Below are 57,671 nucleotides of genomic sequence, written 5' to 3' on the forward strand. Positions count from 1 at the left end.
TAATTATAACAGATGGGGAGGTTCTTATTTTTATTGCTTTTAGAACGTTAATGTATCAAGGCATTACGATTATGAAATTTGCTCAGGTAACAAAGGTTTACTTAGAATACTTCACTATTATTTAGAAAATCAAAATGAAAGTATTTCAGTAACCAAATTTGCGATGATTGCTAAAGTAAAAAAAGCTTACCAAGAAATATTCACGACGAGTTTTTGGCAATCCTTTGGTACGATAACAGAAGATGATTTTTCAACATTTCAGCATTCATATCAATTTATTACAATACTAGATGATACTTATCCCGAGAGACTTGCGGAAATATATAATCCCCCAATTGCATTGTTTTTAGAAGGGGATATTGATTTACTTGAAAATGAAACATTAGCAGTCATCGGTGCGAGAAAAAGTACCACTTATGGCAAACAAATGATTGAAAAAATAATTCCTACTATTATAAAGGAAAAAATCACAATTGTGAGTGGTTTAGCGAAGGGAAGTGACACGAATGCTCATATTGAGACAATTAAAAATGGCGGTCAAACAATAGCAGTCATCGGCTGTGGCTTGGATATTTATTATCCAAAAGAAAATAAAAAATTGCAGGATTATATCAGCCAGGAGCATTTAATTATTTCTGAATATCTGCCAACCGTTCCGCCTTTATCCTACCATTTTCCGAGTCGTAATCGAATAATTGCCGGATTGTCAAAAGGCGTTTGTGTTATTGAAGCACAGAAAAAAAGTGGTACTTTTATTACTGCGTCTCTTGCTTTAGAAGAAGGTAGAGATGTTTTTGCGGTACCTGGAAGTGCATTTGAAAAAACTTCTGAAGGTTGCTTAGAACTTATCCAAGAAGGCGCAAAATGCATTTGGAAACCAGAAGATATTTTGCTCGAATGGAATATCAATTAAAGAACTTTCTTGACAAGAGACTATTTAATGGACTAAGATGATTATCGATTGTTGAACATTATAGTAGATAAATAGTTTATACGAAAGAAAGGGATTGAAAAATGAGTTATAAATACTTAGTAATTGTCGAATCCCCAGCTAAAGCAAAGACAATAGAAAAATATTTAGGTAGAAATTACAAAGTGGTTGCAAGTGTAGGCCATATTAGGGATTTGCCTAAAAGTAAAATGGGAATTGATTTTGATAATAATTTTGACCCTCAATACATTAACATTCGTGGTAAAGGACCTGTTATCAAAGAATTAAAGAAATATGCGAAAAAGGCGGAAAAAGTTTACCTCGCAGCCGATCCGGACCGCGAAGGGGAAGCTATTGCCTGGCATTTAGCTCATATTTTAGACTTAGACTTGAATGACAATAACCGCGTTGTCTTCAATGAAATTACCAAACCAGCGGTCAAAGAAGCTTTTAAAGAACCACGAAAAATTAATGTAGATTTAGTTGATGCACAACAAGCTCGTCGAATCTTAGATCGACTTGTTGGTTACTCAATCAGTCCATTATTATGGAAAAAAGTTAAAAAAGGTTTGAGTGCAGGACGTGTTCAATCTGTTGCACTTAAGATGATTATTGATCGTGAAGATGAAATAAAAGCTTTCAAACCTGAAGAATATTGGAGTATTGCTAATAATTTTATTAAATCACGTAAAAAATTTAGAGCAAATTTTGCAAAATTAGATGGTAAAAAATTTGAATTGTCGACTGCAGAAGATGTTAAAGTCGTAACTGATCGCTTAACTGGTAGTGATTATACCGTTCAAAAAATCACCAAAAAAGAAAGAAATCGTAAACCAGCTCAACCATTTACAACAAGTAGTTTGCAACAAGAAGCTGCACGTCGTTTGAATTTTAGAACGAGAAAAACAATGATGGTGGCGCAGCAACTTTATGAAGGTATCAAACTTGGTAAGGGTGAAGGTACAGTCGGATTGATTACATATATGCGTACCGACTCGACTCGTCTTTCTGATACAGCATTAACAGAAATTGGCCAGTTTGTGGAAAACACTTATGGCTCTGAATACCTTGCAACAACTAAGGCTGCAGGTAAAAAAGCTAAAGGAAGTCAAGATGCGCATGAGGCGATTCGTCCTTCAAGTGTGATGAGAACACCGGCTTCAATTGAACAGTATCTTGATAAAGATCAAATGAAATTATATTCTTTAATATGGTCTCGTGTGGTTGCAAGCCAAATGGCGCCAGCCGTTTTAGATACAATGCGTGTTGAACTTGATCAAAATGGTGTATTATTTGTCGCGAATGGTTCGAAAATTAAATTCCCAGGTTTTATGAAGGTTTATGTTGAATCTAAAGATGATGGTAAAGAAGAAAAAGAAAACATTTTACCTGAACTAGCTGAAGGGGAAGTTGTGAAGTCAGTTGATTTAGAACCTAAACAACACTTTACGCAACCACCAGCCCGCTATAGTGAAGCAACCTTGATTAAAACGTTAGAAGAAAATGGTGTAGGTCGACCTTCGACATATGCGCCAACACTTGAAACGATTCAAAAACGTTATTATGTTAAATTAAACGCTCGTCGTTTTGAACCAACAGAACTTGGCGAAATCGTCAATTCATTAATTTGTGAGTTCTTCCCACAAATTGTGAATATGAGTTTCACGGCAGAGATGGAAAAAGATTTGGATAATATTGCCATTGCTAAAGAAAACTGGGTCGATGTTGTTAGTCGCTTTTATGAACCATTTAAAAAAGAACTTGATTTGGCAGAAACAAATATGGAAAAAATTCAAATTAAAGATGAACCAGCAGGATTTGACTGTGAACTTTGTGGCAGTCCAATGGTGATTAAACTTGGACGTTATGGTAAATTCTATGCTTGTAGTAATTTTCCAGAATGTCGGAACACTAAAGCGATTGTTAAAAAAATTGGCGTGAAATGTCCAGAGTGTCAAAAAGGTGACGTGATTGAAAAGAAAACGAAGAAAAATCGTATCTTCTATGGCTGTGATCGTTATCCTGAATGTGAGTTTACTTCTTGGGATAAACCTGTTGGCCGTAATTGTCCGAAATGTAATAAATACTTAATTGAAAAGAAAGCACGTGGTAGTGTTCAAATTCAATGTAGTGATTGTGATTATAAAGAAGATATTCAGAAGTAAAGAGTAGGCTTCTTTAGAAAAATTGTGTATACTGAATAATGCTAAGGGACGGAACAACAAACTTGTTTGTCCCTTAACTTTTTGATAATTTTATAACTGAGGGAAGTGGAAATCGTGACAGAAAAAAAAGTAACCGTTATCGGAGCTGGTTTAGCTGGAAGTGAAGCCGCATGGCAAGTAGCTGAAGCTGGAATTTCCGTTGATTTATATGAAATGCGTGCAATTAAGAAAACACCTGCGCATCATACAGATAAGTTTGCAGAGTTAGTCTGTACAAATTCGTTAAGAGGAAATAATCTAACAAATGGAGCGGGTCTCTTAAAAGAAGAAATGAGACGCTTGAATTCAGTGATTATTGATTCAGCAGACGTTAATCAAGTTCCTGCTGGGGGCGCTTTAGCCGTTGACCGGGAATTATTCTCAGAATATATTACGGAAAAAGTATCGAATCATCCAAATGTGACGGTTCATCATGAAGAAATTAATGAAATCCCTAGCGATGGAATCACAATCATCGCAACAGGTCCACTAACTTCAGAAGGTTTAGCCGAAAGCATCCATGAATTTACTGAATCAGATGGTTTATACTTTTATGATGCTGCAGCACCAATCATTGAAAAATCATCAATTGATATGAATAAAGTTTATTTAAAATCAAGATATAATAAAGGTGAAGCTGCTTATCTAAATTGCCCCATGACGAAGGATGAATTTTATGCTTTCAGGGAGGCTTTAGTAAATGCAGAAGTTGCGCCATTAAAATCTTTTGAAAAAGAAAAATTCTTTGAAGGCTGTATGCCAATTGAAGTTATGGCTGCCCGTGGTGAAAAAACGATGACATTTGGTCCCTTAAAACCAGTTGGGTTAGAAGATCCAGAAACTGGAAAACGACCATACGCCGTAGTTCAGTTAAGACAAGATAATGCTGCTGCTTCTTTATATAATATTGTTGGTTTCCAAACGCACTTAAAATGGGGCGAACAAAAACGAATTATTCAAATGATTCCTGGACTAGAAAATGCAGAAATTGTTCGTTATGGTGTAATGCATCGTAATACATTTATGAATTCACCAGAATTGTTAAATGCAACTTATCAAACAAGAAAAAATGAAAATATTTTCTTTGCTGGACAAATGACAGGTGTTGAAGGATATGTTGAGAGTGCTGCAAGTGGTTTATTAGCTGGAATTAATGCAGCTCGTTTGGCACTTGGAAAAGAGGTTGTCACTTTCCCAGTTGAAACTGCGATTGGCGGAATGGCAAATTATATTACGCATACTTCGGCAAAACATTTCCAACCAATGAATGTAAACTTTGGCTTATTCCCTGAATTACCAGAAAGAATTAGAGACAAAAAAACACGCTATGAAGCAATCAGCAAGCGTGCTTTAGAATCTTTAGATGAAATGATTAAGACTTTAGATTAATATCTAGTCTTCCTTTAATAACAGAATGGCTCTAGTTGGGCAAACACGGTAGGCTTCTAAGAGCTCTTCGGGAATGTTGTCTGCTACGAGTTGTTCTGTTTTTTCAGTATTCGAAAATTTGACAAGACCATTATCATAATAATCAAAATAATCAGGGGCTTTGAGTTGACACAACCCACAAGCGATACATTTTTCAGGTAATATTCTACAAATCATATTTGATGCTCCCTTTCGAAAGAGGTGAATTTTTTTGGATGAAACAAAACGGTTTATTCTATCTTGTTTTTCACATCAACGGACCGTTCGATCAACGACATTGTATCATTTTTTAAGTGGAAAAAAAACTTCATCAATTCTAACCTATGGATTTCTTAATGGAATTTTGCCGTACTTTAATCTTTTCCCGAATTTAGAGCAACGGAAGTTTGAAGATAATATTAATTTTCTACTTGAAAATAATTATCTTGTGCAAGAAACGATTCCGTTAGTGACCATTACTGAAAAAGGACTGGTTGAATGTCGTGATTTCAATTGCAAGTATCTTGATGGTTTATCTTTTTATAAAATTGATTATCAATTTTGGATTCAACTTGTTTTGTTGACGCAAGTTGTATCTGAAAAAAGATATCGAAATTCAAAATACATTGCTTCTGATGCAAATATGTATCATCAACATCTTCTCAAACAGTGGATTTCTGTGCAATCAAATGATTGGTTAGATCGTTTTATGTCAGAATGGATGGAATTATTAACTTTACTTGGAAAAGATGAAAGCTATCTTTTAAGTTCACAATTAGTCGGACACAATACTCCAGGTTTAACTAAAAAACAAGTAGCAGAGCAATTAACTCAATCCGAATTTGAGATTGAAATACGTTTTAAGAATGCGCTACATCAATTGATTTACCTTATCAATATGCATTCGGAGACCTTTCCAGTCTTTTTTAGTTTATATAGTTACGAATTAAAATGCTTGGGAAATGATACGGTTCAAGAAACATTTCATCTTTATTTTCAAAAAGGCTATGACTACGACCAAATTGCACGTCAACGTCATTTAAAACTGAGTACTATTTATGATCATTTAATCGAGAGTATCATTCAACTAAATGTTTCACAATTGAAACTGATAATTGAACGACATCAATTGACCGAGTTATTAGGTCGATTGAGTAGTAAGTATCCCAAGATAAGAGCTTGGACCTTTAAAGACTGTCAGTTGATGAAGGCGTCACTTAATTATTACGAATTTCGTTTAATGCAATTTTATCTGATAAAGGATGATAATGATGGAGAAGATAAAACAAATATTAGTCAATAAATTTGGTTTTACAAATTTTAAGCCTGGTCAAGAAGAAGTTGTGAATCATTTATTGAATCAAAAAGATACGCTTGCTATTTTACCAACGGCAACAGGTAAATCATTAACTTATCAATTGACGAGTTATTGTTTGCCGGGTGTAACGCTGGTCGTGTCGCCACTGATTTCTTTAATGGAAGACCAAGTGCAACAACTGGCTAAGATAGGAGAGAAAAATGCTGTTGCAATTAATAGCTTAATGGATTTTCATCAAAGAAAATTTGTTTTGAAACACATCAAGCGTTTTAAATTTATTTTCGTAAGTCCTGAGTTACTAGCCAATCAGGAAGTATTGACGATTTTAGAGGGATTATCTATTTCATTACTAGTCGTTGATGAAGCACATTGTATCTCTCAATGGGGCAATGACTTTAGACCAGATTACCTAAATTTAAGAACAGTAAAAAATAGATTGAATCACCCGTTAACGCTTGCTTTAACTGCAACGGCAACTTCCCCAGTGATTAAAGATATTGAAAAACAGTTATTTGGGAACGAGTTTGAAGTTGTAACATTACCAATTGATCGTGAAAATATATTTTTATCAGTGGTAAATACTGAAGATAAGCTTAACTATTTAATTGATTTCTTAAACCACCATCATGGGCCAGGAATTATATATTTTTCGAGTAAAGCAGAAGCGGAGAGTATTGCTTCTGAGTTGAATCGGCTCACGTCATTAAAGATTGGCATTTACCATGGAGATGTATTGCCTGAAGACAGAATTAAAATACAGCAACAGTTTTTAAAGAGTTCTTTGCAAATTCTTTGTGCAACCAATGCTTTTGGAATGGGAATCAATAAAGCTGATATTCGATTTGTGATTCACTATCACCTTCCTGATAGCCTTGAGAACTATGTACAAGAGTTTGGTAGAGCAGGACGAGATGGTCTACAAAGCGTTTCAATTATTCTTTACCAAGAAGGTGACGAAAGAATACATCGATTTTTACATGATGATACTTTTCAACAGAAAAGTGAGCTACTCTCATTGAAGCATAAAACCCGTCAAGAGATGAAAACAATTTATCCGAATTTATCAAACCTCCAAAAAAAGTGGCTTGTTCAAATTGCTAATACCGATTGGGATTGGGATAATTTTGAGAAGCAACTTCAAAATCGAAAAACAAATCACTTTCAGAATATAGTTAAGATGATGGACTATATTCGTCTTACAACTTGTCGCAGAAACTTTATTTTAGAGGCGTTTGATAATCAAAATATCAAAACAGAAGAAAAAAAACAGTGTTGTGATTTATGCAACAATGAGTTACCTGATTTAACAGAAGTTCAAAAAGTGAATGATAATGAAGAAAACCTTAAGACTGCTGAGCAAATTATAAGAAATCTCTTTTTATTATAAAAAATACAAGCATTATTATCATTAGTATGATAAAATGATAAAAGAAGTTTTCAAGGAGGTATATCTGTGAGTAGAAAAGATAAAGATAAAGATGAATTTAAAAAAGATGAAGAATTAAACGATAAAGAACCTTGGGATCAACCAATTTTCGATGAAGATGAAGAAAACGAATATACAGAAGATGAATATACTGAAGAAACAGAAGAAGATTCTGATACAACTCGTGTTCGACGTGGTAAATCTGGTGGAAAAAACTGGTATGCTATTTCATTAATAACGCTATTATTTTTAATTGTAATCGTTGCTACCTTTTTAATTCTATATTGGAATGTCAACGCTAAAATGAACACTAAAAAACCGATTGTTGAGAGTTCATCTGTTGTAGTTGAATCATCAACAACAAGCGAAAGCACTGTTAGTTCAACAACAGAAAGTACGACAACAGAATCAAGTAGCTCAACAACACAATCTACAACTACTGAATCATCAAGTACATTTGCTGATGTTGAAATTTCTCAAAATGAAGTAGCACAACAACAACAACAAAATGCTGCTAATGCTGCTAACGCAAATAATACGAATCAAAATCCTACGCCAGCTGCTGGTACAACAGTCAACGTTGGTGAAGGACCTAACGTGAACTTATATCGTATTGCGATCAATAACGGTACAACTGTTGAAGCTTTATTACAGTTGAATCCTGGTATTGATTCTCAAAATTTACAAAATGGACAACCTATTAGAGTGAAATAACCAAAAAGTCGTCTTTTGACGACTTTTTAATTTGAAGAAAAGGTGTTTGAGACATGACGAATAATAAACAAATCGCAATTGACGGCCCAGCGTCGGCTGGCAAAAGCACAGTTGCAAAAATTTTAGCTAAGAAAATGAATTACATTTATTGTGATACGGGTGCGATGTATCGTGCTTTGACTCTTGCTGCATTGAGACAAAATGCAGACATTTCTTCAGAAATCGAACTGACAAAAATTTTAGCTGATATCGAAATTAGTTTTAAACAAATGGCTGATGGTCAACATGTTTTTTTAAATGGAGAAGATGTAACGCAAGAAATCAGATTGCCAGAAGTTACAAATTCTGTTTCCGAAGTGTCTTCATTTAAAAAAGTGAGAGCTGAACTCGTAAGCCGTCAAAGAAAGTTTTCAGATTCAGACAGTATTGTCATGGATGGAAGAGATATTGGTACGGTTGTTTTACCTGAAGCTGATTTAAAAATATTTTTGGTCGCTAGTGTTGAAGAGCGAGCACAACGCCGTTATGATGAAAATACTAAAAATGGGATTAATACGCCTTTTGATGTCTTAAAAAAAGAAATTGAAGATCGAGACACTTATGATTCAACTCGTAAAGAATCACCACTTGTTCAAGCTGAAGATGCTATTCTTGTTGATACTACGGGTTTAAATATTGATCAAGTTGTCCAAAAAATTGAAGATTTAATGAATTAAATAACTTTAATATAAAAAATAGCAAATATGACTAGTCATTTTTGCTATTTTTAGGTAGAATGATATATAAGCAGTAGAAGTAAGCGTTGTCGAGGAGGAAGTATAATGACAGATCAAATGAATGAAGCAATGTTAGATGCTATGGAAAGTGTTCAAGAAGTAAAAGTAGGAGATTCTGTTCAAGGTGAAGTGTTATCTATCGAAGATAATAAACAAATCATCGTTGGTATCTTAGGTGCAGGAGTTGAAGGTGTTGTACCAATCAAAGAACTTTCAACACTACCGATTGAAACGATCACTGATATTGTTAAAATTGGCGATACGATCGAATTAGTTGTAATTTCCGAAATTGGTAAAGATAAAGAAAACGGAAGTTACTTATTATCTAAACGTCGCGTCGATGCTAAAAAAGTGTGGGAAAAGATTGAAGATTCATTTAAAGCTGAAGAATTAATCGAAGGTACTGTCACTGATGTGGTAAAAGGTGGCCTCGTTGTTGATACTGGTGTTCGTGGTTTTGTACCAGCTTCAATGGTTGATAGTCATTTTGTATCTGATTTTTCTGGTTACAAAGGTCAAACTTTAACATTCAAAATTATTGAAATTGAACCATCAGAAAATCGTTTAATTTTATCACGTAAGGCAGTAATTGAAGCTGAAAAAGCTGAAATGAAGAAAGAAATTTTGGATAAAATTTCTGAAGGTGACATTATTGAAGGAACAGTGGCTCGTTTAACTAACTTTGGTGCATTCATTGACTTAGGTGGCGTTGATGGTTTAGTCCATGTTTCAGAAATTGCGCATTATCATGTGGAAAAACCTGAAGATGAATTAACTGTTGGTGAGACTGTATCAGTTAAAGTCTTAGGTATTAATCCTGATGAAGAACGTATTTCTCTTTCAATTAAAGAAACAAAAGACGGTCCTTGGAGTGGTATTGAAGAAAAAGCTGCTGTAGGTTCTGTTCTTGAAGGTGTTGTGAAAAGACTAACATCATTTGGTGCCTTTGTAGAAATTTTCCCAGGTGTTGAAGGTTTAGTTCATATTTCACAAATTTCACATAAACATATTGCAACACCACATGAAGCATTAGAAGAAGGCCAAGAAATTACGGTTAAAGTTTTAGATGTCAACGAAGACAACCGTCGTATTGGTTTAAGTATTAAAGCTTTAGAAGAAAAAGAAGAACCGGTTGTTGAAGAATCTTTTGAAATGCCAGAAGAATCTACTGGTTTTACTTTAGGTGATGTTATTGGTAAAGATTTAGAACAATAATCAGATATAATTTAGGAGCCTTGTTAAACAAATCTATTTAACAAGGTTTCTTTTTTTATTTGTGCATTGAATTATGTGCATGAATGAGCTATAGTATCAAAGAGTCCAAAAAGACGTGGAGGGACAAATTTGAAACCATCAATTTATGATTTAACTTTAGAAGATTTAACAAATTGGTTATTAGAAAACGACGAAAAAAAATTTAGAGCAACTCAAATTTGGGATTGGTTATATCAAAAGAGAATCAAGTCTTTTGATCAAATGTCAAATCTATCCAAATCACTAATCGAAACATTAGATCAATCATTTGTTATCACACCATTGAAAGAGGTCGTGATTCAAGAAGCTAGCGATGGCACTGTTAAGTACTTATTTGAACTAACAGACCATCATATGATTGAAACTGTATTAATGCGACAAAAATATGGTCTTTCAGTTTGCGTAACGACCCAAGTTGGCTGTAACATAGGTTGCACGTTTTGCGCTAGTGGATTACTGCGTAAACAGCGTAATCTGACGACAGGAGAAATTGTTGCTCAAATTATGCAAGTACAGCATTATTTTGATGATAAAGGTGAAGATGAACGTGTCAGTCATATTGTTGTCATGGGTATTGGTGAACCATTTGATAATTATGATAATGTTATTAATTTCTTTAATATTATGAATGATCCTAAGGGCTTAGCAATCGGAGCACGTCACATGACGGTATCAACAAGTGGCTTGGTTCCTAAAATTAAAGCATTTGCAGACTATCCGTTGCAAGTAAATTTAGCAATTTCATTACATGCCTCAAATAATGAAGTAAGAACATCAATTATGCGAATCAACAAGGCGTATCCAATTGAGCGTTTAATGGACGCGGTTGATTATTATCTTGAAACTACGAATCGACGGATTACATTTGAATATATCATGCTATCAGGAGTAAATGATCGTGTGGAACACGCACAAGAATTAGCTAATCTATTAAAAGATAAGAAAAAATTAGTTTATATCAATCTAATTCCATATAATCCTGTTGATGAACATAATCAGTACCAAAGAAGTTCGAAAGAAGATATTCTGGCATTCTATAATGTCTTGAAGAAAAATGGTGTTAATAGTGTCATTCGTCAAGAACACGGAACGGATATTGATGCCGCCTGTGGCCAATTACGAAGTAAACAAATGAAAAAAGAAAAGAATAAATAGTGTGTTAAAAACCAAAATTGTATTTTTCGCTTGACGAAAGATATCATTTTGGTTTTTATTTGCTTAAAATAAATAACATAGTTGACTTTTTGCTGACTTCTTGATACTATTTTTAAAATACATCGAAACAAAAGGTGTAAATAATGAAAGGGGCAATGAGAAATGGAAAAAGATTATATGCATTTAATTTTATCCACGATTCAGTATTATCGTAAACGAATCAAACATCTACGAGACGCAAGACGTGTCGAAGAAGGAGCAGAGCCCCAATGTTGTCCTCAGTCAATTTTCGTATAAAAAATTGAAGAGGAGCAACATAAATGAAAAACAGAATAGGTATTACAGCGAATGAAATTATGGATTCAGGTGAAATTTTACATAATTTAGAAATAAATTATTTACCAGCAGGTTACTCTAAAGGAGTAGCACAAGCGGGAGGATTACCTGTTTTAATTCCAATTAGTGAAGATTTGAAGGATATTAGACAATATGTTTCAATGATTGATAAACTCATTTTGACAGGAGGACAGAACGTTTCTCCAGAGTTTTATCAAGAAAAACCCATTTTTTCAGAAACGCTTATGATGAAAAAGAGAGATATTTTTGAGCTGGCATTAATTGAAGAAGCTATCAAGCAAGACAAACCAATTTTTGGAATTTGCCGCGGTATGCAATTACTAAATGTATATTTTGGCGGATCACTGATCCAAGACTTGAGTCAAAGAGTAGAAGAACCAGTTAAGCACATGCAAGCTCCGATTTCTAATGATATTCCAACACATTGGATTACAACAGAAAAAGGCAGTATTTTAAACGGAATTTATGGTCCTAAGGCAAAAGTAAATTCGTTTCATTTTCAAGCAGTCAACCGTATCGGAAATAATTTACGTGTAACTGCAAATAGTGAAGACGGTATTGTTGAAGGCATTGAAAGTCACGGTTTACGACAGAAGATTGTCGGTGTCCAGTGGCATCCAGATTTTTCTTATAAAGTACTAGAGCAAGAACGACGCGCTTTTAATTTTGTTGTCAATGAAATGTAGAGGAGAAAAGAAAATGAAAAAAACATTAGGTATCTCATTATTATTAATTGGAACAGTGGTTGGTTTAGCTGCATGTTCATCAAATAAAGAAAGTAATACTGAATCAAAAAATAAAGAAGTTACACAAGAAATTAATGTATCATCTGGTGGAGAGTTATCAACTTTAGATAGTGCTTTTTATTCAGATGTTTATAGTTCAGATATGATTGGTCAAACTGCAGAAGGCTTATATCGTTTGAATAAAAAACAAGAACCTGAATTGGCAATGGCTGAGAAAGATCCTGAAGTTAGCCAGGATGGTTTGAAGTATACATTCAAGATAAAACCAGATGCAAAGTGGTCAAATGGAGATACAGTCAAAGCTGTTGATTTTGTATATTCATTTAAAACAGTTGTTGATCCAGCTTACGGCTCAAGTAGTAGTAACCAAATGGATATCTTCAAGAACGCACGTAGCATTCGCGAAGGGAAAGCTGATTTAGATACATTTGGTGTTAAAGCAATTGATGAAAAAACTCTAGAACTTGAGTTAGAATATCCAGTTCCTTATTTAGCTGATCTTTTAGTCGGCACACCGTTCATGCCTAAAAACGAAAAATTTGCAACTGAAAAAGGCAAAGCATATGGAACTAATGCTGATAATTTTGTTGGCAACGGTCCATTCACAATTGAAGGCTGGAAAGGCACAAATGACACTTGGGTACTTAAGAAAAACAAAGATTATTGGGATGCTGAAAACGTTAAGTTAGAAAAAATTAATGTTCAAGTTATTAAAGAAATGGCGACTGGTATTCAATTATTCGAAGCTGGTGACTTAGATTATACAGTGATTGCTGATTCGTATGCATTAGAATATAAAGATTCTCCAGAAGCAAACTTTGTACCTAAAGCAATGTTAGGTTACTTAAGTCCTAACCAAAAACGTGAAGTGACAGGCAATGTCAATGTTCGTAAAGCTTTTAGTCTTGCAATTGATAAAAAACAATTTGCTGAAAATATATTAGGCGATGGCTCAATTCCATTAAATGGTTTCATTCCTACGAACTTTAGTAAATCTCCTGACAAAGGGGAAGACTTTAGAAAACAAAATGGTGATTTAGTAAAATACAATGTTAAAGAAGCAAAAAAATACTGGGAAACAGCTAAGAAAGAATTAGGGAAAGACAAAATAGAGCTAGAACTTATTTCAGCTGACAGTGGTAGTGCTAAGAAAACAATTGAATTTGTCCAAGGTCAATTACAAGAAAATCTTCCTGGACTTACAATCAAGTTAAAATCAATGCCTTTACAAAATCGTTTAGATTTACAACAACAAGGACAATTTGATTTAATGTTTGGAACTTGGACACCAGATTATGCTGATCCAGTCAATTTCTTAGAATTTTATGACTCTAAAGGTGGTTTAAATACCGCTAAATATAATAATCCAGAGTACGACAAAGGATTAGTTGATGTTAAAGTTAATTTAGCAAATGATAAAAATGCACGTTGGGATAAAATGTTAGATTTAGAAAAAATCTTAATCAAAGAAGATGCTGGGGTTATCCCAGTTTATCAAGGTGCTATTGGTTACTTGAAATCTGATCGTTTAGATGGTTTACAAATCTATCCGTTCGGACGTACAATTTCTTATCGTTTGGCAAGCGTCAAATAATAGTATATTTTACTTTTATTGCTTGACATTGAATGTGGACTCTTTTAAAATGGAGTTATATTAATTCGTACAGATAGCACAGAGTTTTTCTGTGCCGAGAGAGAGGCGATATTTATCTTTGGATGAATATCGTCTTTTTTTACGGAAATTATAGGAGTGATTATATGTCTGAAAAAAAATTTCATGTGAATTTGGCTGTTTTGGCTACAGGGATGATGGCATTTTCAGGGGTGTTAATAGAAACGGCAATGAACGTTACCTTTACAACCCTAATGAAACAATTTAATATTTCAACGTCTCAAGTTCAATGGGTGACAACAATTTATCTATTGATGATCTCAATTGTAGTGCCACTTTCTTCATATTTAATGAAGAATTACAGTAAACGTCAATTGTTTTTAGCTGCGAGTACTTTATTCTTGGTGGGTGTCGTGATTAATGCGTTCTCTGTGAATTTCACTATGCTTTTAGCTGGTCGGATTTTACAAGGTGCCGCAACTGGTATTGCATTACCTTTAATGTTTAATATCATCCTAACAAAAGTCCCTCTAGAAAAAAGAGGTATGATGATTGGGATTGGTAACTTAACTACTTCGATTGCTCCTGCAATGGGACCAACATATGGTGGAATATTAACAACGAAACTCGATTGGACTTATATCTACATTTTCTTGATTCCTGTCTTAATTATTTCTACGTTAATCGGTTTACTTGCGATTCCAAAAGAACCTGTGACTAAAAACGATTCAATTAACATGACTGCTGTAATGGCTTTATCTGTTATGTTCACTGGTTTACTTTGCTTCTTTAGTTATGCCACAACTTGGATTGGTTGGGTAGCATTAGTAATTGGTGTTGTAGGTGCAGCGTTCTTCTTCAAGAGTAATAGCAAAAAACAATTGCTTAATTTATCAGTATTTAAGAATAAAATGTTTACAACTTACCTTTTATCATTCTTAATGTTCCAAGTGTTACTTTTAGGAATTTCATTTATTTTACCAAACTTCGTGCAAATTGTTTTAGATGCTGAAGCGTCTAAAGCTGGGATGATGATGTTCCCAGGTGCTTTGGTAGGTGCTCTATTTGCGCCAGTTTCTGGAACAATTCTTGATAAACTTGGCTTTAAGAAACCTGTCGGAATTGGTAGTTTACTAGCAATTATCGGTTGGGCAAGTTTTATTGTCACACTTCATTTAGGTATTATCCCATTAATCATTCTGTCTCACGTAACATACATGATTGGGGTTGGCCTTGCCTACAGTAATGTGATGACAGTTGGATTGTCATCTCTTACAACTGATTTGCAAGATGATGGAAATGCGATCTTTAGCACATTGCAACAATTCATGGGAGCAGTTTCAACTTCATTTGTCGCAATCATTATTGGTTTCTTCCAAACAAGCAGTTCAGATTATGCTCAAGGAACGCTAACTGGAGCAACTGTTTCAGTCATTGTACTCTTAGTATTCTTAGTGCTAAGTGTATTAGCAGTCTTAAAAACGTTTAAAGAAAATTAAAAAGCTGCCACTTTTCTATTTTTATTGAGAAAAGTGGCAGTTTTCATTACAATGTAAGAAAGACAAGGAGGATCTTCATGATGAAAATAATGATTACTGCTTTTGATCCATTTGGAGACGATACAATTAATCCAGCTCAGGAAGTAATGAAACGTTTACCTGATATTTATCAAACGAGCCAAATTATAAAAGTTTTAATTCCGACAGTATTCCATAAGAGTGCAACCTATATTGAAGAAGCTCTAAAACAGCATCAACCAGATTATCTATTAAGTATTGGTCAAGCGGGTGGGCGAAGTGCCATCAGTATCGAACGAGTAGCAATTAATTTAGATGATGCACGTATTCCAGATAACGATAACAATCGACCGATTGATGTGATGATTCAACAAACAGGGGCACCAGCGTATTTCTCGCAATTACCAATTAAAGCAATGTTAAGTAAGGTAAATGAAAAAGAAATCCCTGCAGAAATTTCTAATAGTGCGGGAACTTTTGTGTGTAATCATGTCATGTATCAAAGTCTGTTTTTAACAAATACTAAGTACTTTAATACAAAAGCGGGTTTTGTTCATATTCCATTTTTACCATCACAAGTACTCAATCGTCCGCAATATCCATCAATGAGTTTGGATGATATGGTAGTAGGCATTCTCGCATGTATTGAAGCCATGATTTTATATTATGATCGTGAAGATTTAAAATTAGTTGGTGGAAAGACACATTAAAAAATGGGAGTGTGACTTGAATTGTTCGCACTCCCATTTTTTTATTTTTCTTCGTCGATAAATAGATCATCGATTAATTTGCCATCAATTTCATGGTCAAAATTTGGTAAGTCTAAGAGTTTTAATATAGTTGGCGCTTCATCAATTAGACGGGCCTTTGAAATCTGATGATTTATTTTAACCTGAGGGCCGTTTACGATAAATGTTGTCGCATAATTCTTTTTACTTGGATGATAACCATGAACTGCATGATAGCGTTCTGGTTGGCCGATTTCATGAGTAGGATTCTTTTCAACAACTGAACCAGCATGTTCATCAACAAAATAATAGCCTCTTTTTGCCTCTAACATAAACACAGCCTGATCATCTGCACCTTGGTTCTTTAGTTCAGATTGAGAATAGATTGTTTCGATTCCTTCGATAGCTTCACAAACATCCTTAATTTTTTTTAGAAAATCAGGATTGGTTTCACGTGAATAAATATAGCAAGAACCGTCACAACTTTTAGCGTAGACCTTCCAATTGTCATCAATCATCTTTTGCGTATCTAATGAACACCAGTTAAGCTTTTTAAATCGTGCATTTAAGCGAATTAAGTGAGTGACATCAAGCTGATAATGGTCTCCAAGTATGATTAAACTGGTATTATCAGGACTAGAAGTTTGTTCAATTGCTGAAATGATTTGTTTGACTCGATCATCTTGACGTTTTAATGCTGCCTTTGCTTCTTTAGAATAGACTCCATAATGATGAAACATACTATCAAGATCAACTAAATGAATAAGGGTTAAATCTGGTTCTTTGGATTTGATGGTATCAACAGCACAAGCAGTAATAAAGTCATCTAGGTAAGGTTGCTTAATTCCTTTTCGTAAGTGACCATACTTATGATTCATCTGCATTAAAAAAAGTGGTGAGCTAGCTTGTAACGATATCAAAACTTGGTTAGTCCAGATTCGATTTGGAAAAATCTCGGCAATATTGTAATCAATACCACTTTTTGCAGTCACTGGCCATAAAAAAGCTGCCGTTTTGTAATTGTTTTGATGCGCAAGATCAATTACACTGGGTGCCTTGACGTCTCTTTTATACCAGAACCAGTCAGGAGAAAGCCGTTTGGGCTGAATTTTCGTATTGTTAACAATACCATGTTTATTTGGATAAACACCAGTAATGATAGACGTATGTGAAGGATAAGTGAGTGAGGGATAAATCTCTTCAATTTCTTTAACCCATGTTCCAGTCTTGATAAGTTCTGCTATCGTAGGCATTAGATCAAGATTTTTTTCTATATTTTCTGTGCCAAGTGCATCAATTGAAATCACAACTAATTTTTTTCGCATCATCATCGCTCCTTTAAAACAATTATATCAAACTTAATCAATCTTGCAGTAAAGTAAAAAAAGAATTGACAGTGAATTAGATAAAAGCTATACTATGTTAAATTATTCAATCAAACGAAGTTGGAGTGACTTAAAATGAAAAATATTAAAATTAATCATCTCACACAACTGAATAGTCTTTACTTTAGCTATTATAGATAGCGTTTGTAGCCAATAACTTTTTGGATACAAACAAACGTGTTTGTATCTATAATGGTTAGAGCTATTCGTATTGAACGTATTAACCACTATAGATAAAAAATCTATGGTGGCTTATTTTATATCTAGTGTTAATGGATAACGGTACCCGTAGATTTTTTGATCTATTCGGTACCGTTTTTTTGATAGTTGGAAAGGAGAGTCAAATGATTACAGGATATACAAAAATGGCAGGTGTGATTGCGACGCCAATCAAGCATAGTTTGTCACCACTTATACATAATAGTGCTTATCAGTTTGCAAAATTAGATGCCGTATATTTGGCTTTTGATGTTGAAACAAAAAATTGTCAACCAGCTTTTGAAGCGATTACTGCTTTGAACATGATGGGTGTTAATATCTCGATGCCGTATAAAACACAAGCTTATCAATTTGCAGATGAAGTGTCAGAAGTCTCTAGAAGATTAGGTGTGTGTAATACTTTAATCAATCGGGAAGGTTTGATTTATGGCACAACGACTGACGGATATGGATTTAGTCAAAGTTTAAAAGATGAAAAAGTTGATGCCGAACTTAAAAAAGTCGTTATATTGGGTGCAGGAGGCGCCTCTAAAGCAGTTGCATATCAATTAGGACTAGAAAATGCCGCTGAAATTCATATTTTTAAAAGAAATAATGAAACTTTCGCAGTCGAAAAAAATCATTTTTTAGCATTTAATCAATACTTTAAAAGCAATTATTATTTTCATTCTTTTTCTGATCAGCATATATTGCAAGAAAAAATTAGCAATTGTGATATTTTGATTAATGCAACTAATGTTGGTATGGCTGAAGCTTCTAAATTATCGCCAATCAAAGACGCAAATTGTTTACAAGAACGAACAATCGTTTTCGATTTAATTTATAATCCCTTGGAAACAAAATTAATGTGCCAAGCACGAGAAAAAAATTGTCATGTCATCAATGGAGTAGGGATGCTATTACATCAAGCAGCTGCCTCTTATGAATTAATGACCGGGGAAAAAATGGCAATTGAGCACGTGAAACAAATTCTATTGACCGAACTCAAAAGGAGAGAAACTTATGAAAATATTATTAAATAAATTAGCTTCACAAAATGAAATAGCAGACCTCGTCACTGTGCTGGATGCGCACAAATTATTTTTTAATGTGGATCAATCGTCTCCAGTCACTACAATTTCGGTTGTTGGTGATCCTCAAGTTATGACTGAACTGAAATTAGAAAATTTAGAATTTGTTGAAAGGATTGAGCCTATTAAAGTGAGTTATAAACTAGTTAGTCGGGAATTTCGACAAGATGATACAATTGTAGATGTTAATGGCGTGAAAATTGGTGGCGATGAACCTTTTATTACCATGGCAGGGCCATGTTCCGTCGAAACAGAAGCACAAATTTTTGAATGTGCACGTATTGCAGCTGAGGGTGGTGCAAAAATTTTGAGGGGCGGTGCCTTCAAGCCAAGAACTTCTCCATATGCCTTTCAAGGATTGGAAGAATTAGGGTTGAAATATATGCGCAAAGCTGCAGATAAGTACCACTTACAGGTGATTACTGAAGTCATGGATGAAGCACATTTGGATATGGTGGCTCATTATACTGATATTATTCAAGTTGGCGCTCGCAATATGCAAAATTTTAAACTGTTACAAGCAATTGGAAAAACAAAGATGCCCGTTGCATTGAAGCGAGGTATTGCAGGAACAATTGACGAGTGGTTGAATGCTGCTGAATATATTGCTGCTGAGGGAAATATGAATATTATTTTTGTCGAAAGAGGTATTAGAACATACGAGACAGCGACACGCAATACCTTAGACTTAAGTGCCGTCCCAGTCATACAAAAATTGAGTCATTTTCCAATTATTGTTGACCCTAGTCACGGTGTTGGGATTCGTGAATTTATTGAACCGTTAGCATTAGCATCTGAGGCAGTTGGTGCTTCCGGGATGATTGTTGAAATACATCCAAATCCAGAACAAGCTTGGTCTGATGGGCAACAAACTCTCAATGAGCTTGAATTTAAACAGATGATGAAAAAATTAGCGGTCATTGAAGAGGCCATTTTAAAGATTAAAGAAATCTAAATGAGAAAGGATTTTTATTATGAAAATGACTGTCAATCTTCCGACGTATCAATATGATATCTTCATTCAAAAAGGCGGGCTTAAAGAATTAGGTGCGTGGGTTCAAAAGCTTTGGTCACCCAGAAAAATTATGATTATTACCGACCAAACAGTCAATGAATTTTATGGGAACGTTGTTAAAACACAATTAGAAAACGCAGGCTTTATGCTTGAATTTTATGTTATTGAACCAGGAGAACAGAGTAAATCTTTAACAGAAGCTAGTAAGATTTATACAGCAATGTCAGACTTTCAAATGACAAGAAGTGATAGTGTGATTGCTTTAGGCGGTGGTGTTGTTGGTGATCTAGCCGGATTTGTAAGTTCAACATATATGCGTGGTTTAAGTTTTGTTCAAATCCCGACGACGTTACTTGCTCAAGTTGATAGTAGTGTTGGTGGGAAAACAGCTGTTAATTCAACAACTGCCAAAAATTTAATCGGAACATTCGCTCAACCAGCTGGGGTCTTGATTGATCCAGAAACACTTGAAACACTTGAAATAAGAAGAATTCGCGAAGGTTTGGCCGAAGTAATTAAATCTGCGGCTATTGCTGATTTAACCTTGTGGGAAGAACTTGAGAAGTACCAGGATGAAGCAGATATTCTCGAGCATGCTGAAAGCATTATTTATCAATGTGTTGATATTAAACGAAAAGTAGTTGAAGCAGATGAACTTGATAATGATGAACGCCTGATTTTAAATTTCGGTCATACAATTGGTCATGCAATTGAACAAGTTGCTGGTTTTGGCGTTATTACACACGGTGAAGCTGTTGCAATGGGCATGTATCAAATGTGTACATCGGCTGAACGTTTAGGTAAAACACCACATGGCACGACGGAAAAACTAACAACAATGACACGTAAATATCATTTGCCAATAGAGTTCAGTGAATTAGATCGTACGGACCTATTTAATGCAATTTTACATGATAAGAAAGCTCGTGGTCATCAACTTAAAGTTATTCTTTTAGAATCTTTAGGAAAAGCAAAAATTGAGACCATCCAAATTGAAAAAATAAAAGATTTTTTAGCTGAGTAGGAGGGAAATGATGAGATTTTTAACAGCAGGTGAATCACATGGAAAAGAATTAACAACAATTATTGATGGTTTTCCAGCAGGTGTTCCTATCGATATTGACCAAATTAATCATGAATTAAAAAGACGCCAAGGCGGATATGGCCGAGGAGGTCGCATGAAGATTGAAACAGATACCGTAGAAATTACTTCGGGTATTCGTCATGGTAAAACACTTGGTTCACCCATTACGTGTATTGTAAAAAATGATGATTTTAAGAATTGGGAAACAGTCATGGGGCTTTTTCCGGTTTCAGATAAAGAAAAAGCCATGCGAAGAGTAGCAAAACCTCGTCCAGGACATGCTGATTTAGTTGGTGGTATTAAATACCAACACAATGATTTACGCAATGTTCTTGAACGCTCGTCAGCTCGCGAGACAACCATGCGTGTTGCAGTAGCAGCGATTTGTAAACAACTATTGCAAGCTTTAGATATCGAAGTAGCGAGTCATGTTTTAGAAATTGGTGGGGTTAAAGCCGAAGTAAGTGACGCTTTGCCTGCTAAACAAATTGCGATTCTTGCGGAACAATCGAGTGTTCGCTGTGTTGACGTTAAGTCCGAAGAGAGAATGAAAACCAAAATTGATCAAACCAAAAAAGAGGGCAATACGATTGGCGGGATTGTCGAAGTTGTTGTTGACCATGTGCCAATGGGCTTGGGCAGTTACACACAATGGGATGCAAAATTAGATGGCAAAATTGCACAAGCAATTGTCAGCATTAATGCGTTTAAAGGGGTCGAGTTCGGTGTTGGCTTTAAAGCGAGCGAACGACTCGGTAGTGACGTTATGGACGAAATTATTTGGGATGACACGCAAGGTTATTCAAGAAAAAGTAATCACTTAGGTGGTTTTGAAGGTGGAATGACTAACGGCATGCCAATTGTGGTCAGAGGTGTTATGAAACCAATTCCAACCCTGTATAAGCCATTGATGTCGGTTAATATTGATAATAAGGAGCCATTTAAGGCCAGTGTCGAAAGATCAGATAGCTCTGCTGTTCCGGCTGCTTGTGTCATTGCAGAAGCCATGGTGATTATAGAGGTAGCAAAAGCAATTTTAGATAAATTTGATAGTGATTCATTTGAACATTTACAAACTGCAGTTGCTGAATACAGAGAGTACACGAAAAATTTTTAAAAAAGAGGTGAGAATATGTCAACAGTGAAACAGGTAACAGTCGTTGGTGTTGGATTAATCGGAGGCTCAATTTGTCAAACATTACATGCAAAGAATCAAAATATTAAAATTACTGGTTTTGGACTTGATCAAGCAGATTTAGAATGTGCAGTAGAACTGGGAATCATCGATTATTGGACCTTGGATTTCGAGGAAGCTGTTAGAGACGCGGACTATATCTTTTTATGTACGCCGGTTCAAATTACGTTAGCCTATCTAGAGCATTTATCAAAATGTAAGCTTAAAGAAACTGTTTTAGTGACCGATGTTGCGAGCACTAAGGGGACAATTATGCAGACGGCAGAAACATTAATTGCTCAAGGGATTGATTTTATCGGTGGTCATCCAATGGCGGGATCCCATAAAACAAGCTATCGCGCTAGCCAATTGGATTTATTTGAAAATGCTTATTATATTTTAGTTGCGACAGCTGCCAAAAATAGAGTGCCTGAGCTGATTGATCTTTTGAGTGAAACACATGCGAAATTTCTTGAATTAGCACCACAAGAACATGATCAAATCGTAGGTCTCTTAAGTCATGTTCCACATATTATTGCGGCTGGCTTAGTAAATTTTGTGAGTGAAGAATCAAATCAATCTGAACTTTTTTCATTATTAGCTGCAGGTGGGTTTCGTGATATTACAAGAATTGCTTCGTCAGATCCGACAATGTGGACTGATATATTAATGACCAATCGTGATGCTTTACTTACCCAATTAAGTCAATGGCAAAATTTGATGACCAACATGCAAGAGATGCTAAGCCAAAAGCAAGAAAAAGATATTTATGATTACTTTTGTCGTGCCCAAGAAATCCGAAATCAACTCCCGCAACATAAAAAAGGCTCAATTCCCAATTTGTACGATTTATTTGTGTCGGTTCCCGATGAAGTTGGTGTGATTGCTAAAATCACGCAACTTTTACACGAAAATCAGTTAAGTATTACCAATATCAGAATTTTAGAAACACGTGTTGAAATATTTGGGGTCTTACAACTGACATTTCGTACAGAGAACGACCGTGAAGTGGGACAACGTCTGATTGAAGAAAAATTACAGTATCAAACAGAGAGTTAAGGAGGTATAACTTTGAAAGAACTTTTGAAAAGTCAAAATACTGGACTAAGTGGTGTGATTGAAGTTCCAGGAGATAAATCGATTTCTCATCGTAGTATTATGTTCGGTGCAATTGCACATGGCGAGACAAGGATTAAGAACTTTCTTCATGCAGATGATTGCCTTAGAACACTTCAAATATTTAGAGAACTAGGCGTAGATATACAAGAAACTGCTGACGAAATAATTATCAACGGCTATGGGTTTGAAAATTTAAACATTCCAAATCATGCTTTAGATGTTGGCAATTCAGGAACTACCATTCGGTTACTCATGGGAATTCTTGCGGGTCAAAAAAACATTGTCACGTTAACAGGAGATGACTCAATTCAGAACCGCCCAATGAACCGAGTCATTACACCGCTTCAGGAAATGGGCTTAATATTAGCTAAAGAAAATGAAAATGGTTTACCACCTATTACTTTTCGAGGAACAAGTCAGCTAAAACCCATTAGTTATAAGATGCCGGTCGCTAGTGCGCAGGTTAAATCAGCTTTACTGTTCGCGGCATTACAAGCAACTGGAACAAGCCGGATTGTCGAAAAAGAATTAACCAGAGACCATACTGAACAAATGATTCAACAATTTGGTGGAAATGTGATTGTCCAGGGCAAAGAAATTACACTTACTGGACCACAAAAGCTCAGTGGTACAGAGATTGTGGTTCCAGGTGATATTTCATCAGCCGCCTTCTTTATTGCTGCAGCGTTATTAGTACCAAACAGCAAAATAACAATTAAAAATGTCGGACTAACGAACTCTCGAACAGGGCTGATTGATGTTGTAAAAAAAATGGGTGGAAAAATTTCGATTACTGATTTTGATCCAGTCAATCAATCAGGGAATTTAATCGTTGAACATAGTCAATTAAAAGGGATAACAATTGAAGGAGAAATCATTCCACGATTAATTGATGAAATTCCGATTATTGCTTTACTAGCAACACAAGCACAGGGACAGACAATTATTCGTGATGCTGAAGAGCTACGCGTTAAAGAAACTGACCGCATTGAAGCTGTTAATCTTGAGTTAACAAAATTAGGGGCACAAATTACGCCATTAGTCGACGGTTTAATGATTGAAGGCCAAACGAAACTTAATGGTGGAATCGTCAAAAGTTATCATGATCATCGGATGGGGATGATGCTTCAAATTGCTGCATTATTGGTTGGAAAAGAGACTGTTAATCTTGAAAATCCAGAAGCTATTTCAGTTTCCTATCCGCAATTTTTCGCTGATTTAGCAACTTTATTAGGTCAAAATAATGAGTAGTCAAGCTATCATTCTAATTGGTTTTATGGGAGCTGGTAAAACATCAGTTGGAAGAGAACTTGCACAGAGAACAGATCGGTTATTTATTGATCTTGATCAAGTGATTGAAGAAGAAGAAAAATGTTCGATTTCAACCATTTTTAGAAGCAAGGGTGAATCATATTTTAGAGAGTTAGAAACGTTGACGCTTAAAAAAAATCTTAGTCAAAAGTGTATCATTGCCACTGGTGGAGGTATTGTAGAGTCCAATGATGCTGTTCAATTATTAAAAAAACAAGAGCAAGTCATTTACTTAAAAACTGATATTGAAACCTTACGCCAAAGAATTAAAGCTGACAGTTTAAATAAGCGACCGCTCGCAGAAAACCTTGAATCTGAAGTATTCTTAAGTCGATTTAACGAGAGACAGCCCATATATGAAGCACTTGCTTCAAGAACGATTGATGTTACCAAATTAACGATACCTGAAATTACGACTAGATTATTAGAAAAAGAGAAGGACGTGAGAAAATGAAGTTAGCATATCTTGGACCAGAAGGGTCATTTACCTCTGAAATCGCATCTCTGTATGACCAGTCTTATCAACTGATTCCAAGTTTTTCAATTTACGACTGTCTCGAAAAATTAAACAAAGAAGAAGTTGATCTTGCCGTGGTCCCCATTGAAAATTCTATTGAAGGCAGCGTGAACCAAGCAATCGATTATCTTTATCATCATAGTGTGTTTCATATTCAAGCAGAATTTATCTTACCAATAAAACAGGCGATGCTGGTTCATCCGAACTGGGTAAAGAAATTGGAACATATTGAAGGTGTCAGGACACATCCGCAAGCCTTTTCACAAGTACATGATTACTTAACGTCTCATTTTAGAGCGTTAACTTTCACGCCAACAACTTCGACATCTGAAGGAATAAAATATGTAAGTGAACACCCAGAACAAGCATTATTAGGAGTTGGATTAAAACAAACAGGAGAGAATTTGGGTTTGGTATGTCTTGAAGAGGACGCTCAAAAAACACCATCAAATGAAACACGGTTCTGGGTGATTAGTAAAAATAAAGAAGCAAAAGTTCAACTATCAAAAACAATCAGACAAACAATTATGCTGACACTTCCCGAAGATCAAGCGGGTGCGCTTCATCGGATTTTATCTCCATTTGCATGGCGCGACATAAATCTCACAAAAATTGAATCCAGACCTTTACAGACGGAGTTGGGTAATTATTATTTTGTGTTAGATATCCTTGTTGAAGACGCCAAATGGATTGAACAAGCGATTGCGGAATTGCTTTATCACAAAATTGAAGTTAAAAATTTAGGTATCTACTCAGCCTATAGACTGAATTTTGACGAATAAACCGATAAATCATGAGGAATCCTTTTCTTTTAGGCTTAAACCGTTTATGATGAGTAGAAGACTGATAAATATAAAGAGGTGTAAGCATGGCACAAATGACGAGAATGGATAGACATAAAAAAGAAGAACAACCTGTTGAACATGAACTGCCACAAAAAGAAAAAAAACCGAAGAAAGTTAAACGTAAAAAGAGGAGAGGTTTCTTCTTTTATCTGTTTTTAATTTTAATCATTATTCTATTGGGTTCAGGAATTGGTTATGCCAAGGGATACTTCTCTGCTAAAGCAGATCAGAAAAATGCACCCAAACAAGAAATAGAATTTAATGGACAACCTGCATCGAATGGGCGAACAAATGTTTTAATCTTAGGAAGTGACTCTAGAGGCGAAGACCAAGGACGAGCTGATACGATCATGGTTGCAAGCTATAGTACACATGATAAAACACCAAAATTAATGTCAATTATGCGTGATACCTATGTGAGCATTCCAATGGATAATCAAGAAATTCAACAAAATAAAATTAATGCTGCCTACGCTTTTGGTGGTGCGGAAAAAATGCGTCAAACAATTACAAATAATTTTGGTATTCCCATTCAGTATTATGCTGTTGTGAATTTCAAATCGTTTCCTATCATAATTGATACACTTGTACCAAGTGGTCTTTCAATAGATGCTGAGAAAACGTTAGACGTAGAAGGTACTACGATTCAGCAAGGACCCCAAAAACTAAATGGCAATCAAGCATTGGCTTATGCGCGTTTCAGAAAAGATGAAGAAGGCGATTTTGGTCGCGTCCGCCGTCAGCAACAAGTAATGACAACTATTATGAAGGACGCCCTCAAACCGACCAATCTTTGGCGTGTACCAGAAGTAACTGGAACAGCACTGGGTTATACCGATACTAATATACCGTTCACTAATTTGTCTAAAATTAGTGCATCATATCTATTTAGTAAACATCAACCGATGGAAATTTTAACAGTACCAGTTAAGGATAGTTACGTTGATTCCTACTATGATCATGCCGGTAGTGTGCTTGAAATAAACGTGGAACAAAACAAGCAAGCTATTCAGAACTTTTTACAATAGGGTCAAACTGTCTTTACAATTGACGCCTAAAATTTTATAATATAGGTTGATATCATTTTAAGTAGTCATTTAAAGAATTGAGGATAGATATGAAAACTGCGATAGTGACGGACAGTACCGTCTTTTTGAAAGATGAGTACTTAGACAGGGATAATTTATTTATTATTCCAGTACCGATTATCATTGATGATCAGATGTTCATGGAGGGTGTTGATATTATGGCAGATACCTTTTACGAACAATTAAATAATGCCAAAGAATTTCCGAAAACTTCTCAACCTTCAGTTGGTGAAGTCATCGAATTATATGAAGACATAGCATCAAAAGGATACGATTCAATCATCAGTATTCATCTTTCCTCTGGTATTTCTGGCTTTGTCAGAACATTACAAGGATTATCAAAAGAATTAGCTAGTATTGATGTATACGCATTTGACTCATTACTTACGACAGGTCCAATGGGTAAGTTAGTCGAAGTTGCACTCGATTTATCGCAAGAAGCATGTCAACCAGAAAAAATTGTTGAGAAATTAACATTGTTGAGAAATTACCTCGAAGGTTTCATCGTTGTAGATGATTTAAATCATCTTGTGCGTGGCGGTCGTTTAAGAAATGGAGCTGCGATTATCGGAACACTCCTAAAAATTAAACCCATTTTAAAATTTGAAGAAGGTAATATCGTTTTATCGGAAAAAGTAAGGTCACAAAAGAAAGCGCTGAGTCGTTTAGAAGATATTGTTTTGAATGAAATTTCGTTAACACCTGAGCAAAGTACTTTTTATGTGATTCATTGTAATAACCTTGAGGTAGCAGAGCGCGTACAAAATGAACTTTTAACAATCGATTCCACATTAGATGTTACAATTTGTGAGTTTGGTCCTGTTATTGGTGCACATTTAGGTGAGAAAGCTGTTGCAATTGGCGTTGCACCTAAATCAATTGAAGCACTCTCTTAATCAAAATACTGACACAGAGGTGTTTAACAGCAAGCTGTAACTTTGAATTTCTTGAATTAAGAGAATTCTAAGTTGCAGCTTGTTGCTCAGTTTTTAAGTTAAATAATCAAATAAAATAAAGAGGCGATTGAAGTGAAACCAAGTATCTATAGAGAAAGTCAAGCAATAATCGATTTAGAGGCTATTCGTAACAATGTTAGAAATGAATGCGCGCGTTTAACTTCTGAGCAGGAACTTTTTGCGGTTGTTAAAGCGAATGGCTATGGGCATGGAGCTGTTAAAGTAGCCCAAGCAGCAAAAGAAGCGGGTGCTACAGGATTTTGTGTTTCTGATTTAAGTGAAGCGATTGAACTTAGAGAAGCAAATCTAAGTGATGAACCAATTTTAGTGTTAAGTTATGTTAATCCGAAATATGCAAAAATTGCGTTGGACCAAAATATTAGCTTAACTGCAACAAGTTTGCAGTGGCTGACTGAAACTGAACAGGAACTAACTAAGGCTAGTACAACAGAAAAGTTAAAAGTCCATTTAAAAATTGATACCGGCATGGGACGAGTTGGTCTAAGAGATGAATCAGAATTTGAACAAGCATCAGAGTTGTTTAAAACAAGTTCTACTTTAGAAATGGAAGGGCTATTTACTCATTTTGCAACAGCTGATAGTGTTGCCGTTGACTATTTTGAACATCAACAGGCAAAATTTTTGAATGCTAAATCATACTTTAATCAAAAAATCCGCTATATTCATACCTCCAACTCAGCAACAGCCTTATGGCATCAGGGATGGGAAAGTAATGTGATTCGTTTTGGTGATGCGATGTACGGCATGAATCCAAGCGGTGTAGCACTTGAAGAACCATTTAAATTAATGCCAGCACTATCTTTAGAAACGGTCATTACTCATATTAAAGAGTTACCACCGCATGAAAAAATTGGTTACGGCATTACTTATGAGACTACTGATAATGAATGGATTGGTACACTTCCAATTGGTTATGCCGATGGGCTAAGACGTAAGTATCAAGGATTTAGAGTGATTGTTGATGGAGAATACGCACCAATTGTCGGTAGAATTTGTATGGATCAATGTATGATTCGACTTAAGCAAGTTTATCCAATTGGTACTAAAGTGACCATTATTGGTGATAATGGTGATCGTAATAATTCAGCTCAAGATGCAGCGGAGTATATCGAAACGATTAATTATGAAGTGACATGTGCTCTTTCAGACCGCTTACCACGAATTTATTTGAACGAATAATTAAGAAAATTCGAATTTACTTTAATTAAACCTGTAAAAATGTTGATTTAATGTTATAATTCGCAAGTAGAAATTTTAGAAACAAGAAAGAAGGTGGATTTAAATGACAACAGAATTCAAAAGTTTTAATTTAAAACCGTTTATCATGGAAGCATTGGATGCCAAGAATTTCAATGAACCAACAGAGGTTCAAAATAAATTAATTCCAGTCATTCTTAAAAATAAGAGCGTCGTAGGTGAATCTCAAACAGGATCAGGAAAAACACATACCTTTTTGATTCCAATTATGGAGAAACTTGACGCGACAAAAGATCAAGTCCAAGCAATTGTTACAACGCCAAGTCGTGAATTGGCAGATCAAATCTATCAAGCAGCAGTTCAGATGGCTGAATTTTCAGAAACCGAAATACGAGTTGCTAATTACGTGGGTGGAACTGATAAAAAAAGACAAGTTGAAAAGCTTAAAAATCAACAACCCCATATTGTAATTGGTACACCAGGAAGAATTTTAGATTTAATAGAGAGCCAAGCATTAAAAACATTTACGGCTGAAACTTTAGTCATTGATGAAGCAGACATGACTTTAGATATGGGATTCTTAGAAGAAGTTGATAAGATTGCAAGTACGCTACCGACAAACTTACAAATGCTAGTCTTTTCAGCAACAATTCCTGAAAATCTAAAACCATTCTTAAAAAAATATATGGAAAACCCTGTAGTAGAACATATCAAAAATGAAACCGTTATTTCAGATACAATTGATAACTGGTTGATTTCGACTAAAGGACAAGATAACAATAAATTGATTTATGACTTGTTAACGGTTGGACATCCATATTTAGCAATGGTTTTTGCTAATACCAAACAACGTGTGAATGAAATTTCTGAGTATTTGAAACAGCAAGGCTTAAAAGTTGCGACAATTCATGGTGATATTCAACCTCGAGAAAGAAAAAGAGTGATGAAATCAATCCAAAATCTTGATTTCCAATATGTTGTGGCGACCGATTTAGCAGCCAGAGGGATTGATATTGAAGGCGTATCTCATGTTATTAACGCTGAAGTTCCAACAGACTTAGAATTCTTTATTCACCGTGTAGGTCGTACTGGACGTAATGGCATGAGCGGAGTAGCTATTACTCTTTATGAACCTCAAGATGAAGAAGCAATCAATGCACTAGAAAAATTAGGTATTAATTTTGACCCTAAAGCAATTCGACAAGGTGAAATTGTTGATTCTTATGACCGTAACCGTCGTAAACAGCGTGAAAAATCACAAAAACAATTAGATACAAAAATGATTGGTTTAGTTAAGAAGAAAAAGAAAAAAATTAAACCAGGATATAAGCGTAAAATCCAAGTGGCGATTTCTGATAATGAAAAACAAAAACGTAAAATTGAACGTCGACATTCAGATCGCGCGAAACGCAAAGCAAGAAAACAAGATTATTAAAATAAAACCATCATCTGTAACAGTTTGAAGACTATTCAGTGATGGTTTTTCAATATTGTAAAACAATCGCATACTTTTTATATGGCGAATGACTTTTTTATTAAAAATCATAGAAAAATCACTTAATTCCGCTATAATAAAAGTAATACAAAAATAAGTAGGTGCAACTATTCATGATTTTTTATACTTGTGGCTGGATGATGGTGATTCTTGCCATCGTTTATACAATTTATCCATCGAAGAAACTACATTATAAATATGGCTACCGTACACCAAGAGCAAGAGAGAATGAGAAAACCTTCCGATTTGCTCAAAAATGTGCAAGAAATATGTTATTCTTAGTAGGAGGGATCACGCTTTTAATAGGTTTTTTATTAAAGACATTTGGAATGACGCAATTTTTTATTCTTGAGTTTTTATTTATCGTGATTCCAATAGCAACCTTTTTCTACTTAGTTGAAAGAAAAATAGAAATATTTGCGGATCAAACTAATCCAATCCGGGAGGAAATGACAAATGAAACTATTAATGATTGAAGACAATGAATCAGTATCAGAAATGATGAAGATGTTTTTTCTAAATGAAAGTTGGGATGTTACCTTTGCTTTTGATGGTAAAGAAGGACTTGACGATTTTTTAGAAGCGCCTGAATCGTGGGATATGATTACGTTAGATTTAAACTTACCAACAATGGACGGCATGACTGTTTGTCGTGAAATTAGAAAAGTCTCAAAAACAGTACCAATTATCATGCTAACGGCTAGAGATTCTGAGAGTGATCAAGTGATTGGTTTAGAAATGGGAGCAGACGACTATGTGACTAAACCATTTAGTCCATTAACTTTAATCGCTAGAATTAAAGCCTTGCATCGTCGTTCTTCAATTGTTGAAGTCGTACCTGAAGAGGTAGCACCGATTGAAAATACTGAGTTTGATGTTATTACAGAGCACTTTAAAATGAATACTAAAACACGAGAAGTTTATTTAGAAGATAAGCCGATTGAAGGTTTAACACCAAAAGAATTTGATTTACTCTTTACGTTAGCTAAAAAACCTAAACAAGTTTTTTCTCGTGAAAAATTGCTTGAGCTTGTATGGGATTATCAATATTTTGGTGATGAGCGAACTGTAGACGCGCATATCAAGAAATTACGTCAAAAAATTGAAAAAGTGGGCGCACAAGTCATTCAAACAGTATGGGGTGTCGGCTATAAATTCGATGATTCAGGAGTCGATACCAAATGAAATACCTTTTACAGCAAATGATTGCCTTTTTCGTTATCATTTTGACTGTATTATTAATTTTTGGCTTGTCATTCACGCAATTTACCAAAAGTGCAGCGCGAGAGTCTAGTTATGAACAACTAAATGGTTATTCAGAAACGGTTATTTCGAATATGCAAACATTCAATTGGAACTTAGAGGAATCAATTGATACAATGCAAACAATCTTGCGGACGCAAAATGTTGGTTTTTACGTTTTAGATGAAAATTTAGTGGCAACTTATCCGAAAAAAGATAAAGGTCAAACTGGTAAAAATTTAGTATCTAAAGAAGAACTAGAAACGTTAAAATCAGGTCAACCGATAAAGAAAATGGTCAAAGAAAGTACAATTGATGCCAATAAGGCAACAATTTCGTTATTTATCCAACCTTTATTCTCACGGGAATTTAAATTTCAAGGTTTGTTACTTGTCTATCAACCAGCCAGTAACATTAATAAAAGCGTAAGCTCGCTAACACAAAACTTAATGCGTGGTTTTCTGATTTCTTCAATAATTGCAGTCATTATCAGCTACGCTTATGCAAAATTTCAAGTTAATCGCATTAATCGCATGCGTAAAGCAACAAGACAAGTTGCCAACGGTAACTTTGATGTGCACCTTGAAGTAAAAAATAATGATGAACTTGATGATTTAGCTACTGATTTTAATCAAATGACGTTGGCATTGAAAGAGTCTCACCAAGAAATTGAACGGCAGGAAGAACGACGTCGGAATTTCATGGCTGATGTTGCCCACGAGATGAGAACACCATTAACGACAATTAATGGCATGTTAGAAGGTTTTATCTATAACGCAATTCCAGAAGATCAGCGGGAGAATGGCTTAAATTTAATGAAAAATGAGACAACTCGTTTAATTCGTTTAGTTAACGAAAACCTAGATTACGAAAAAATTCTAACCAATCAAATTAGCATTGCACCACAAAAACTGAATGCGACTGACGTTTTAGAAACAATCAAGACGCAATTAGATCAAAAAGCAAAAGATAAAAATAATGAGATCATTTTAATATCTGACGCTCCTGTCGAGTTATTTGCAGATCATGACCGCTTTGTTCAAATTATTGTTAACTTAGTGACCAATGCAATTCAGTTTACAGAAGATGGTGAAATTAGAATTGAAGCAGTTCGTGGTTACCTTGAGACAACAATCAAAATCAGTGATACTGGAATGGGTATATCTGAAGAAGATTTAATTAACATTTGGGATCGCTATTACAAAGCTGATCCATCGCGAAAGAATACAAAATACGGTGAATCTGGTCTGGGACTTTCAATTGTTGATCAATTGGTCCGACTTCATAAAGGAAAAATTGAAGTTGAAAGTGTCCTGGGTGAAGGAACGACTTTTAGTGTGACTTTCCCGGATAAACCAGAAGAAACGAACGAATAAAAGATTAAAGATAAGTAATGAACAGCTTTTACTGTTTCATTACTTATCTTTTTTTGATACACTGGAAAAGAAACTACTGAGGTGATGTGAATGAAGGAAAATTATAGTTATCCCTTAAATCCCGAATGGACAACTGAAGAAATTATTAAAGTGATGCAACTTTGGGAAGTATTAGAAAAAGTCTACGAAAATAAAGTAACTGCAGAAGAATTCAACGACGCTTATCGTTCATTCAAAGAAGTCGTTCGAAGTATTGGTGAAGAACGTCAATTAGGTAATGAATACGAAGAGCTTACAGGATACTCATTGTATCGTGTTGCAAAACTATCCCGAAATCAAAAAACAGGACCGATAAATAAAAAGGAGCTGATCTAAAATGGAACAGGAACTACTTTTAACTGTCAAATCTTGGGTTATTGAAGCGGGGGAACAAATCAAAGAATCTCTGAAATCGTCAATTGAGGTTGATATAAAATCAAATCGTCGTGATTTAGTGACCAATATTGATAAAGCAACAGAAGCATTTTTAGTAGATAAAATAAAAGCAGCATACCCGAATGATCATATTGTTGGCGAAGAAGGGATTAGTGATAAACCTGAAACTGTTGCTGGACGCGTTTGGGTCATTGACCCAATTGACGGCACAATGAACTTTGTTTTACAACAGCGTAATTTCTGTGTCATGATTGGTATTTTTGAAGACGGAGAGCCAAAACTAGGCTTTATTTACGATGTGATGGCCAATCGCTTTGTGTACGGTGGAAAATCAACTGGTGTTTACTTAAATGATACGAAATTAGCACCTGTTGAAAATACTTCACTTGCTGATGGCTTGATGGGTTCTAACGGTTCGATGTTTGCTCATGATGTTCATGGCACGCAAAAAGTTGGCAATGAAGCAATGGGTGTTCGAATCTTGGGTTGTGCTGGCTTAGATTTTTTAAGTGTCATTTGTGGCGAACAATGTGGTTATATTTCAAATTTAGCACCTTGGGATTACGCAGCTGGCGTTGCATTAAGTGAACCGCTAGGTCTAAAATGCTCGTATTTATCAGGAAAACCGTACCATATTTTGGATGGTCGTGAGTATTTTATTGTCGCAACAACGCAAACATATCAAGACGCAATGGTAATTTTAAATTAAATTTCTGTAATTCTGAAAATTTTTTCTTTTTTTCAGAAGATTTTTTTGTTATAATTAACAGTCGGTAAAATTAAAGATAATTTTATCTTTGTTTTTTTAAATAGTGAGGAGAATGTATTAAAGTGAAATTAAGAGAAGATATCCGTAACGTAGCAATTATTGCCCACGTTGACCACGGTAAAACAACATTAGTCGATGAGTTACTAAAACAGTCTAATACATTAGATGGACATCAACAATTACAAGAACGTGCGATGGACTCAGGGGATATTGAAAAAGAACGTGGAATTACCATTTTAGCTAAAAATACAGCAATCAATTATAATGGTAAACATATTAATATTTTAGATACACCAGGACATGCGGACTTCGGTGGTGAAGTTGAACGTATTATGAAAATGGTTGATGGTGTAATTCTTGTTGTGGATGCTTATGAAGGTACAATGCCGCAAACGCGTTTTGTATTGAAAAAAGCCTTAGAACAAAAATTAACTCCAATTGTCGTAGTTAACAAAATTGACAAAGCGACAGCTCGTCCAGCAGAAGTTATTGACGAAGTTTTAGAATTGTTTATTGAACTAGGTGCAGATGACGAACAATTAGAATTCCCAGTTGTGTATGCTGCAGCAGTAAATGGAACTTCAAGTCTTTCTGATGATCCTGCTGATCAAGAACCAACAATGAACTACATCTATGATGCAATTTTAGAGCATATTCCTGCTCCAGTTGATAATAGTGATGAACCATTACAATTCCAAGTGTCATTATTAGACTATAATGATTACGTTGGACGTATCGGAATTGGTCGTGTCTTCAGAGGAACTATGAGAGTTGGCGATCAAGTTGCTTTAATGAAACTTGACGGCGAAGTTAAGAAATTCCGTGTGACAAAACTTTTAGGATTCCTTGGATTAGAACGTGTTGAAATTCAAGAAGCTAAAGCCGGTGATTTAATTGCCGTTTCTGGTATGGAAGACATTTTCGTTGGTGAAACTGTGACACCAGTTGATCATCAAGATGCTTTACCTGTCTTACATATTGACGAACCAACTTTACAAATGACATTTTTAGTTAACAATTCACCTTTTGCAGGTCGCGAAGGTAAACATGTCACTGCTCGTAAAATTGAAGAACGTTTATCTAACCAACTTCAAACAGACGTTTCATTAAAAGTTGAACCAACAGATTCACCAGATAAATGGATCGTTTCTGGTCGTGGTGAACTACATTTATCAATTTTAATTGAAAATATGCGTCGTGAAGGCTTTGAATTACAAGTTTCACGTCCAAGTGTAATTTACCGTGATGTTGATGGCGTTTTATGTGAACCATTTGAACGTGTACAAATTGATACACCAGAGGAATACATGGGTGGAGTTATTGAGTCTCTAGGTCAACGTAAAGCTGAAATGCAAGATATGATTAATAATGGGAATGGCCAAGTTCGTTTGATTTTCCAAGCACCAGCTCGTGGTTTAATTGGTTATTCAACTGAATTTATGTCATTAACACGTGGTTATGGAATCATGAACCACACGTTTGACTCATATCTACCAGTTATTTCTGGACTTCAAACTGGCCGTCGTAATGGTGCGTTAGTTTCAATCGATCAAGGTAAAGCAACAACTTATTCAATCATGAGTATTGAAGAACGTGGTACAGTTTATGTTGAACCTGGTACGGAAGTCTATGAAGGCATGATTATTGGTCAAAATAGTCGTGAAAATGACTTAGGTGTAAATATCACTAAGGCTAAACAAATGACTAACGTTCGTTCTGCCAATAAAGACCAAACAGCTGTCATTAAACGTCCAAAAATTCTAACTCTTGAAGAATCATTACAATTCTTGAATGATGATGAATATTGTGAAGTAACACCAGAAAGCATTCGTTTAAGAAAACAAGTCTTAAACAAAGCTGAACGTGAAAAAGCTGCTAAGAAAAAGAAAACAGCTTCAAATAGTTAATTTTAAGGAACCCTTTTCGTATTTTTTATTGAAAAGGGTTCTTTTATTCTTCACAGAATAACCAATACTTTAAAGTATCCTTAAAAAAGTTAGTCCTTAAGTTGGATGTTTAGACAGACTTAATTCTATATAATAGACTTAAGTCAAATATATCGAGATTGGAGAAAAATTGATGAAAAAAGCAAAATTATTACTTAGCTCATTAATCGTACTAACTGGCATGTTAGTAGTTGGTACAACACATACAGCATATGCTGCTGAAAAAGGCAAAGATGAAGGTTGGGATGTACCTAACATCGCACTAGGAAACGGCTTGACTGAAGCTGAAAAACAACAAACAACAGATATTTTAATGAAAGATTTAAATAAAATTTCGGATTTAAAAGGGGTCGATACCACAAAACACAATACTGTCGTTGTTCATGGAAATGACTTAGTAAAATATGTGACTGACGTACCGGAATTTACAGCTAGTTCAAAAGCATATTCAAGTGCATTTATTGTCAGAACAAAGTCAGGTTCTGGAGTGAATGTTGATATTGTGACACCTAATAATATTACCGCTCGTACTGAAGCGATGTATCGTTCTGCTGCTATTACAAGTGGTGTCTATGACGCGTACATTCGTATCGGAAGCGTACGAACAATGGACGGAAGTGGCGCACTAGCAGGTATTTACAAAATCTATGATGAAGTTGCACCTGCCGAAAACAATAAGGAACAAACGCAACGAGACGAAAAACGTGCTGTTGCACAAGAACAAATGAAAGTTGTTTCTGATATTGATAATCAAAATAAAGACAACAAAGACTACTCGTCAGAAAATATCTTAGTGATGTTAGCTGATATTCAAATGGAACTACAAAAAATCAATGACAAATTGAAAAATGCGCCAGCTGATGAAGTCCAAACACAAGTTGAAGAAGTTGTAACAAATCAGATTGATAAAAATGGGTTAACTGAAGCAATTACTCCAGAGTTAAAAACGGAAATTGTGAATAATATGGTTAACTTTACAAACACTGGTGCGATTACAGATAATCAATTAACGAAACAATTAACAAATTTTAAAGATGATTTAGTGAAAAACGGTAGTGAATTTAAGAGCAATTTATTATCAGATGAAAATGTTGAAAAAGCCAAATCAGGTGCTTCTGGTCTTTGGCAATCCATCAAAGATTTCTTTAGTTCATTATTCAATTAATAATCGCTTGAAGCAGACTACAAGGTCTGCTTTTTTTATAATATGAGTTTTTAATTTTGGATATATCTGAACACGAAAGAGTGTTATACTAAAGTTACATGGAAAAGTGAAAGGAAGAAAATATGGATCATCAACATTTATCTCAACGTTTAGCGTTAGTTGCTAATAAAGTAGCTCAAGACGCAATCTTAGCTGATATCGGCTCAGATCATGCGTATCTGCCGGCCTATTTGGTCTTAAATAATAAAATAAAAAGTGCAATTGCAGGTGAAGTGGTAAAAGGTCCATTTAATTCAGCCAAACATTTAGTTGAAGAACTTGAACTGAATGATAAAATTAGTGTTCGCTTTGGAGACGGGCTTGATGTTTTAAAAGCAGATGATGCTGTAACTTGTATTACTATATGTGGTATGGGAGGTGCATTAATACGCGATATTTTAGATCGCGGGATAAAAAATAATAAATTTTCAGGTAAAGAACAATTAATTTTACAACCAAATATTGGTGAAAAAGGCTTACGAACCTATTTAAATAAAAATGGATATACCATTATTTCTGAAGCTATTTTAGAAGAAAATAAAAAGTTTTATGAAATAATCGTGGCTGAAAAAAGGCCTTCAAATCAAGAACTAAATGAAGAAGAATTATTATTTGGCCCGTTTTTATTACGTGAGAGCCACCCTGTTTTTATTAAAAAGTGGCAACAGGAATTAAAACAAAGACATTATGTTTTAAATCAACTTGAGCAGTCAAGTCAGAATCAAACAGATAAAATTGATCAGTACAAACGAGACATTTTACTAATAGAGGAGGTATTAACAAGTGATTGATGCACAAACTTTTATTAAGCGCTTTGAACAATACTGCCCCTTAGATTTAGCTGAAGAAGGCGATCCCGTTGGTTTACACATTGGTACATTAAATAAATCTGTCAAAAAAATTATGATGACGTTAGATGTGCGGCCAGATGTCGTTCAAGAAGCAATTAATGAAAATGTTGATTTAATTATCGCAAAACATCCACCGATTTTTCGTCCTGTTAAACGACTAACAACAGATCATTTTCAGACAAAGATGTATGCTGATTTACTGGCAAATGATATTGCTGTTTATGCCGCTCATACCAATATGGATATTATTAATCCAGGTTTAAACGACTGGTTTTGTGAAATGCTTGGTGTCACGCCAAGTGATTATTTACGCGAAACACACAAGATTAAATATAAAAAACTTGTTTTATTTGTTCCAACAGAAGCTAGAGAAACAGTTCGTAGTGCCTTACACAATATCGGTGTTGGTGAATACTCAGATGATTATGATTCTTGCAGTTTTTCTGTCAGTGGTATCGGTCGATTTAGACCTAAAAATAATGCGAATCCAACAGTAGGAAAAATGGATTGGGTGACGGAAGTACCAGAAGAACGAATTGAGTTTGTCTTTAAAGAATCTTTACGAGATAAAGTCATTCAAACAATCTATGACACACATCCATATGAAGAGCCTGCTTTTGATATTTTTCCTTTGGAGAACATATCAGAATCATTTGGTATTGGTAGAATTGGTCGCTTAGCCAACCCAATGCCTTTGTCGGAATTCACACAAGTTGTTAAAGAAACGTTCAAGCTTGATGGTTTGCGTTTAATTGCGAATTCAGATGATGTTATGATTGAAAAAGTAGCGATTTGTGGTGGTAGTGGTGAAAAATTCTATCACGATGCACTAAAAAAAGGTGCCGATGTTTATATTACAGGTGATGTATATTATCATACAGCACATGATATGCTTGAAGATCAGTTACCAGTCATTGATCCAGGTCATTATATCGAAGAAGTTTGTAAATCACGATTTGTTGACTTATTCAACGAATGGAAAAAAGAAGAAAAATGGGATGTTGAATTTATTGAAAGTAAAGTTAACACTAACCCATTTAAATTTATATAAATAGGAGAGATGAACATGTATAAAAATTTAGTACCTCGCTTTATTAACTATGTCAAAACGGAAACAAGATCTGACGAGAACAGCACGACAACTCCGTCAACAGCAACACAAATTGCCTTTGCTCGTGAGTTGAAAAAAGAACTTGAACAAATTGGCATGAGTGATGTCTTCCATAATGAAGAAAATGGTTTTGTCATTGGTACATTACCAGCTAATACTGACAAAAAAGTTCGCAGTATTGGTTTTATTGCTCACATGGATACAGCTGATTTTAATGCTGTTGGCGTCAATCCTCAAACGATTGAAAATTATGATGGTAGTTCAGTTATTCCATTAGGTGATAGTGGTTACGAATTAAATCCTCAAGAATTTCCGAATTTAAATAATTATAAAGGTCAAACTTTAATTACAACAGATGGAACTACACTTTTAGGTTCTGACGATAAATCAGGCATTGCTGAAATTATGACAGCAATGGAATATTTAATTGAACATCCTGAAATCGAACATGGTAAATTAATGGTGGCTTTTGGACCAGATGAAGAAATCGGTGTTGGGGCTGATAAATTTAAAGTTGAAGAATTCCCAGTGGATTTTGCTTATACAATGGATGGCGGACCCGTAGGTGAATTACAATTTGAAACATTTAACGCTGCGGGTGCAAAAATCACAATTGAAGGTAAAAATGTACACCCAGGTACTGCAAAAAATATCATGATCAACGCTGTTCAAGTTGCGGTTGACCTTCAAAACGCTTTACCTCAAGAAGAAGTTCCTGAAAAAACAGAAGGACGCGAAGGCTTTTTCCACTTACTTGAGATTACAGGTATTCCTGATGAAGCAAAAATGGAATATATTATTCGTGATCATGATCATGATTTATTTGAAGGACGTAAAACATTATTAGAAAAAATTATTAAAGAGATGAATGCTGAATTTGGTCAAGAACGTATTAAATTAGATATGAAAGATGAATACTACAACATGAGTGATATTATCGCTAAAGACATGTCAATTATTGATTTAGCTGAAGAAGCGATGATCAATCTTGGTATTAAACCAATCATTGAAGCCGTTCGTGGCGGAACAGATGGTTCTAAAATCTCATATTTAGGCATTCCAACACCAAATATTTTTGCTGGTGGCGAAAATATGCACGGTCGTTTTGAATTTGTTGCCGTTGAAAGTATGGAAAAAGCAACAGATTTAATTATCGAAATCGCTAAATTAAACACAACTAAATAAGCTATATACCTAAGACAAAGCACAGATTTTATGCTTTGTCTTTTTTTTAGAATATATTTCACAAAACTGAATAGTTATTGTTTGACTTATTCTGACCAAAGAAATATAATTATTTTAGATTAGAATTAACAAACGAGGAGGATGTTATATGAATATTGAAAAAATGACAACCACACTTCAACAATCGATTACAGAAGCGCAACAAATTGCTATGACAAGAAAGCAACAAGAAATTGATATTGCACATCTCTGGAAAATTTTTGTCCAACCAAACCATTTTGCACGAAATTTATACCAAGATGCTGGATTAGATGTTAATCAATTTGAAGCTGAGATCGATCGTCAAATTGATAAACTTCCGCAAGTTGCGGGTTCAAATGTCCAATATGGTCAAAGTATGAGTCAAAATTTATTTAATTTATTTAATGAAGCAGATCAAATTAGAACACAATTTAACGACGATTTTGTCGCAACAGAAGTCGTGGTACTCGCTTTATTCAAACTTAAAAACCATGCTTTAACAGTATATTTAAATGATTACGGGATTACTGAAAAAGCTTTAAAAGAAAAAATCGAATCCATTCGAGGAGGGGATCGCGTGACTTCTCAAAATCAAGAAGAACAATATGAAGCATTAGAAAAATACGGTATTGACTTAGTTAAGGCTGTAAAAGAAGGCAAACAAGATCCAATAATCGGGCGTGATGAAGAAATTCGTGATGTTATCAGAATTCTATCACGTAAAACAAAAAATAATCCGGTATTAATTGGTGAACCTGGCGTTGGGAAAACAGCGATTATCGAAGGTTTAGCACAGCGTATTGTTAGAAAAGATGTCCCAGAAAATTTAAAAGATAAAACAATCTTTTCCTTAGATATGGGTGCATTAATTGCAGGTGCTAAATATCGTGGTGAGTTTGAGGAACGTTTAAAAGCTGTCCTTAAAGAAATAAAGAAAAGTGATGGCCAAATTATTCTCTTTATTGATGAAATTCACACCATTGTTGGTGCAGGTAAAACAGAAGGTAGTATGGATGCCGGAAACTTATTGAAACCAATGCTAGCTCGTGGTGAGCTACATTGTATCGGAGCAACCACCTTAGACGAATATCGTGAAAATATGGAAAAAGACAAAGCACTAGAACGTCGTTTCCAAAAAGTCTTAGTTAAAGAGCCTACTGTAGAAGACACCATTAGTATTCTACGTGGTTTGAAAGAGCGTTTTGAAATCCATCATGGTGTCGATATCCATGATAACGCACTTGTTTCTGCAGCGACACTCTCAAATCGTTATATAACAGACCGTTTTTTACCTGATAAAGCAATTGATTTGGTTGATGAAGCTTGTGCTACAATTCGTGTTGAAATGAATTCAATGCCTACAGAACTAGATCAAGTCACTCGTCGTTTAATGCAATTAGAAATTGAAGAAGCCGCACTAAAAAAAGAAGACGACGATGCTAGCATGAAGCGATTGGAGATTCTCCAAAAAGAGCTATCTGGATTACGAGAAGAAACCAATACATTGAAAATGCAATGGGAAACAGAAAAAGAAGAAGTCAATAAAATCAGTGATAAACGTGCTGAAATCGATCAAGCTAAAACACAACTTGAAAATGCCGAAATCAATTATGATTTAGAAGAAGCTGCAGTATTGAGACACGGCACAATTCCAAAACTTCAAAAAGAATTAGCAGAACTTGAACAAACAACAAAAGGCGAAACTGCACGTTTGGTTCAAGAAGTTGTTACAGAAAAAGAAATTGCAACTGTTGTGGGACGCTTGACGGGTATTCCCGTATCGAAACTTGAAGAAGGTGAAAGAGAAAAAATCTTACGCCTTAACGAAACTCTTCATCAACGTGTCATTGGTCAAGAAGAAGCAGTAAATGCTGTTGCGGATGCTGTGATTCGTTCTCGTGCTGGTTTACAAGATCCAGATCGTCCTTTAGGTTCATTCCTATTCTTAGGTCCAACAGGGGTCGGAAAAACCGAATTAGCAAAAGCTTTAGCAGAAAATCTTTTTGACTCAGAAGAACATATGGTTCGTATCGATATGAGTGAGTACATGGAAAAACACAGTGTGTCTCGCTTAGTTGGTGCACCTCCTGGCTATATAGGTTACGAAGAAGGCGGCCAATTAACTGAAGCAGTTCGTAGAAGTCCTTATACAATTGTTCTTCTGGATGAAATCGAAAAAGCCCATCCAGATGTTTTCAACATTTTATTACAAGTTTTAGATGATGGTCGTTTGACAGATTCTAAAGGACGTGTGGTTGATTTCAAAAATACTGTCTTGATCATGACAAGTAATTTAGGCTCGCAAATGTTACTTGAAGGCACCGATGCTGAAGGTACAATCAATGAAGAAGCTAAAAATAGTGTGATGAGTCTACTTAAAGCACACTTTAAGCCAGAATTCTTGAATCGTATCGACGATACAATTCTATTCACACCATTAAGTCTTGAAAATGTGAAAGGGATTATCGTTAAAATGATGGAAGCTTTAAGTCGTCGTTTACAAGATCAAGATATCTTCATTGAACTTTCCGAAGCAGCTAAAGATTGGATTGCTGAACAAGCCTATGATCCAATTTACGGGGCTCGTCCAATCAAACGTTTCTTAACGCGTGAAATTGAAACACCATTAGCCAAAGAAATAATTGGTGGAAAAATTTTACCAAAAACACAAATTTTAGTAGAAGAAGTCGACGGACATTTAGAATTTTTAAAAACACCCATTGAAGAATAAGGAAGAGACTGTGACATACTCATGTCACAGTCTCTTTCCTACGCTTTACAAACTAAACGGTGTCACAGAAGCAGCTTATTTCTTGAAGTTAAACACTACTTTCACAACCTCTTGTTTCATTCTATGTTAAAATAAAAAAATATAGGAGGGTAAGCAGTGTCAAATCACACGAAAAAATCATATTTTGCAAGAGCTGTCTATTTTTTCTTGTTTATTATTTTAATGGGATTACCCGATGTCATTAGTGAATTTTTTCCAGCAGAAACGATTCATAATTATGATGTTCCACTAGCATTTTTTCAATCAATACTAAACATTGCGATTATTTACTTTATTTTTTCTCGATATCAAAAACAACTTAAATCTAGTAATCCTAATGATTATGGTTGGCATAGAATTGAAATCAAGAAAATTGTTTTGGTCTTGATTACTTTACTTTTTTCACTAGCAATTGATAAGATATTTATCAATTTTATTGATATTTCAACGCCGGAAAATCAGGAATTGGTAGAAGAAATATTTAATCAAACTCCAATTGCTGCAGTCATTTCTTCAGTAATTTTTGCACCAGTATTAGAAGAGCTACTATTTAGAGGAATCTTTTTTAATTATTTTTTTAATCAAGCAAAATTAACACATAGAATTGGTGCAATCATTTTAAGTGGTGCGCTATTTGGCTTTGCACATGAAACAACTTTATCTTTAGTATTTCTATATTATGCAATTTCAGGTTGGTTGCTTGCTATAATATATAGTTATACAAAAGACTTACGCTACAGTATTCTTTTACATATTCTGATGAATGCAGTTGCAACAGTCACGATATTTATATCATATTAATTAAGAAACATACTAAGATTAGAAGTAATCACTGAAATACGCACCTTGATCAGGAATAATCCGCTCAAGTGTTCGTAATGTTTCTTTGTCCGTTTTCAATCTTTCAATTCGGTATAGATAAGATGGCCGTTTATAGCTCATAAATAAAGCAGTCAAAGTTTGAACATCCAGATAGACTGGGTTTCCAATCGCTTCATCAGAAATCGTCAGCACATCATCCTCATCCCATGTCAAACTAAAGATACGGTTATTCCAACCTGCAATCGGATCTTCTACGACAAAATGGAACGGTTTCCCAGTTGTGATAAAAGGATATTTTTGAATAAAGGCTTCAACATCAACAATCCTAGCCATAAAGTAAGGTTCGATTGATTCTTTAATTTCACTATCTTCAAACAGAAATGAAATGGGCTCGTTTTGATAAGTGTCACCCTCAACAGAATCAACCATTGAGAAGTGAGCTGAAACAAAATTCCATAAACCTTTGCGCGCTTCTTGATTCAAGTAAACCATTTCTTTAATATGGAATACTTCTTCAGCTATCCAGTAAAAACAAAAACCTAACGGCTCATCGTCTTTGCTGTAGTAGATAGCAGCCGTACGTTCTTCCTCGTTTTCCCAACGCCAGTATTCTTCCCAATTGAGTTCTTGCCGAACCATTGCGCCATGATTTTGTAATGAAAACTGATCGTAGATTTTAAAGACATCTTCATGATCGATATCTTCACGTTCAACATAGCCAGGAACATTAACTTGTTTCGGAAGCTGCGAGTCCTTAATCTCAAACGACAATTTATCAGACATAACTTCCCAACCCTTACGACGATAGTAAGGGATACTATATGGATAAAGGTAAGAAATTGTCTGTTTATTTTCGCGCATCTTCTCTAAACCAACTGAGATAAGATCACTCATTAAGCCTAAATTTGTATATTCTGGGTAAGTTCCGATTCCAGTTACACCAGCCATGTCGTATATTGAGTCATGAATATTAACTTCACAAGGATAAATTGCAATTTGTGAAATTAATTTATCTTCTTGGTTAAACCAACCATAAACGTCAGCTTCTCTAAGAACAGGTCGTTTCGCACGAATAATCTCAGACTCATCTTCATAACCACCTTCTTCAAGGTCGGAGTCCGTCACTTGAAATACATAGCGAAGTAATTCGTTAAATTGTTTGAGATGTTTTAGTTCAACTTTCTTTAATGTTAAATATTTTTTTACTTCATTTGCGTCCATTAACAACTCTCCTATTAGCATATTCTTCATTATTATAACAAACTCTGTTGGAAAATACTTTAAAAAGGTAGAAAAGGTTGATATAATAAGAAATGCTGATTGAAAAGAAAGTAGGAGATATTTATGAATTTTGATGAAATGAGAAAGAGACAGGAATCTATTCGTAACTTCTCCATCATAGCACACATTGATCATGGAAAATCTACATTAGCAGACCGTATCTTGCAACAAACTGAAACGGTTTCTGATCGTGAAATGCAGGCACAATTACTCGATTCAATGGATTTAGAAAGAGAACGTGGCATTACCATTAAGTTGAATGCTGTCGAACTAACTTATAATGCGAAAGATGGAAAAGAATATATTTTTCACCTGATTGATACACCGGGACACGTCGATTTTAGTTATGAAGTCTCAAGAAGTTTAGCAGCTTGCGAGGGTGCTGTTCTTGTGGTTGACGCGGCTCAAGGAATTGAAGCGCAAACTTTAGCAAATGTCTATTTAGCAATTGATAATGATTTAGAAATATTACCAGTCATCAACAAAATTGATTTGCCCGCAGCTGATCCAGAACGCGTGCGTGGCGAAATTGAAGACGTGATCGGTATCGATGCTAGCGAAGCAGTTCTTGCAAGTGCAAAAGCAGGCATCGGAATTGAAGAAATTTTAGAACAAATTGTGGAATATGTTCCGGCTCCAATTGGAGATGTGGAAGCACCACTGAAAGCTTTAATCTTTGACTCAGTTTATGATTCATATCGTGGCGTTGTTTTAAACATCCGTGTGATGGAAGGTGTAGTGAAACCTGGAGACGTCATTAAATTGATGAGTAACGATAAAGAGTATGAAGTAACTGAAGTTGGTATTTTCTCTCCAAAAGCAGTTCAAAAAGATTTTTTAATGGTAGGAGACGTAGGTTACGTAACTGCCAGCATTAAAAATATTCAAGATACACGCGTGGGGGATACAATTACATTGGCTGATAACCCTGCTGATGAAGCCTTAGAAGGTTACCGCCGCATGAACCCAATGGTTTATTGTGGTCTGTATCCAATCGATACTTCAAAAAACGTAGAACTTCGTGAAGCGCTAGAAAAACTTGAATTAAACGACTCAGCACTTGAATTCGAAGCTGAAACGTCTCAAGCGTTAGGCTTTGGTTTCCGTTGTGGTTTCTTAGGATTATTACATATGGATGTTATTCAAGAGCGTTTAGAACGTGAGTTCAACTTAGATTTAATCACAACAGCACCGTCAGTAATTTATCATGTGAATCGAACGGACGGTTCAATGCAAGTGATTGATAACCCAGCTGATTTCCCTGATCCAAGTATGATTGAATCAGTTGAAGAACCATTCGTAAAAGCAAATATTATGGTCCCAAATGATTATGTCGGTGCTGTTATGGAAATTTCGCAACGAAAACGTGGCGAATTTGTCACGATGGACTATTTAGACGAATACCGTGTTAATGTCGTCTATAATCTACCCTTATCTGAAATTGTTTATGATTTCTTTGATAAACTTAAATCAAGTACAAAAGGATATGCTTCATTTGACTATGAATTAATCGGTTACCGTCCAAGTAATCTTGTGAAGATGGAAATTTTATTAAATAATGAAACTGTCGATGCATTAAGCTTTATCGTTCACCGTGAGTTTGCATACGAACGTGGACGTTTAATCGTTGATAAATTAAGAAAATTAATTCCTAGACAACAATTTGAAGTGCCGATTCAAGCAGCTATTGGTACAAAAATTGTTGCCCGTACTGACATAAAGGCGCTGAGAAAGAATGTATTGGCTAAATGTTATGGTGGGGACGTTTCTCGTAAGCGTAAACTTTTAGAGAAACAAAAAGAAGGTAAGAAACGAATGAAATCCATCGGTTCGGTAGAAGTTCCGCAGGACGCATTTATGGCGGTTCTTAAGATGGACGAAGACGAACCTAAGAAGTAGCAAGGGTTTGAGACGTTTGTTTTTAAAAAATTTGTGTTTAAAACCCCATAAAGTCATATTAATAAATGTGACTTTATGGGGTTTTACTTTATCTTTTCCAAAGTTTAAATTATATGAAAGCAAAATTTATTTAAACATTTGCACTACTTGAATAATTTCCTTTTGATATTTTAATATATCTAAAGGTGCATTTATTTCAAAAATAGTTCTTTCAGGATCATTCAATTCAATCCTTTTGTTCGATCCAGAATCATAGTATCGAATAATCCACTTTCTAATATTATCATCAAGAAGAATATTAAAATAACTTTTATTATCGCGATAATAAAGTCTCTCAATCTCAATTTCTTGATTTAGTAATACTTTTACTGTCGTAAACGCCTCAAGTTCTTCATTTGTAGTGACAATCTCTGATTTCGTATCAATATTTTCTTCTTTTTCTTTAATATCTTCTTTTATTTCAACCGAAGTATTTAACGCTGACGATAGTTTTTCATTAACCATTTCATTGATAATTTGATTTAAACCTTTTTTTATTATAGGTGTAAATTTGTCAATTACTTGTTTTGTCTTCATTCCATCATAAATACTATTAGATAAAAATCTAACGAAGTCTTCAGAAGGCGCGTTAAACTGATCATTCATATAACTCTTTAATCCGTTAATATATTTTAACTCCGAAGCACTACTTACAATTTCATTAATGTCAAATTTATCTTTCCGAAATTTATTAATTTCAATATACTGTGAATCTTTAATATTAGAGATATTAAATGTTAAAAATGGAGTACTATCCATTTTATTAGCATGTTCTAAATCTGTATAAAAACGATATTCCTGGCCATTTGTTAAAATACCAAATTTAGCATTTGTAGTTCCAAAGTATCTAAATAATTGTGAATCATGTTTATTCAGCTGTTCAGTAATTGATTTAGCCTCGATTAGAATTATTGGTTTATTATCAATAACTATTGCGTAATCAACTTTCTCACCTTTTTTAATACCAATATCAGCAGTATATTCTGGGACAAATTCTAGCGGATTAAAAACATCATAGCCTAGTAAACTAAAAAAGGGCATGATTAATGATGTTTTTGTAGCTTCTTCAGTTTCGATTTTATCTTTAAGAGAATTTACTTTTTTACTAAGTGTTTTTAAATCTTCTTTCATCTTTTCCATTTTCTTCCTCCTATATTATGCAAGTAAATAAAATTGAATACATTCCAAAAATACGATAAACATTAAAGAATATCCTATATATTTTATGAATTTTACCAAAAAACTCCTATTAAGATATTTTTTATTTTCTGCCGTTCTGAATTGGTTAATACTTTGCCCTCATATGATACTGTAAGATTAGAATCCAATAATTTTTTCAAATCAATATTATCATCTGGTGTTAAACAACTATGTTCAGGAACTCGCGCCACTAGGTAATCTAAAGATACGTCAAAAAAATTTGCTAAACAAACTAGCGTTTCTCTATCCGGACTTCGGGTTCCGTTTTCATATCCAGAAATTGATACTTTTGAAACATTAATTTTTTTACCCAGATCTTCTTGTGTCATATTATTAGAAGTCCTTAATTCCTTTAATCGTGAGCCAAAGCTCATGTTAACACCTCGTTTCTAATTTAAGAATATCGTTAACATCTAGTTAACGCAATGACAAAATTTAAAGTTAACTAAACGAATGTGTTTTTGAACAAAAATTTACAATTAGTTAACTTTTAATCAAAAAAAATATCACGAAAATAATTTCGTGATATTTTTAAAGAAGTTATTTAAGTAGAAAGATTCATTATCCTCTGAATCAGCGAATTCAAAGTTTTCTGACATCCAAAGGAAGTAACGACAAAGAACTCTTTTTCATCATTATGGGTATTGAAATTATCAGTTATGATCAAATCTGCATCATCAAAAGATTCAGTAAAAGTTATTTTACTCTCAGAAAAGAAATCTGTTAATTGCTTTTTGAGATAAAATGCGCTCGATAAACTTTTTGTAGTACTAAAGAATAGTTTAACTGTGTTAACATCATAGCTTTCTATTATTGAAATTAAATAGCCCACAAAAACTTCAAAATTTTCTTGGTTTTCAAAAATTCTTTCATAAGCTTCGTCGCACATACCTGATCGAATTGTTTGTAATAAAGTTTGGTTTTTTTCTTTTGTTAAATCGATATTATGATTTAAATCAAATTCTTGTAATTCAAAGAGTAATGTCCCCATTAATTGCTGAGTAATCAGGTATAAAATAAAATGATAAACATGAATATCGAAATCGTTTGATGTTAATTTAACATTATGACTTCTTAAAGTTTCTTTTAGAGCAAAACTAGAAAATCGATAAAACGGATTAAATTGCTCTTTTAATTTACTTATGATGAGGAGCTTTTTTTCATTACTTATTGTTTGAGATGTTCCAATTTGAATAAAATAACTTAATCCTAATTTCTCGTTTTCAGACAAACTTCTGCTAAAATCACTCATTAAATTTTCAATAAAAAAATCCATATGTTTCGTTGAATCAAGTAAAAGTTGGAGTATGGGTTCTAAATCCTCAGTAATATTATATCTCATTTCTTTTTGGTATTTTTCACGGACAGACGTCATCGCGATATACATCTGAATAGATTTTTTTCTAATATCTGTTGGATAATACAGATCAAACATTTTCATTTCTTCAGTCCCGAGATTTTCATAAGAAAAGGGCTCAATACTTTCAAATGGCCATTCTGAATCTTGATATCCTAATTTCAACAGGTGATAGAGGACGCTTCGTATCTTCATCTCATCGCCATCAATCAAATAATAACCACCTTGATTAACTATTTTTAAATTATATTTTTCAGCTTGGTCATTCAGAGACTTGATGATTTTATTTAAATAAGAAGGGGAAACAAATAGTTTGTCACAAATATCTTGTCTTGTTAATTTAAAATATTCTGAAAATAAAATAATTAAATTAAATCGATGCGATTTTCTAAGATGCAATGTTTGCACTTTATTAAAAATATTAAGTGTTTGATAGTCATACAGACTATCAAAATAGATGTCACCTTTATGAGAAGAGACAATGAATTTTTCAATACCAAAACAATCGTTGATTGTTTCATTCAACCTCGTGATTCTTAACTTAATACTTCTTGTTGAGACCCCCATACTATCTGCGAGTTCTTTTAAACTAGTGACTTCAGAACCAGAAATCAAATATAAGACCTGTAAATCTAGATCATTGGATAACCCTAACATATTTTCACCTCATTAAATCTTTAAATTGTATAAGGGTATACACTTATATGATAATGCAAAAACGCTATCAAAGTGGTATTATAGCAAAGTAGTCATTAGAAGTATATCTATTGATATCAAAATACGAGAAATGATAATCCTTTCGGGGAAAGTGTTAATTAGTGATTATTATTTCTCAGTTCGATGATTGCTCATCGAATATGGGGGGAATAGCCTGTGAAAAACAGGCTATTTTTTTTTGACTTTATTATTAGTACAATTATCGCTATAATGAATGAGATAGCCTGATTAGAATAGAGGAAAAAAAATGACAATTACTTTAAAACAGATAGAATCAATTTTAAATAAACATCATCTTTTAAAAGAGTGGGTGACACCCAACGAATGGCATTTTACGCTGCCAATTGAAAATCGACAATTAAACCATCTAACCTATGATTCACGAGATATTAGTAATAATAGCTTATTGTTCTGTAAGGGAATTGGATTTAAAGAAGAATTTTTGGCGAAAGCTGTTGAAAATGGGCTTAATTACTATGTGGCTGAAACGCCATACGAAGTAAACTGTTCGTTAGGCATTATCGTCACAGATATAAAAAAAGCGATGTCTGTCATTGCGATGGCTTTTTATGGTAATCCTCAAAATGAATTAACTCTGATCGGTTTTACCGGAACAAAAGGTAAAACGACATCTGCATATTTCACAAAATTCATTTTAGACGAAACAACTGATCATAAAACAGCATTGCTTTCGACAATGAATACAACACTTGATGGCATTCATTATTTCAAGTCCGAATTAACCACCCCAGAGTCACTAGATTTATTCAAAATGATGCGTGAAGCATGTGATAATGGCATGTCTCATTTAATCATGGAAGTTTCTTCTCAAGCTTATAAAGTTCAAAGAGTATACAATTTAATGTTTGATATTGGGATCTTTTTAAATATCTCACCAGATCACATTAGTGCAATTGAACACCCAACGTTTGATGATTATTTTTATTGTAAACGCCAATTGTTACTTAATTCAAAAAAAGTTGTGCTATTTAATGAATCTGATTATGCACAACTCCTTGAAGAAGTCACACAGACGAAACAAATTCCACTCATAACGTATAGCTCTCATGAAGACAATGCCGATTATTACTGGGAAGATGTTTCCGAGACAAATTCAGCACTTTTTTCTGTTAAGTCAAATTCTGAAACAGAAGAAAGTCAAAAAATTATCGGTGAATATCATATCAATTTAAAAGGTGACTTTAACAAAGATAATGCTTTGAGTAGTATTATTGTTGCTACATTAGCTGGAGCCAGTCACGAAGACAGTGTTCGCGGGTTAGAGAAAGCGACAGTACCAGGACGAATGGAACATCTCGTCACTCAAAACGATATCCATTTATACATTGATTATGCGCATAATTATTTAAGTGTTAAGAGCCTTTTAAGCTTCGCACAGAAGGAACATCCAGATGGTGAAATTATTACCGTTTTAGGTAGTCCTGGTAATAAAGCAAACTCAAGACGACAAGATTTTGGCCGTGTCCTTTCGGAACACACTAACACTGTTGTTTTAACTGCCGATGATCCAGACCGTGAAGACCCACAAAATATTGCAAATGAAATTAGTGCTGCTATTACAAACTCAAATGTGAAGCAATTCTTCGAGATGGATCGTAAGACTGCTATTGAGTTTGCAGTAAGTCAGGCTAAACCAGGGGATGTCGTCGTAATTGCTGGTAAAGGGGAAGACGCCTATCAAAGAATCAATGGAAAATCCTCTCCTTATCCTGGTGACCATATAATTGCCCGCAGCTTAATTTAAAATAGTTCAAAATTAAAAACAGCCAACATTGAATGTGTTAGCTGTTTTTTTGCGTTGATTTTATTATAGAAAAAAATTACTGCGCTTCATTATGTTTTTTCTTATAGTATAGTCCAAAAGGAATTAAGCTCTCAGTTCCCGCTTTAATTCGTATAATGTTTTCACGATGACGAAAAATAATAAAAGTACTAATACAAATTGCTAAAATAATTAATAAACTATCTTGTTTGGCTAAAATGAAAGGCGCAATTAAAGGTAAAATAATCGTAGAAATAGTAATAATAATGGCACTTAACATGCTAGATAAACTAACCATACTTGTTAAAAATAAAAAGATAACAAATAAACTTGCTGAGTAAATAAAAAATGTTGGACTATATGCGAGTAACATCCCTGCACTTGTTGCAACGGCTTTACCACCTTTAAAATGACCAAAGATTGGAAATGTATGACCTAAGATAGCAGCAACACCAAACCATAATGGGTTAATTGATACACCAAACCAGATTGGCAGGGAAGTAGCGACCGTTCCTTTCAATATGTCCAAGAATAAAACAGCAATTCCAGGTTTCTTACCTAAAACGCGAAAGGTATTTGTTGTTCCAGTATTTCCACTTCCAAATTGTCTAATATCTTTATTAAAAAATATTTTTCCTAACCAAACTCCTGATTGAAGTGAACCTAACAAATAGGCAAGAATAAACAAGAATACGATTTTCATGCACTTGACCTCCTTAAAGATACGCATCATTTTACCACGATTCATACCCAACAACAATACAAAACCAATAACTTGCAGAATTGAATGACAAGCATTATGATAAAAGAAATATTGGAGGGATATTATGACATTTAAAAATCCAAGTGACTTAGTCATTCAAGACTATTTAAAAAATGCTAAAAATATTGCCGTTGTTGGCTTGAGTGATAAAGAGGATCGTACAAGCCATGAAATTGCACGTATATTGCAAAATCAAGGCTACCGAATTTTTCCTGTTAATCCTGTTCTTGCAGGAAAACAAATTCTTGGTGAAACGGTCTATGCTTCTATTAAAGACATATCAGAACCAATCGACATTGTCGATATTTTTAGAAGAAGTGAGTTTCTGCCTGAAATAGCTGAAGAATTTGTAGAAACAGATGCAAAAGTTTTTTGGGCGCAACTAGGCCTAGAAAGTGAAAAAGCAGCTGACATACTAGCACAACATCATCGTGATGCTGTTGTTATGAACCGCTGTATTAAAATTGAGTTAGCAAAATAAAACATCAAGATACTGACAATGTGCCAGTATCTTGATGTTTTATTATTCCTATTCTGAAAAGGCATCCGAGTATTCAACCATACCAGAAACCCCTTTGAGTGCATTTGGAGAAAACTTTTTAATCATAAAATATTCATTTGGTACCTCAAAAGGAGAATTAATTTTAAAATTGATTGCTGGAGAGTACCCAAATCTTTGATAGTATGCTGGACTACCAAGAATCACAATCCAATTATATCCTAAAGTCGTGGCGCGTTTCTCTAATTCACTGATTAAAGCAGTGCCAATTCCTTGCTTTTGATATTCTGAATGTACCGCTAAAGGAGCAAGTGCCAAACCAACATAAGAAGCAGAATTATTTACTATTTTACATTCACTCAATAAACCATACCTGATAACTTTTTGCTTATTTAAACAAACAAGTTCTAATTCATCACGAAACGTCGGCTCTTTTCTAATTTTACAAACTAATTCTGCTTCTCCTTGATATCCATGTTCAGTGCCGGAAAATGAATCGATGATAAGTTCTTCAATTGCTAACTTATCACTAGGTAAAAATTCTCTAATGTTCATCGCTAAACTCCTTACTTCTAATTAACTATTACTTAATATTTTACTCCAATAGATTGAAAACTTCTCGGTCGTTTTAAAATTAATTACTGCCGAATTATCTTTTGTTGATTGCAAATGATAGATACTTTGCTGTGTATCTGAAGAAAGTAGCGATACATTAGAAGTTAATGCCGAAACTAAATTTCCAGATCGCATATAGGCAAATCTAACAGAGCCTTCTGGTGTTAATAGTAGATAACACGCAAAAAATACGAGACCTATTTTAATTAACAAAGAGAGCATACGTTTCATTGGACCATCCCTTTCCCATTAAACTAATCATAGACTAAAATAATGAAGATTTGATGATAGTTGCTCAAGATTTCAATAAAAATAGAAATTCTTAAAGATTAGTTGTTTTTGAAAAGCTGATTTAAATAAAATATAGGAAGAATCATTTAGAAAAAGTTTGCTAAGTCAATAGAACTAAAGTATATTAAAAATATATTATTTAAAGAGAAAGTTTTGAATCTTTCTTAAAAGTGTTATATGATTAATAAAGAGTGTTTTGATATCTTAAGAGTCCGACTTGGAAGCAAGTTGTTTTTTTTTGCCTAATTTGGACTTTTAATTTTACACTATTTCAAGTAAGATGATGAATGATAATGTTTGCCATGCTTGGTAATACAGATTAAAGGAGATTTTTTATGTCAAAACAGATAAATAAAAATTATGATGATACGTCGATTCAAGTCTTAGAAGGCCTTGAAGCTGTCAGAAAAAGACCCGGAATGTATATTGGATCTACCGATTCAAAAGGGCTTCATCATTTGGTATTTGAAATTTTTGACAATGCGGTTGATGAGGCTTTGTCTGGCTATGGAGATAAAATTGATGTAACGATTCATCCAGATAATAGCGTTAGCGTCCGTGACTATGGCCGTGGTATGCCTACAGGACAGCATCAGTCTGGGAAACCTACTATTGAAGTCATCTTTACAATTCTCCACGCTGGAGGTAAGTTTGGCCAAGAAGGCGGATATAAAACATCCGGTGGTTTGCATGGTGTGGGTGCCAGCGTTGTAAACGCACTTTCAAGCGAACTAACTGTCACAACAACACGTGATGGTGAGGAAGTATCACTAACTTTTAAAGATGGGGGACACCCTGTTGGCAAAGTAGCCAGAAAAAAAGTTGGTAAACAGCCAAATGGTTCAACCATAACATTTAAGCCTGATCCAACAATCTTTTCAACAACAACATTCTCATATGATACACTGGCTGAACGTTTAAGAGAATCAGCGTTTTTACTTAAAGGTATTCAAATTACTTTAAAAGATGAACGCTATGACAAAGAAGATATTTTTCTGTTTAACGATGGAATAAAAGAGTTTGTTGCTTATCTAAATGAAGGAAAAGATGCTTTAACACCAATTTTCTATTTCTCTGGCACAAAAGATCAAATCGAAGTTGAATTTTCATGTGAATATAACGATGGCTACTCTGAAAATACACTTTCATTTGTTAACAATGTCCGAACAAAAGATGGTGGGACACACGAAACAGGTATGAAATCAGCATTAACTAAGTCATTTAATGATTATGCTAGAACAATTAATCTATTAAAAGAAAAAGATAAAAACCTTGAAGGTAGTGATTTTAGAGAAGGATTGACAGCTATTATTTCCGTTAAAATTCCCGAAAATCTACTACAATTTGAAGGTCAAACGAAAGCTAAATTAGGTACCCCAATTGCTAGAACAGCTGTTGAAACAGTCATTAGCGAACAACTAGGTTTCTTCCTACAGGAAAACAATGACATGTCGCAAATGTTAATTAGGAAAGCCTTAAAAGCTCGTGAGGCACGCGAGGCGGCAAGAAAAGCTAGAGAAGATAGTCGAAATGGTAAAAAGAAACGTAAAAACGATGGTCTATTATCTGGTAAATTAACGCCTGCACAAACAAAAAATCCTAAGAAAAATGAATTATATTTAGTCGAAGGGGATTCTGCTGGTGGTTCGGCTAAACTTGGCCGTGATCGTAAGTTCCAAGCCATTCTACCATTACGTGGTAAAGTAATTAATACAGAAAAAGCCAAACTAGCAGATATTATGAAAAACGAAGAAATAAATACTATGATTTATACTATTGGTGCTGGCGTAGGTGCAGATTTCGATGTTGAAAACTGTAACTATGATAAAGTAATTATTATGACCGATGCTGATACCGATGGTGCGCATATCCAAGTGTTACTCCTAACATTTTTCTATCGCTATATGAAACCACTTGTCGAAGCTGGAAAAGTATATATTGCTTTGCCTCCTCTTTATAAGATCCAAAAAGGGACAGGGAAGAAGGCTATCATTGAATATGCGTGGACAGATGAAGAGATGAATGAAATTACCGAAAAAATGGGCAAAGGTTATATTTTACAACGTTACAAAGGTTTAGGTGAAATGAATGCCGATCAATTATGGGATACGACAATGGACCCTGAAACAAGAACTTTAATTCGTGTACGAATCGATGATGCTCTAAAAGCAGAACGTCGTGTGACGACTTTAATGGGGGATAAAGTTGAACCTCGTCGTCAGTGGATTGAAAAAAATGTTCAATTTACGTTAGAAGCAGATGGCAGTCTGTTAGAAGGACACGAACAAGATACACCACTTGATCCAGTAAAAAATGTTGAAGAAATCAGCCTTTTCGATAATTAGATCACGCATAAGGAGCAGATGCAAAGATGAATGAACGACAAAATATTCAAGAACTAACCCTTGAAGAAGTGATGGGAGAACGTTTCGGACGCTACTCAAAATACATAATTCAAGATCGAGCATTACCAGACATTCGTGATGGTTTAAAACCCGTTCAACGTCGTATTTTATACTCGATGAATAAAGACAACAATACGTTTGACAAAGCGTTTAGAAAATCAGCAAAATCTGTTGGAAATATCATGGGTAATTATCATCCCCATGGTGATAGCAGTATTTATGAAGCAATGGTTCGAATGAGTCAAGATTGGAAACTACGTGAACCATTAATTGAAATGCACGGAAATAACGGTAGTATGGATGGTGACCCACCTGCAGCGATGCGTTATACTGAGGCTCGCCTGTCAAAATTAAGTGGCCAATTGCTAGAAGATATTGAAAAAGAAACGGTTGAATTTGTTTGGAACTTTGACGATACTGAAAAAGAACCGACCGTTCTTCCGGCTAAA

The 57,671-nt window shown here is 34.6% G+C and carries 52 protein-coding genes (1 of these 52 running past the window's edge); 43 read left to right on the top strand and 9 right to left on the bottom strand.

Going from position 1 to position 57,671, the window contains the following annotated elements; all coding sequences use genetic code 11:
* Positions 1-163: 163 nt before the first annotated feature.
* From dprA to trmFO, 3 genes are all read left to right on the top strand, one after another.
* Positions 164-913, top strand: a complete 750-nt coding sequence (gene dprA, locus ESZ54_RS04440; protein WP_136136480.1) for a DNA-processing protein DprA — start codon at positions 164-166, stop codon at positions 911-913.
* Between the two features lie 101 nt (positions 914-1,014).
* Positions 1,015-3,096 (top strand): type I DNA topoisomerase, encoded by a 2,082-nt coding sequence (topA, locus tag ESZ54_RS04445; RefSeq protein ID WP_136136481.1) that lies wholly within the window; start codon positions 1,015-1,017, stop codon positions 3,094-3,096.
* A 105-nt stretch (positions 3,097-3,201) separates the two neighbouring features.
* The gene (trmFO, locus tag ESZ54_RS04450; RefSeq protein ID WP_338065516.1) at positions 3,202-4,524 is read left to right on the top strand and encodes an FADH(2)-oxidizing methylenetetrahydrofolate--tRNA-(uracil(54)-C(5))-methyltransferase TrmFO; all 1,323 of its coding nucleotides are present in this window, start codon (positions 3,202-3,204) and stop codon (positions 4,522-4,524) included.
* Between the two features lie 3 nt (positions 4,525-4,527).
* On the opposite strand, the gene ESZ54_RS04455 is transcribed toward trmFO, so the two are convergent.
* Complete coding sequence (locus tag ESZ54_RS04455; RefSeq protein ID WP_136136483.1) at positions 4,528-4,740, bottom strand: ferredoxin; 213 nt, start codon at positions 4,738-4,740, stop codon at positions 4,528-4,530.
* Positions 4,741-4,774: 34 nt separating this feature from the next.
* On the opposite strand from ESZ54_RS04455, the gene ESZ54_RS04460 reads away from it, so the two are divergent.
* The 11 genes from ESZ54_RS04460 (at position 4,775) to pcp (ending at position 16,127) form a co-directional block, all read left to right on the top strand.
* The gene (locus tag ESZ54_RS04460; RefSeq protein ID WP_136136484.1) at positions 4,775-5,845 is read left to right on the top strand and encodes a helix-turn-helix domain-containing protein; all 1,071 of its coding nucleotides are present in this window, start codon (positions 4,775-4,777) and stop codon (positions 5,843-5,845) included.
* Positions 5,814-7,247: a RecQ family ATP-dependent DNA helicase gene (locus ESZ54_RS04465; protein ID WP_162615095.1), complete on the top strand. Its 1,434-nt coding sequence runs from the start codon at positions 5,814-5,816 to the stop codon at positions 7,245-7,247. The genes ESZ54_RS04460 and ESZ54_RS04465 overlap by 32 nt, the downstream gene beginning before the upstream one ends.
* Before the next feature lie 66 nt (positions 7,248-7,313).
* The gene (locus ESZ54_RS04470) at positions 7,314-8,000 is read left to right on the top strand and encodes a LysM peptidoglycan-binding domain-containing protein (RefSeq protein ID WP_136136486.1); all 687 of its coding nucleotides are present in this window, start codon (positions 7,314-7,316) and stop codon (positions 7,998-8,000) included.
* A gap of 53 nt (positions 8,001-8,053) precedes the next feature.
* A complete protein-coding gene (gene cmk, locus ESZ54_RS04475; RefSeq protein ID WP_136136487.1) occupies positions 8,054-8,716 on the top strand; it encodes a (d)CMP kinase in 663 nt (220 codons plus the stop codon).
* Positions 8,717-8,821: 105 nt separating this feature from the next.
* Positions 8,822-9,991 carry a 30S ribosomal protein S1 gene (rpsA, locus tag ESZ54_RS04480; RefSeq protein WP_136136488.1) on the top strand — a complete coding sequence of 390 codons (1,170 nt, stop codon included), beginning with the start codon at positions 8,822-8,824 and terminating at the stop codon, positions 9,989-9,991.
* Between the two features lie 129 nt (positions 9,992-10,120).
* Positions 10,121-11,185 carry a dual-specificity RNA methyltransferase RlmN gene (rlmN, locus tag ESZ54_RS04485; RefSeq protein WP_136136489.1) on the top strand — a complete coding sequence of 355 codons (1,065 nt, stop codon included), beginning with the start codon at positions 10,121-10,123 and terminating at the stop codon, positions 11,183-11,185.
* Positions 11,186-11,347: 162 nt separating this feature from the next.
* The gene (locus ESZ54_RS12750; protein WP_275426541.1) at positions 11,348-11,482 is read left to right on the top strand and encodes a hypothetical protein; all 135 of its coding nucleotides are present in this window, start codon (positions 11,348-11,350) and stop codon (positions 11,480-11,482) included.
* Between the two features lie 23 nt (positions 11,483-11,505).
* The gene (locus ESZ54_RS04490) at positions 11,506-12,228 is read left to right on the top strand and encodes a gamma-glutamyl-gamma-aminobutyrate hydrolase family protein (protein ID WP_136136490.1); all 723 of its coding nucleotides are present in this window, start codon (positions 11,506-11,508) and stop codon (positions 12,226-12,228) included.
* A gap of 13 nt (positions 12,229-12,241) precedes the next feature.
* A complete protein-coding gene (locus ESZ54_RS04495; protein WP_136136491.1) occupies positions 12,242-13,882 on the top strand; it encodes a peptide ABC transporter substrate-binding protein in 1,641 nt (546 codons plus the stop codon).
* 164 nt (positions 13,883-14,046) lie between these two features.
* Positions 14,047-15,399 carry an MFS transporter gene (locus tag ESZ54_RS04500; protein WP_136136492.1) on the top strand — a complete coding sequence of 451 codons (1,353 nt, stop codon included), beginning with the start codon at positions 14,047-14,049 and terminating at the stop codon, positions 15,397-15,399.
* Between the two features lie 80 nt (positions 15,400-15,479).
* Positions 15,480-16,127, top strand: a complete 648-nt coding sequence (gene pcp, locus ESZ54_RS04505) for a pyroglutamyl-peptidase I (RefSeq protein WP_136136493.1) — start codon at positions 15,480-15,482, stop codon at positions 16,125-16,127.
* Between the two features lie 41 nt (positions 16,128-16,168).
* Here pcp and ESZ54_RS04510 read toward each other — a convergent pair whose 3' ends face one another.
* Positions 16,169-17,476 (bottom strand): alkaline phosphatase family protein, encoded by a 1,308-nt coding sequence (locus ESZ54_RS04510; protein WP_136136494.1) that lies wholly within the window; start codon positions 17,474-17,476, stop codon positions 16,169-16,171.
* Positions 17,477-17,874: 398 nt separating this feature from the next.
* On the opposite strand from ESZ54_RS04510, the gene aroE reads away from it, so the two are divergent.
* The 24 genes from aroE to ESZ54_RS04630 all read left to right on the top strand — a co-directional run bounded on the left by aroE (position 17,875) and on the right by ESZ54_RS04630 (position 44,352).
* Positions 17,875-18,771, top strand: a complete 897-nt coding sequence (gene aroE, locus ESZ54_RS04515; RefSeq protein WP_162615096.1) for a shikimate dehydrogenase — start codon at positions 17,875-17,877, stop codon at positions 18,769-18,771.
* Positions 18,752-19,774 carry a 3-deoxy-7-phosphoheptulonate synthase gene (gene aroF, locus ESZ54_RS04520; RefSeq protein ID WP_136136496.1) on the top strand — a complete coding sequence of 341 codons (1,023 nt, stop codon included), beginning with the start codon at positions 18,752-18,754 and terminating at the stop codon, positions 19,772-19,774. The genes aroE and aroF overlap by 20 nt, the downstream gene beginning before the upstream one ends.
* A 19-nt stretch (positions 19,775-19,793) precedes the next feature.
* Positions 19,794-20,858: a 3-dehydroquinate synthase gene (gene aroB / locus ESZ54_RS04525; protein WP_136136497.1), complete on the top strand. Its 1,065-nt coding sequence runs from the start codon at positions 19,794-19,796 to the stop codon at positions 20,856-20,858.
* A 10-nt stretch (positions 20,859-20,868) separates the two neighbouring features.
* Complete coding sequence (gene aroC / locus ESZ54_RS04530) at positions 20,869-22,035, top strand: chorismate synthase (RefSeq protein WP_136136498.1); 1,167 nt, start codon at positions 20,869-20,871, stop codon at positions 22,033-22,035.
* A gap of 15 nt (positions 22,036-22,050) precedes the next feature.
* Positions 22,051-23,151 (top strand): prephenate dehydrogenase, encoded by a 1,101-nt coding sequence (locus ESZ54_RS04535; RefSeq protein ID WP_136136499.1) that lies wholly within the window; start codon positions 22,051-22,053, stop codon positions 23,149-23,151.
* 12 nt (positions 23,152-23,163) lie between these two features.
* The gene (gene aroA, locus ESZ54_RS04540) at positions 23,164-24,462 is read left to right on the top strand and encodes a 3-phosphoshikimate 1-carboxyvinyltransferase (protein WP_136136500.1); all 1,299 of its coding nucleotides are present in this window, start codon (positions 23,164-23,166) and stop codon (positions 24,460-24,462) included.
* Positions 24,455-24,976, top strand: a complete 522-nt coding sequence (locus ESZ54_RS04545; protein ID WP_136136501.1) for a shikimate kinase — start codon at positions 24,455-24,457, stop codon at positions 24,974-24,976. Before aroA ends, ESZ54_RS04545 begins: the two co-directional genes overlap by 8 nt.
* Positions 24,973-25,821 (top strand): prephenate dehydratase, encoded by an 849-nt coding sequence (gene pheA / locus ESZ54_RS04550; RefSeq protein WP_136136502.1) that lies wholly within the window; start codon positions 24,973-24,975, stop codon positions 25,819-25,821. Before ESZ54_RS04545 ends, pheA begins: the two co-directional genes overlap by 4 nt.
* An 86-nt stretch (positions 25,822-25,907) precedes the next feature.
* On the top strand, positions 25,908-26,912 hold the full coding sequence (locus tag ESZ54_RS04555; RefSeq protein ID WP_136136503.1) for an LCP family protein: 1,005 nt from the start codon (positions 25,908-25,910) through the stop codon (positions 26,910-26,912).
* An 89-nt stretch (positions 26,913-27,001) separates the two neighbouring features.
* On the top strand, positions 27,002-27,868 hold the full coding sequence (locus tag ESZ54_RS04560; protein WP_136136504.1) for a DegV family protein: 867 nt from the start codon (positions 27,002-27,004) through the stop codon (positions 27,866-27,868).
* Positions 27,869-28,000: 132 nt separating this feature from the next.
* On the top strand, positions 28,001-29,128 hold the full coding sequence (gene alr / locus ESZ54_RS04565; protein WP_136136505.1) for an alanine racemase: 1,128 nt from the start codon (positions 28,001-28,003) through the stop codon (positions 29,126-29,128).
* A gap of 103 nt (positions 29,129-29,231) precedes the next feature.
* Positions 29,232-30,581, top strand: coding sequence for a DEAD/DEAH box helicase (locus ESZ54_RS04570; RefSeq protein ID WP_136136506.1), 1,350 nt, complete (start codon positions 29,232-29,234; stop codon positions 30,579-30,581).
* Positions 30,582-30,754: 173 nt separating this feature from the next.
* Positions 30,755-31,117, top strand: a complete 363-nt coding sequence (locus tag ESZ54_RS04575; RefSeq protein WP_136136507.1) for an SdpI family protein — start codon at positions 30,755-30,757, stop codon at positions 31,115-31,117.
* Positions 31,098-31,826: a response regulator transcription factor gene (locus ESZ54_RS04580; protein ID WP_136136508.1), complete on the top strand. Its 729-nt coding sequence runs from the start codon at positions 31,098-31,100 to the stop codon at positions 31,824-31,826. Before ESZ54_RS04575 ends, ESZ54_RS04580 begins: the two co-directional genes overlap by 20 nt.
* A complete protein-coding gene (locus ESZ54_RS04585; protein ID WP_136136509.1) occupies positions 31,823-33,259 on the top strand; it encodes a sensor histidine kinase in 1,437 nt (478 codons plus the stop codon). The genes ESZ54_RS04580 and ESZ54_RS04585 overlap by 4 nt, the downstream gene beginning before the upstream one ends.
* A 90-nt stretch (positions 33,260-33,349) precedes the next feature.
* Positions 33,350-33,634 (top strand): UPF0223 family protein, encoded by a 285-nt coding sequence (locus tag ESZ54_RS04590; protein ID WP_136136510.1) that lies wholly within the window; start codon positions 33,350-33,352, stop codon positions 33,632-33,634.
* Position 33,635: 1 nt separating this feature from the next.
* Positions 33,636-34,403, top strand: coding sequence for an inositol monophosphatase family protein (locus ESZ54_RS04595; RefSeq protein WP_136136511.1), 768 nt, complete (start codon positions 33,636-33,638; stop codon positions 34,401-34,403).
* A gap of 122 nt (positions 34,404-34,525) precedes the next feature.
* The gene (gene typA, locus ESZ54_RS04600; RefSeq protein WP_136136512.1) at positions 34,526-36,370 is read left to right on the top strand and encodes a translational GTPase TypA; all 1,845 of its coding nucleotides are present in this window, start codon (positions 34,526-34,528) and stop codon (positions 36,368-36,370) included.
* A gap of 172 nt (positions 36,371-36,542) precedes the next feature.
* A complete protein-coding gene (locus tag ESZ54_RS04605; protein ID WP_136136513.1) occupies positions 36,543-37,574 on the top strand; it encodes a DUF1002 domain-containing protein in 1,032 nt (343 codons plus the stop codon).
* 122 nt (positions 37,575-37,696) lie between these two features.
* On the top strand, positions 37,697-38,404 hold the full coding sequence (locus ESZ54_RS04610) for a tRNA (adenine(22)-N(1))-methyltransferase (RefSeq protein WP_136136514.1): 708 nt from the start codon (positions 37,697-37,699) through the stop codon (positions 38,402-38,404).
* The gene (locus ESZ54_RS04615) at positions 38,397-39,515 is read left to right on the top strand and encodes a Nif3-like dinuclear metal center hexameric protein (RefSeq protein ID WP_136136515.1); all 1,119 of its coding nucleotides are present in this window, start codon (positions 38,397-38,399) and stop codon (positions 39,513-39,515) included. Before ESZ54_RS04610 ends, ESZ54_RS04615 begins: the two co-directional genes overlap by 8 nt.
* Before the next feature lie 15 nt (positions 39,516-39,530).
* Positions 39,531-40,760 (top strand): peptidase T, encoded by a 1,230-nt coding sequence (gene pepT / locus ESZ54_RS04620; protein ID WP_136136516.1) that lies wholly within the window; start codon positions 39,531-39,533, stop codon positions 40,758-40,760.
* A 148-nt stretch (positions 40,761-40,908) separates the two neighbouring features.
* Entirely contained in the window at positions 40,909-43,512 is a 2,604-nt protein-coding gene (gene clpB / locus ESZ54_RS04625) for an ATP-dependent chaperone ClpB (protein ID WP_136136517.1), read from the top strand.
* A 156-nt stretch (positions 43,513-43,668) separates the two neighbouring features.
* Positions 43,669-44,352, top strand: coding sequence for a CPBP family intramembrane glutamic endopeptidase (locus ESZ54_RS04630; RefSeq protein ID WP_136136518.1), 684 nt, complete (start codon positions 43,669-43,671; stop codon positions 44,350-44,352).
* 18 nt (positions 44,353-44,370) lie between these two features.
* On the opposite strand, the gene ESZ54_RS04635 is transcribed toward ESZ54_RS04630, so the two are convergent.
* On the bottom strand, positions 44,371-45,594 hold the full coding sequence (locus ESZ54_RS04635; RefSeq protein WP_136136519.1) for a GNAT family N-acetyltransferase: 1,224 nt from the start codon (positions 45,592-45,594) through the stop codon (positions 44,371-44,373).
* A gap of 123 nt (positions 45,595-45,717) precedes the next feature.
* Here ESZ54_RS04635 and lepA point away from each other — a divergent pair, with 123 nt between their 5' ends.
* Positions 45,718-47,553 carry a translation elongation factor 4 gene (lepA, locus tag ESZ54_RS04640; protein ID WP_136136520.1) on the top strand — a complete coding sequence of 612 codons (1,836 nt, stop codon included), beginning with the start codon at positions 45,718-45,720 and terminating at the stop codon, positions 47,551-47,553.
* A gap of 126 nt (positions 47,554-47,679) precedes the next feature.
* Here the strand turns inward: lepA and ESZ54_RS04645 are convergent, their stop codons facing one another.
* The 3 genes from ESZ54_RS04645 to ESZ54_RS04655 form a co-directional block, all read right to left on the bottom strand.
* Entirely contained in the window at positions 47,680-48,732 is a 1,053-nt protein-coding gene (locus tag ESZ54_RS04645; RefSeq protein ID WP_136136521.1) for a type I restriction endonuclease, read from the bottom strand.
* Between the two features lie 92 nt (positions 48,733-48,824).
* Positions 48,825-49,166 carry a helix-turn-helix domain-containing protein gene (locus ESZ54_RS04650; protein WP_136136522.1) on the bottom strand — a complete coding sequence of 114 codons (342 nt, stop codon included), beginning with the start codon at positions 49,164-49,166 and terminating at the stop codon, positions 48,825-48,827.
* Between the two features lie 170 nt (positions 49,167-49,336).
* Entirely contained in the window at positions 49,337-50,806 is a 1,470-nt protein-coding gene (locus tag ESZ54_RS04655) for a helix-turn-helix domain-containing protein (protein ID WP_136136523.1), read from the bottom strand.
* Positions 50,807-51,113: 307 nt separating this feature from the next.
* On the opposite strand from ESZ54_RS04655, the gene ESZ54_RS04660 reads away from it, so the two are divergent.
* Entirely contained in the window at positions 51,114-52,631 is a 1,518-nt protein-coding gene (locus tag ESZ54_RS04660; RefSeq protein WP_136136524.1) for a UDP-N-acetylmuramoyl-L-alanyl-D-glutamate--L-lysine ligase, read from the top strand.
* Between the two features lie 76 nt (positions 52,632-52,707).
* Here ESZ54_RS04660 and plsY read toward each other — a convergent pair whose 3' ends face one another.
* Positions 52,708-53,352, bottom strand: coding sequence for a glycerol-3-phosphate 1-O-acyltransferase PlsY (gene plsY / locus ESZ54_RS04665; protein ID WP_136136525.1), 645 nt, complete (start codon positions 53,350-53,352; stop codon positions 52,708-52,710).
* A gap of 124 nt (positions 53,353-53,476) precedes the next feature.
* Here plsY and ESZ54_RS04670 point away from each other — a divergent pair, with 124 nt between their 5' ends.
* Complete coding sequence (locus tag ESZ54_RS04670; protein ID WP_136136526.1) at positions 53,477-53,893, top strand: CoA-binding protein; 417 nt, start codon at positions 53,477-53,479, stop codon at positions 53,891-53,893.
* Positions 53,894-53,941: 48 nt separating this feature from the next.
* Here the strand turns inward: ESZ54_RS04670 and ESZ54_RS04675 are convergent, their stop codons facing one another.
* Together ESZ54_RS04675 and ESZ54_RS04680 are read right to left on the bottom strand one after the other, a co-directional pair.
* A complete protein-coding gene (locus tag ESZ54_RS04675; RefSeq protein ID WP_136136527.1) occupies positions 53,942-54,466 on the bottom strand; it encodes a GNAT family N-acetyltransferase in 525 nt (174 codons plus the stop codon).
* A gap of 21 nt (positions 54,467-54,487) precedes the next feature.
* Positions 54,488-54,757, bottom strand: a complete 270-nt coding sequence (locus ESZ54_RS04680; RefSeq protein ID WP_136136528.1) for a hypothetical protein — start codon at positions 54,755-54,757, stop codon at positions 54,488-54,490.
* A 395-nt stretch (positions 54,758-55,152) separates the two neighbouring features.
* Here ESZ54_RS04680 and parE point away from each other — a divergent pair, with 395 nt between their 5' ends.
* Both parE and parC read left to right on the top strand, forming a co-directional pair.
* Positions 55,153-57,162, top strand: a complete 2,010-nt coding sequence (gene parE / locus ESZ54_RS04685; RefSeq protein ID WP_136136529.1) for a DNA topoisomerase IV subunit B — start codon at positions 55,153-55,155, stop codon at positions 57,160-57,162.
* A 26-nt stretch (positions 57,163-57,188) separates the two neighbouring features.
* On the top strand, positions 57,189-57,671 hold the 5' portion of the coding sequence (parC, locus tag ESZ54_RS04690; RefSeq protein WP_136136530.1) for a DNA topoisomerase IV subunit A. The gene runs 1,980 nt beyond the window's last position; only the first 483 of its 2,463 coding nucleotides appear in the window; the start codon lies at positions 57,189-57,191; its stop codon lies beyond the right edge, outside the window.

The organism is Vagococcus silagei (assembly GCF_004795745.1).
Lineage (GTDB): Bacteria > Bacillota > Bacilli > Lactobacillales > Vagococcaceae > Vagococcus > Vagococcus silagei.

Excerpts from the sequence above, each read along its gene's own strand:
- dprA (WP_136136480.1), top strand. The coding sequence starts at position 164 with ATGATTGCTAAAGTAAAAAAAGCTTACCAAGAAATATTCACGACGAGT.
- ESZ54_RS12750 (WP_275426541.1), top strand. The coding sequence starts at position 11,348 with ATGGAAAAAGATTATATGCATTTAATTTTATCCACGATTCAGTATTAT.
- ESZ54_RS04495 (WP_136136491.1), top strand. The coding sequence starts at position 12,242 with ATGAAAAAAACATTAGGTATCTCATTATTATTAATTGGAACAGTGGTT.
- ESZ54_RS04610 (WP_136136514.1), top strand. The coding sequence starts at position 37,697 with ATGGATCATCAACATTTATCTCAACGTTTAGCGTTAGTTGCTAATAAA.
- ESZ54_RS04595 (WP_136136511.1), top strand. The coding sequence starts at position 33,636 with ATGGAACAGGAACTACTTTTAACTGTCAAATCTTGGGTTATTGAAGCG.
- pepT (WP_136136516.1), top strand. The coding sequence starts at position 39,531 with ATGTATAAAAATTTAGTACCTCGCTTTATTAACTATGTCAAAACGGAA.
- ESZ54_RS04605 (WP_136136513.1), top strand. The coding sequence starts at position 36,543 with ATGAAAAAAGCAAAATTATTACTTAGCTCATTAATCGTACTAACTGGC.
- ESZ54_RS04680 (WP_136136528.1), bottom strand. The coding sequence starts at position 54,757 with ATGAAACGTATGCTCTCTTTGTTAATTAAAATAGGTCTCGTATTTTTT.
- ESZ54_RS04645 (WP_136136521.1), bottom strand. The coding sequence starts at position 48,732 with ATGGAAAAGATGAAAGAAGATTTAAAAACACTTAGTAAAAAAGTAAAT.
- ESZ54_RS04635 (WP_136136519.1), bottom strand. The coding sequence starts at position 45,594 with ATGGACGCAAATGAAGTAAAAAAATATTTAACATTAAAGAAAGTTGAA.
- ESZ54_RS04655 (WP_136136523.1), bottom strand. The coding sequence starts at position 50,806 with ATGTTAGGGTTATCCAATGATCTAGATTTACAGGTCTTATATTTGATT.
- parE (WP_136136529.1), top strand. The coding sequence starts at position 55,153 with ATGTCAAAACAGATAAATAAAAATTATGATGATACGTCGATTCAAGTC.
- clpB (WP_136136517.1), top strand. The coding sequence starts at position 40,909 with ATGAATATTGAAAAAATGACAACCACACTTCAACAATCGATTACAGAA.
- aroF (WP_136136496.1), top strand. The coding sequence starts at position 18,752 with ATGAAAATATTATTAAATAAATTAGCTTCACAAAATGAAATAGCAGAC.
- ESZ54_RS04670 (WP_136136526.1), top strand. The coding sequence starts at position 53,477 with ATGACATTTAAAAATCCAAGTGACTTAGTCATTCAAGACTATTTAAAA.
- ESZ54_RS04510 (WP_136136494.1), bottom strand. The coding sequence starts at position 17,476 with ATGATGATGCGAAAAAAATTAGTTGTGATTTCAATTGATGCACTTGGC.
- ESZ54_RS04465 (WP_162615095.1), top strand. The coding sequence starts at position 5,814 with ATGGAGAAGATAAAACAAATATTAGTCAATAAATTTGGTTTTACAAAT.
- ESZ54_RS04500 (WP_136136492.1), top strand. The coding sequence starts at position 14,047 with ATGTCTGAAAAAAAATTTCATGTGAATTTGGCTGTTTTGGCTACAGGG.
- ESZ54_RS04585 (WP_136136509.1), top strand. The coding sequence starts at position 31,823 with ATGAAATACCTTTTACAGCAAATGATTGCCTTTTTCGTTATCATTTTG.
- plsY (WP_136136525.1), bottom strand. The coding sequence starts at position 53,352 with ATGAAAATCGTATTCTTGTTTATTCTTGCCTATTTGTTAGGTTCACTT.
- ESZ54_RS04535 (WP_136136499.1), top strand. The coding sequence starts at position 22,051 with ATGTCAACAGTGAAACAGGTAACAGTCGTTGGTGTTGGATTAATCGGA.
- ESZ54_RS04555 (WP_136136503.1), top strand. The coding sequence starts at position 25,908 with ATGGCACAAATGACGAGAATGGATAGACATAAAAAAGAAGAACAACCT.
- ESZ54_RS04580 (WP_136136508.1), top strand. The coding sequence starts at position 31,098 with ATGAAACTATTAATGATTGAAGACAATGAATCAGTATCAGAAATGATG.
- ESZ54_RS04650 (WP_136136522.1), bottom strand. The coding sequence starts at position 49,166 with ATGAGCTTTGGCTCACGATTAAAGGAATTAAGGACTTCTAATAATATG.
- ESZ54_RS04660 (WP_136136524.1), top strand. The coding sequence starts at position 51,114 with ATGACAATTACTTTAAAACAGATAGAATCAATTTTAAATAAACATCAT.
- cmk (WP_136136487.1), top strand. The coding sequence starts at position 8,054 with ATGACGAATAATAAACAAATCGCAATTGACGGCCCAGCGTCGGCTGGC.
- pheA (WP_136136502.1), top strand. The coding sequence starts at position 24,973 with ATGAAGTTAGCATATCTTGGACCAGAAGGGTCATTTACCTCTGAAATC.
- aroC (WP_136136498.1), top strand. The coding sequence starts at position 20,869 with ATGAGATTTTTAACAGCAGGTGAATCACATGGAAAAGAATTAACAACA.
- ESZ54_RS04545 (WP_136136501.1), top strand. The coding sequence starts at position 24,455 with ATGAGTAGTCAAGCTATCATTCTAATTGGTTTTATGGGAGCTGGTAAA.
- aroB (WP_136136497.1), top strand. The coding sequence starts at position 19,794 with ATGAAAATGACTGTCAATCTTCCGACGTATCAATATGATATCTTCATT.
- ESZ54_RS04675 (WP_136136527.1), bottom strand. The coding sequence starts at position 54,466 with ATGAACATTAGAGAATTTTTACCTAGTGATAAGTTAGCAATTGAAGAA.
- ESZ54_RS04590 (WP_136136510.1), top strand. The coding sequence starts at position 33,350 with ATGAAGGAAAATTATAGTTATCCCTTAAATCCCGAATGGACAACTGAA.
- topA (WP_136136481.1), top strand. The coding sequence starts at position 1,015 with ATGAGTTATAAATACTTAGTAATTGTCGAATCCCCAGCTAAAGCAAAG.
- lepA (WP_136136520.1), top strand. The coding sequence starts at position 45,718 with ATGAATTTTGATGAAATGAGAAAGAGACAGGAATCTATTCGTAACTTC.
- ESZ54_RS04570 (WP_136136506.1), top strand. The coding sequence starts at position 29,232 with ATGACAACAGAATTCAAAAGTTTTAATTTAAAACCGTTTATCATGGAA.
- rpsA (WP_136136488.1), top strand. The coding sequence starts at position 8,822 with ATGACAGATCAAATGAATGAAGCAATGTTAGATGCTATGGAAAGTGTT.
- aroE (WP_162615096.1), top strand. The coding sequence starts at position 17,875 with ATGATTACAGGATATACAAAAATGGCAGGTGTGATTGCGACGCCAATC.
- ESZ54_RS04455 (WP_136136483.1), bottom strand. The coding sequence starts at position 4,740 with ATGATTTGTAGAATATTACCTGAAAAATGTATCGCTTGTGGGTTGTGT.
- pcp (WP_136136493.1), top strand. The coding sequence starts at position 15,480 with ATGAAAATAATGATTACTGCTTTTGATCCATTTGGAGACGATACAATT.
- ESZ54_RS04575 (WP_136136507.1), top strand. The coding sequence starts at position 30,755 with ATGATTTTTTATACTTGTGGCTGGATGATGGTGATTCTTGCCATCGTT.
- ESZ54_RS04490 (WP_136136490.1), top strand. The coding sequence starts at position 11,506 with ATGAAAAACAGAATAGGTATTACAGCGAATGAAATTATGGATTCAGGT.
- ESZ54_RS04560 (WP_136136504.1), top strand. The coding sequence starts at position 27,002 with ATGAAAACTGCGATAGTGACGGACAGTACCGTCTTTTTGAAAGATGAG.